58 protein-coding genes (1 of these 58 running past the window's edge) are annotated in these 57,671 nt (G+C 33.9%); 15 read left to right on the top strand and 43 right to left on the bottom strand.

Annotation, left to right across the window (positions count from 1 at the left end; genetic code table 11):
- The 10 genes from JN168_RS11315 to JN168_RS11360 form a co-directional block, all read right to left on the bottom strand.
- On the bottom strand, positions 1 to 320 hold the 5' portion of the coding sequence (locus tag JN168_RS11315) for a YwhD family protein (RefSeq protein ID WP_229367375.1). It extends 208 nt beyond the left edge of the window; only the first 320 of its 528 coding nucleotides appear in the window; its start codon is at positions 318 to 320; its stop codon lies off the left edge, out of view.
- A gap of 106 nt (positions 321 to 426) precedes the next feature.
- Positions 427 to 1,743: an HD domain-containing protein gene (locus JN168_RS11320; RefSeq protein ID WP_182475061.1), complete on the bottom strand. Its 1,317-nt coding sequence runs from the start codon at positions 1,741 to 1,743 to the stop codon at positions 427 to 429.
- Positions 1,744 to 1,763: 20 nt separating this feature from the next.
- Entirely contained in the window at positions 1,764 to 2,240 is a 477-nt protein-coding gene (locus JN168_RS11325; protein ID WP_042738086.1) for a GNAT family N-acetyltransferase, read from the bottom strand.
- 132 nt (positions 2,241 to 2,372) lie between these two features.
- On the bottom strand, positions 2,373 to 2,918 hold the full coding sequence (locus JN168_RS11330) for a flavodoxin family protein (RefSeq protein WP_042738085.1): 546 nt from the start codon (positions 2,916 to 2,918) through the stop codon (positions 2,373 to 2,375).
- 453 nt (positions 2,919 to 3,371) lie between these two features.
- Positions 3,372 to 4,310 carry an aldo/keto reductase gene (locus JN168_RS11335; RefSeq protein WP_042738084.1) on the bottom strand — a complete coding sequence of 313 codons (939 nt, stop codon included), beginning with the start codon at positions 4,308 to 4,310 and terminating at the stop codon, positions 3,372 to 3,374.
- Between the two features lie 465 nt (positions 4,311 to 4,775).
- Complete coding sequence (locus JN168_RS11340; RefSeq protein WP_107512339.1) at positions 4,776 to 5,123, bottom strand: YuzB family protein; 348 nt, start codon at positions 5,121 to 5,123, stop codon at positions 4,776 to 4,778.
- A gap of 365 nt (positions 5,124 to 5,488) precedes the next feature.
- Positions 5,489 to 6,457: a sugar phosphate isomerase/epimerase family protein gene (locus JN168_RS11345; RefSeq protein ID WP_107527011.1), complete on the bottom strand. Its 969-nt coding sequence runs from the start codon at positions 6,455 to 6,457 to the stop codon at positions 5,489 to 5,491.
- 19 nt (positions 6,458 to 6,476) lie between these two features.
- Positions 6,477 to 7,517 (bottom strand): Gfo/Idh/MocA family protein, encoded by a 1,041-nt coding sequence (locus JN168_RS11350; RefSeq protein ID WP_279525898.1) that lies wholly within the window; start codon positions 7,515 to 7,517, stop codon positions 6,477 to 6,479.
- A 21-nt stretch (positions 7,518 to 7,538) separates the two neighbouring features.
- Positions 7,539 to 8,255 (bottom strand): ThuA domain-containing protein, encoded by a 717-nt coding sequence (locus tag JN168_RS11355; protein ID WP_042738080.1) that lies wholly within the window; start codon positions 8,253 to 8,255, stop codon positions 7,539 to 7,541.
- Between the two features lie 13 nt (positions 8,256 to 8,268).
- A complete protein-coding gene (locus tag JN168_RS11360; RefSeq protein WP_042738079.1) occupies positions 8,269 to 9,354 on the bottom strand; it encodes a Gfo/Idh/MocA family protein in 1,086 nt (361 codons plus the stop codon).
- Between the two features lie 221 nt (positions 9,355 to 9,575).
- Between JN168_RS11360 and JN168_RS11365 the strand changes: the two genes are divergently transcribed.
- Positions 9,576 to 10,343 (top strand): MurR/RpiR family transcriptional regulator, encoded by a 768-nt coding sequence (locus JN168_RS11365; protein ID WP_107641883.1) that lies wholly within the window; start codon positions 9,576 to 9,578, stop codon positions 10,341 to 10,343.
- A 65-nt stretch (positions 10,344 to 10,408) separates the two neighbouring features.
- Here the strand turns inward: JN168_RS11365 and JN168_RS11370 are convergent, their stop codons facing one another.
- The 6 genes from JN168_RS11370 to pta form a co-directional block, all read right to left on the bottom strand.
- Positions 10,409 to 12,040 carry an alpha-glucoside-specific PTS transporter subunit IIBC gene (locus JN168_RS11370; RefSeq protein WP_042738077.1) on the bottom strand — a complete coding sequence of 544 codons (1,632 nt, stop codon included), beginning with the start codon at positions 12,038 to 12,040 and terminating at the stop codon, positions 10,409 to 10,411.
- 251 nt (positions 12,041 to 12,291) lie between these two features.
- Positions 12,292 to 13,368: a phosphomevalonate kinase gene (locus tag JN168_RS11375; RefSeq protein ID WP_042738076.1), complete on the bottom strand. Its 1,077-nt coding sequence runs from the start codon at positions 13,366 to 13,368 to the stop codon at positions 12,292 to 12,294.
- Between the two features lie 12 nt (positions 13,369 to 13,380).
- Positions 13,381 to 14,364, bottom strand: a complete 984-nt coding sequence (mvaD, locus tag JN168_RS11380; protein WP_042738075.1) for a diphosphomevalonate decarboxylase — start codon at positions 14,362 to 14,364, stop codon at positions 13,381 to 13,383.
- A 5-nt stretch (positions 14,365 to 14,369) separates the two neighbouring features.
- Positions 14,370 to 15,293: a mevalonate kinase gene (mvk, locus tag JN168_RS11385; protein WP_107512331.1), complete on the bottom strand. Its 924-nt coding sequence runs from the start codon at positions 15,291 to 15,293 to the stop codon at positions 14,370 to 14,372.
- Positions 15,294 to 16,058: 765 nt separating this feature from the next.
- Complete coding sequence (locus tag JN168_RS11390; RefSeq protein WP_042738073.1) at positions 16,059 to 16,895, bottom strand: lipoate--protein ligase family protein; 837 nt, start codon at positions 16,893 to 16,895, stop codon at positions 16,059 to 16,061.
- Positions 16,895 to 17,884 (bottom strand): phosphate acetyltransferase, encoded by a 990-nt coding sequence (pta, locus tag JN168_RS11395; RefSeq protein ID WP_162846339.1) that lies wholly within the window; start codon positions 17,882 to 17,884, stop codon positions 16,895 to 16,897. The genes JN168_RS11390 and pta overlap by 1 nt, the downstream gene beginning before the upstream one ends.
- 160 nt (positions 17,885 to 18,044) lie before the next feature.
- On the opposite strand from pta, the gene hemQ reads away from it, so the two are divergent.
- The 3 genes from hemQ (at position 18,045) to JN168_RS11410 (ending at position 20,612) form a co-directional block, all read left to right on the top strand.
- A complete protein-coding gene (gene hemQ, locus JN168_RS11400; RefSeq protein ID WP_042738071.1) occupies positions 18,045 to 18,794 on the top strand; it encodes a hydrogen peroxide-dependent heme synthase in 750 nt (249 codons plus the stop codon).
- 574 nt (positions 18,795 to 19,368) lie between these two features.
- The gene (locus JN168_RS11405) at positions 19,369 to 20,142 is read left to right on the top strand and encodes a threonine/serine exporter family protein (protein WP_107512329.1); all 774 of its coding nucleotides are present in this window, start codon (positions 19,369 to 19,371) and stop codon (positions 20,140 to 20,142) included.
- Between the two features lie 11 nt (positions 20,143 to 20,153).
- The gene (locus JN168_RS11410) at positions 20,154 to 20,612 is read left to right on the top strand and encodes a threonine/serine exporter family protein (protein ID WP_042738069.1); all 459 of its coding nucleotides are present in this window, start codon (positions 20,154 to 20,156) and stop codon (positions 20,610 to 20,612) included.
- A gap of 337 nt (positions 20,613 to 20,949) precedes the next feature.
- Here JN168_RS11410 and JN168_RS11415 read toward each other — a convergent pair whose 3' ends face one another.
- From JN168_RS11415 to JN168_RS11440, 6 genes are all read right to left on the bottom strand, one after another.
- Positions 20,950 to 22,347, bottom strand: a complete 1,398-nt coding sequence (locus JN168_RS11415; protein ID WP_279525899.1) for a DHA2 family efflux MFS transporter permease subunit — start codon at positions 22,345 to 22,347, stop codon at positions 20,950 to 20,952.
- A 120-nt stretch (positions 22,348 to 22,467) separates the two neighbouring features.
- Positions 22,468 to 22,923, bottom strand: a complete 456-nt coding sequence (locus tag JN168_RS11420; RefSeq protein ID WP_042738067.1) for a MarR family transcriptional regulator — start codon at positions 22,921 to 22,923, stop codon at positions 22,468 to 22,470.
- 178 nt (positions 22,924 to 23,101) lie between these two features.
- A complete protein-coding gene (locus JN168_RS11425; RefSeq protein WP_279525900.1) occupies positions 23,102 to 24,589 on the bottom strand; it encodes an APC family permease in 1,488 nt (495 codons plus the stop codon).
- A gap of 54 nt (positions 24,590 to 24,643) precedes the next feature.
- Positions 24,644 to 25,006: a DUF423 domain-containing protein gene (locus tag JN168_RS11430; protein WP_107512341.1), complete on the bottom strand. Its 363-nt coding sequence runs from the start codon at positions 25,004 to 25,006 to the stop codon at positions 24,644 to 24,646.
- Positions 25,007 to 25,030: 24 nt separating this feature from the next.
- Entirely contained in the window at positions 25,031 to 25,414 is a 384-nt protein-coding gene (locus JN168_RS11435; RefSeq protein WP_107527372.1) for a DUF5327 family protein, read from the bottom strand.
- Positions 25,415 to 25,417: 3 nt separating this feature from the next.
- The gene (locus JN168_RS11440) at positions 25,418 to 26,074 is read right to left on the bottom strand and encodes a uracil-DNA glycosylase (RefSeq protein ID WP_107527371.1); all 657 of its coding nucleotides are present in this window, start codon (positions 26,072 to 26,074) and stop codon (positions 25,418 to 25,420) included.
- Between the two features lie 169 nt (positions 26,075 to 26,243).
- On the opposite strand from JN168_RS11440, the gene thiD reads away from it, so the two are divergent.
- Both thiD and vraX read left to right on the top strand, forming a co-directional pair.
- A complete protein-coding gene (gene thiD, locus JN168_RS11445; protein ID WP_042738062.1) occupies positions 26,244 to 27,074 on the top strand; it encodes a bifunctional hydroxymethylpyrimidine kinase/phosphomethylpyrimidine kinase in 831 nt (276 codons plus the stop codon).
- 340 nt (positions 27,075 to 27,414) lie between these two features.
- The gene (gene vraX, locus JN168_RS11450; RefSeq protein ID WP_042738061.1) at positions 27,415 to 27,585 is read left to right on the top strand and encodes a C1q-binding complement inhibitor VraX; all 171 of its coding nucleotides are present in this window, start codon (positions 27,415 to 27,417) and stop codon (positions 27,583 to 27,585) included.
- A 702-nt stretch (positions 27,586 to 28,287) separates the two neighbouring features.
- On the opposite strand, the gene JN168_RS11455 is transcribed toward vraX, so the two are convergent.
- The 8 genes from JN168_RS11455 to nagB form a co-directional block, all read right to left on the bottom strand.
- Complete coding sequence (locus tag JN168_RS11455) at positions 28,288 to 29,700, bottom strand: MFS transporter (protein ID WP_279525901.1); 1,413 nt, start codon at positions 29,698 to 29,700, stop codon at positions 28,288 to 28,290.
- A gap of 191 nt (positions 29,701 to 29,891) precedes the next feature.
- Positions 29,892 to 30,155, bottom strand: coding sequence for a hypothetical protein (locus JN168_RS11460; RefSeq protein ID WP_042738059.1), 264 nt, complete (start codon positions 30,153 to 30,155; stop codon positions 29,892 to 29,894).
- Positions 30,155 to 30,520, bottom strand: a complete 366-nt coding sequence (locus tag JN168_RS11465) for a hypothetical protein (protein ID WP_229366958.1) — start codon at positions 30,518 to 30,520, stop codon at positions 30,155 to 30,157. Before JN168_RS11465 ends, JN168_RS11460 begins: the two co-directional genes overlap by 1 nt.
- Positions 30,477 to 31,634, bottom strand: coding sequence for a thiolase family protein (locus JN168_RS11470; RefSeq protein ID WP_279525902.1), 1,158 nt, complete (start codon positions 31,632 to 31,634; stop codon positions 30,477 to 30,479). The genes JN168_RS11465 and JN168_RS11470 overlap by 44 nt, the downstream gene beginning before the upstream one ends.
- Positions 31,631 to 33,004 (bottom strand): AMP-binding protein, encoded by a 1,374-nt coding sequence (locus tag JN168_RS11475; protein WP_229366956.1) that lies wholly within the window; start codon positions 33,002 to 33,004, stop codon positions 31,631 to 31,633. The genes JN168_RS11470 and JN168_RS11475 overlap by 4 nt, the downstream gene beginning before the upstream one ends.
- 328 nt (positions 33,005 to 33,332) lie before the next feature.
- Positions 33,333 to 33,881, bottom strand: coding sequence for a 6-phospho-3-hexuloisomerase (gene hxlB / locus JN168_RS11480; protein ID WP_042738055.1), 549 nt, complete (start codon positions 33,879 to 33,881; stop codon positions 33,333 to 33,335).
- Positions 33,882 to 33,883: 2 nt separating this feature from the next.
- A complete protein-coding gene (gene hxlA, locus JN168_RS11485; RefSeq protein WP_042738054.1) occupies positions 33,884 to 34,516 on the bottom strand; it encodes a 3-hexulose-6-phosphate synthase in 633 nt (210 codons plus the stop codon).
- A 108-nt stretch (positions 34,517 to 34,624) separates the two neighbouring features.
- Positions 34,625 to 35,365, bottom strand: a complete 741-nt coding sequence (gene nagB, locus JN168_RS11490) for a glucosamine-6-phosphate deaminase (RefSeq protein WP_042738053.1) — start codon at positions 35,363 to 35,365, stop codon at positions 34,625 to 34,627.
- A gap of 371 nt (positions 35,366 to 35,736) precedes the next feature.
- Here nagB and JN168_RS11495 point away from each other — a divergent pair, with 371 nt between their 5' ends.
- The 5 genes from JN168_RS11495 (at position 35,737) to JN168_RS11515 (ending at position 39,376) form a co-directional block, all read left to right on the top strand.
- Entirely contained in the window at positions 35,737 to 36,096 is a 360-nt protein-coding gene (locus JN168_RS11495) for a YojF family protein (protein WP_042738052.1), read from the top strand.
- A 12-nt stretch (positions 36,097 to 36,108) separates the two neighbouring features.
- Positions 36,109 to 36,774 carry a bacillithiol biosynthesis deacetylase BshB2 gene (gene bshB2 / locus JN168_RS11500; protein WP_042738051.1) on the top strand — a complete coding sequence of 222 codons (666 nt, stop codon included), beginning with the start codon at positions 36,109 to 36,111 and terminating at the stop codon, positions 36,772 to 36,774.
- 14 nt (positions 36,775 to 36,788) lie between these two features.
- Positions 36,789 to 37,667 (top strand): GTP cyclohydrolase FolE2, encoded by an 879-nt coding sequence (gene folE2, locus JN168_RS11505; RefSeq protein ID WP_042738050.1) that lies wholly within the window; start codon positions 36,789 to 36,791, stop codon positions 37,665 to 37,667.
- 804 nt (positions 37,668 to 38,471) lie between these two features.
- Positions 38,472 to 38,981, top strand: a complete 510-nt coding sequence (locus tag JN168_RS11510; protein WP_126542145.1) for a helix-turn-helix transcriptional regulator — start codon at positions 38,472 to 38,474, stop codon at positions 38,979 to 38,981.
- A 59-nt stretch (positions 38,982 to 39,040) separates the two neighbouring features.
- Positions 39,041 to 39,376 carry a transcriptional regulator, SarA/Rot family gene (locus tag JN168_RS11515; protein ID WP_042738048.1) on the top strand — a complete coding sequence of 112 codons (336 nt, stop codon included), beginning with the start codon at positions 39,041 to 39,043 and terminating at the stop codon, positions 39,374 to 39,376.
- Between the two features lie 228 nt (positions 39,377 to 39,604).
- On the opposite strand, the gene JN168_RS11520 is transcribed toward JN168_RS11515, so the two are convergent.
- The 3 genes from JN168_RS11520 to tadA all read right to left on the bottom strand — a co-directional run bounded on the left by JN168_RS11520 (position 39,605) and on the right by tadA (position 41,655).
- Positions 39,605 to 40,171 (bottom strand): NADPH-dependent FMN reductase, encoded by a 567-nt coding sequence (locus JN168_RS11520; RefSeq protein ID WP_042738047.1) that lies wholly within the window; start codon positions 40,169 to 40,171, stop codon positions 39,605 to 39,607.
- Between the two features lie 19 nt (positions 40,172 to 40,190).
- Positions 40,191 to 41,063, bottom strand: coding sequence for a Cof-type HAD-IIB family hydrolase (locus tag JN168_RS11525; RefSeq protein ID WP_042738046.1), 873 nt, complete (start codon positions 41,061 to 41,063; stop codon positions 40,191 to 40,193).
- Between the two features lie 100 nt (positions 41,064 to 41,163).
- Positions 41,164 to 41,655, bottom strand: a complete 492-nt coding sequence (gene tadA, locus JN168_RS11530) for a tRNA adenosine(34) deaminase TadA (RefSeq protein WP_042738045.1) — start codon at positions 41,653 to 41,655, stop codon at positions 41,164 to 41,166.
- Positions 41,656 to 41,717: 62 nt separating this feature from the next.
- Between tadA and JN168_RS11535 the strand changes: the two genes are divergently transcribed.
- Entirely contained in the window at positions 41,718 to 42,335 is a 618-nt protein-coding gene (locus JN168_RS11535) for a deoxynucleoside kinase (RefSeq protein ID WP_042738044.1), read from the top strand.
- Positions 42,328 to 42,990: a deoxynucleoside kinase gene (locus JN168_RS11540; RefSeq protein ID WP_042738043.1), complete on the top strand. Its 663-nt coding sequence runs from the start codon at positions 42,328 to 42,330 to the stop codon at positions 42,988 to 42,990. The genes JN168_RS11535 and JN168_RS11540 overlap by 8 nt, the downstream gene beginning before the upstream one ends.
- Before the next feature lie 69 nt (positions 42,991 to 43,059).
- Here the strand turns inward: JN168_RS11540 and JN168_RS11545 are convergent, their stop codons facing one another.
- From JN168_RS11545 to JN168_RS11570, 6 genes are all read right to left on the bottom strand, one after another.
- Positions 43,060 to 43,449 carry a hypothetical protein gene (locus tag JN168_RS11545; RefSeq protein ID WP_042738042.1) on the bottom strand — a complete coding sequence of 130 codons (390 nt, stop codon included), beginning with the start codon at positions 43,447 to 43,449 and terminating at the stop codon, positions 43,060 to 43,062.
- An 87-nt stretch (positions 43,450 to 43,536) separates the two neighbouring features.
- Positions 43,537 to 44,229: an HAD family hydrolase gene (locus JN168_RS11550; protein WP_107512764.1), complete on the bottom strand. Its 693-nt coding sequence runs from the start codon at positions 44,227 to 44,229 to the stop codon at positions 43,537 to 43,539.
- A gap of 186 nt (positions 44,230 to 44,415) precedes the next feature.
- Entirely contained in the window at positions 44,416 to 45,492 is a 1,077-nt protein-coding gene (locus tag JN168_RS11555) for a branched-chain amino acid aminotransferase (protein WP_107512765.1), read from the bottom strand.
- A 250-nt stretch (positions 45,493 to 45,742) separates the two neighbouring features.
- Positions 45,743 to 46,783: an NAD(P)-dependent alcohol dehydrogenase gene (locus tag JN168_RS11560; protein ID WP_042738039.1), complete on the bottom strand. Its 1,041-nt coding sequence runs from the start codon at positions 46,781 to 46,783 to the stop codon at positions 45,743 to 45,745.
- 417 nt (positions 46,784 to 47,200) lie between these two features.
- Positions 47,201 to 48,160 (bottom strand): NAD-dependent epimerase/dehydratase family protein, encoded by a 960-nt coding sequence (locus JN168_RS11565; RefSeq protein WP_107512766.1) that lies wholly within the window; start codon positions 48,158 to 48,160, stop codon positions 47,201 to 47,203.
- Between the two features lie 438 nt (positions 48,161 to 48,598).
- The gene (locus tag JN168_RS11570) at positions 48,599 to 49,489 is read right to left on the bottom strand and encodes a LysR substrate-binding domain-containing protein (protein WP_279525903.1); all 891 of its coding nucleotides are present in this window, start codon (positions 49,487 to 49,489) and stop codon (positions 48,599 to 48,601) included.
- Between the two features lie 125 nt (positions 49,490 to 49,614).
- Between JN168_RS11570 and JN168_RS11575 the strand changes: the two genes are divergently transcribed.
- A complete protein-coding gene (locus JN168_RS11575) occupies positions 49,615 to 50,802 on the top strand; it encodes an MFS transporter (protein ID WP_279525904.1) in 1,188 nt (395 codons plus the stop codon).
- A gap of 435 nt (positions 50,803 to 51,237) precedes the next feature.
- Here the strand turns inward: JN168_RS11575 and JN168_RS11580 are convergent, their stop codons facing one another.
- Both JN168_RS11580 and JN168_RS11585 read right to left on the bottom strand, forming a co-directional pair.
- The gene (locus tag JN168_RS11580; RefSeq protein ID WP_107642210.1) at positions 51,238 to 51,711 is read right to left on the bottom strand and encodes an SRPBCC domain-containing protein; all 474 of its coding nucleotides are present in this window, start codon (positions 51,709 to 51,711) and stop codon (positions 51,238 to 51,240) included.
- Positions 51,712 to 51,806: 95 nt separating this feature from the next.
- A complete protein-coding gene (locus JN168_RS11585; protein WP_107527876.1) occupies positions 51,807 to 53,207 on the bottom strand; it encodes an amino acid permease in 1,401 nt (466 codons plus the stop codon).
- Between the two features lie 604 nt (positions 53,208 to 53,811).
- On the opposite strand from JN168_RS11585, the gene JN168_RS11590 reads away from it, so the two are divergent.
- Positions 53,812 to 54,816: a fatty acid desaturase gene (locus tag JN168_RS11590; protein WP_042738033.1), complete on the top strand. Its 1,005-nt coding sequence runs from the start codon at positions 53,812 to 53,814 to the stop codon at positions 54,814 to 54,816.
- Positions 54,817 to 55,092: 276 nt separating this feature from the next.
- Here JN168_RS11590 and mmuM read toward each other — a convergent pair whose 3' ends face one another.
- Entirely contained in the window at positions 55,093 to 56,001 is a 909-nt protein-coding gene (gene mmuM / locus JN168_RS11595; RefSeq protein ID WP_042738032.1) for a homocysteine S-methyltransferase, read from the bottom strand.
- Positions 56,002 to 57,339, bottom strand: coding sequence for an amino acid permease (locus tag JN168_RS11600; RefSeq protein WP_279525905.1), 1,338 nt, complete (start codon positions 57,337 to 57,339; stop codon positions 56,002 to 56,004).
- Positions 57,340 to 57,671: the final 332 nt, after the last annotated feature.

Genomic DNA, 57,671 nt, shown 5'->3' on the forward strand with positions numbered 1-57,671 from the left:
GCCGTCAAGCCTGCATAATAGGGGCCGTTTTCTCCTCGTTCTGTAGTTACCCAACAAAGCCAATATTCTTTCGCTTCATCACCTTCTACAGCAGCTTTATCATCAATCCATTTTACACCCTTTTCAACACTTGCTCGTGCATGCATGCCGCCAATATCTATAAAAGCATCTTTATTCTCAACATCAATAAAGACTGGCGCTATATTATCTAAACTAATGGACCCAATATTCGTACCTTTATGACCGTCTAGTGGATCATTCTTAACAATGTTAAATTTAAAGCCCTTTTTATCTGCCACCAGAAAGTACCTCCTATCCATCATTACTATTATTCAAATTATTTATTATACATAAGTAATTTCTACAAGTGTATTCTACTACCTCGAAGACCTATTTCTCAACCAAAGCAGCAGCAATATTCACACATTAGTTCAATTCATTTAAAATACCAATAATCGCATTTCTTACATCATCGTCTTCAATTTCTGTGATGAGTTCTTTAGGGTAATATAATTTATAGTCTTCTCTATTTATCCCTGTGATACTTGAAATGACTAATGACTGACTGCTTATTTCCTTTATCTTGCCATTCCGTCGTAATAAATGAATTGGCTGCCTATTTGAACCCGGACGATCATAATCATATGGTAAATCTGAAAATGACTCACTTACAAAATAATAATTAGGATCGATATCAGCTTGAATAAATAAATCCGTCAACTCTGTTATCGTAATAATCGAACCATCAAATGGCATATGTTTAAATAAATCTCTATTTATAAAACGACGTGATAAATCACTCAGTATTTCATCATCTTCTCGAACCCATGCCTTCAAATAGTAGACTACAACCGCTTCATCTAATTCAATGTATTGCTCAATTGTCATAGTGCCTTCAAAGAATGGTATAAAATCTGTCGGTTCCATCTTAAAATGATAACCTTCATCGTATAATTGCTTTGCACGCTTTAAACAATTATTGAGTAATACCTCTCCACCACGACTTACTGGGTGAAAATAAATCTGCCAATACATTTGATAACGGCTCATGATAAAGTTCTCTACGGCGTGCATGCCGCTCTCTTTAATCAATACTTCATCTTTAGAGGGTCTCATTAATCTTAAGATTCTTTCCATATCGAACTGACCATATGAGACACCAGTAAAGTAGGCATCACGCTGTAAGTAATCCATTCTGTCCGCATCAATTTGCGACGAAATCATAGAAATAACGAGTTTATTTTTATGTGTTTTGTTGATTACATCAGCAACTTGTTGTGGAAAGTCATCTGATACACGACTTAAAACTTCGTTCACTTCAGTTGGTCCAGTAATAATCGCTTGTGTAAAAGCTTCATGATCTGTATTAAAGATCTTTTCAAAGCTATGTGAAAATGGACCATGCCCCAAATCATGTAACAAAGCAGCACATAGCGCGAGCGGTCTATCATCATTATTCCATGCTTCACGACCATTAAATGAATCATCTATAATTCGGCGTACTATCTCGTAAACACCTAATGAGTGTCCAAACCTACTATGTTCCGCCGTATGAAATGATAAATATAAAGTACCTACCTGCTTAATTCTTCTCAAACGCTGGAATTCCTTTGTCTTTATCAAATCCCAAATCACTTGGTCTTTAACGTGAATATATCTATGAATCGGATCCTTAAACACTTTTTCTTCGGGTAATTTCTGAGTAGCATATGTTGTAAATGTCAATTTAGTCCTCCTCTCCATTCACTAATCCTTTATTGAAATTATTTTAAGGTTTTTTTCATTAAAGCTAAGTCCATTTCTTCCCCATACATTACATGTTTATATGAACGTACTATTTCGAAACCTTTTTTATTATAAAATGATACCGCATCATCATTTTTATTATCTACTTCAAGATAAATTGCCTCATAATTATCAAAGTAACCCAAACCTTCTTTCAATAACTCTGAACCATAACCATGATGTTTCCAAGAAGGTCGCACATAATGTGCAGATAAATATAATTCTGTTCCACTAATAAAATTAGCAAAACCAATAATTTCATTGTCTTCTTCAACGACTAAAAAGAGTTGCTCATCTAATCGCTTTAATAAATGTTGTTCATTATAAGAAGCAGCCAACAGTTCATTTACCGTCTTTGCTGCATAAATATTTAAATACGTATTATACCAAGCTTTTGTTGCGACATCTCTGATACCTACAACATCATCTGCTGTTGCTTTTCTTACTTTATGCATGTTGCACTCCCCTTATTTCTAATCGGTCTTAACAGTCTAATTATACCATATTTCCAATAGTCAAAATACTTATCCTTAAAGATAAAAATAGTTTGAACGATGCGTACATCATTCAAACTAAAGTTTAGCTATTTATTTATTAGCACTTAATGTTTCTTGCCATTCTTCTGCTCTATTTAATGCGTAGACATCTTTTTCAATATCACCAGGTCTTTCAGCCGTTCCAATAATGTAACCAGATAAGCTAGCACCTAAAAATTCTAAACTATATTTCACTTGTGTGATACATGGTTTCGCCTTTACTTTAGGGCAGTCACCACCAACGATAATCAAGCGGAAATCTTTCTCTGCCATCTTAGCTTTAAAATCTTTATAATTAGGGTCCACAAGTGTTTCTGACCAATGATCAAAAAATGCTTTCATTGACGCAGATAAGCTATACCAATAAATTGGTGAAGCGATGATTACCGTGTCACTCGCTAATACTTTATCAATAATCTGTTTATAGTCATCATCATAAGTTTCAATAGTCGTATTGTCATGTCTTACATCTCGAACTGGGTTTAATTGGTATTTTGTTAAGTCAATCCACTCATAGTCATATCCTTCAACGGCCATCTTAGTTAAATAAGCTGTGTTACCCTCTGGGCGACTTCCTCCGAATAAAACTGTAATCATAATAAACTCCTTCTACTATCTTTAATGATTTACACATTAAAAATTATCAATATACATTGCATATCAATGCACCAAACTTAATTAATAATCCTACACTAAATTGCTCAGTTATTAAACAGTTTAATTAAAATACATTAATATATTAAGTTATTTGCTCATAAATCATCAAATTTTTTATATATTAAAATGTATATTCCCTAATTTTTCGTTTTTAAATATTTAAATTGTTACGATTTTAAGAACTTAAATAAATTGAATAACATCCATTTATTTATCGTGTTGTTACACAACTTAAAGCGCATGTAAATTTTATAATACAACCTGAGCAAAATTCATTTCTATAATTGTGTGTATCATTGGTGAATATACTAAAACAAAACAAGCAGGCAGTTTCAAATTATGCATTTGAAACTGCCTGCTTCCTATTTCACATTTATTCAAAATGGCTATGCCTTATTTTTCAACAGGAAAAATCGACTCAATATGCTTAATCTCTTCATCAGTTAATGTCACATCTAATGTTTGTAAGTTATCTACTACTTGATCAGCACGTTTGGCACCTGGAATAACCACATCTAGTGAAGGTCTCGTTAAATAAAATGCTAAGACCACATGTGCCACATCGACACCATGATTATTTGCAATTCCTCTCAATTCATCTACTTTTTTAAGGTTTTCTTTAAATTTTTCACCTTGGAATTCTGGATTTTCAGAGCGTAAATCATCAAATGTACTATTTTCATTATACTTACCTGCTAAGATACCTGACACTAGTGGGAAATATGGAATAAAGGTAATATTATTTTCCGCAGTATAATCGAATATTGCTTCATTTTCTCTATTTAGTAAATTATATTCCATTTGAACAACATCAACATATCCATCTTTATTCGCTTCTTTCAATTGTTCTAAACTAAAGTTAGAAACACCAATCGCTTTTATCTTTCCAGCATCTTTCAATTCTTTCAATGCTGCCACCGCTTTATCTTTAGGTGTGTTTTCATCAGGGAAATGAATATAATATAAATCAATATAATCTAATTGCAAGCGCTCTAAACTTTTTTCAACTTGTTCTTTTAAAAATTCTGGGTCATTACTTTGTTGTACGTTACCTTCTTCATCAAAGTAATGTGAACCTTTTGTAGCAATAGCATATTCATCACGAGAAAATTCTTTCACCGTTTCTCCTACCAATTCTTCAGAACGTTCAGGTCCATAGATATACGCAGTATCTAACAAGTTAATGCCATTTCTTATAGCTGTTCGAACCACTTCTTTACCTTGTTCTTCATCTAGGTTGTTATATAAGTTATGTCCTCCCACTGCATTAGTCCCTAACGCAATTGGATTTACTTTAACATCTGATTTACCTAATTGTACTTTTTCAGTCATATGTTACCCACTCCTCATCTTAAATGTCATTACAATTTGTTGCGGTATACATTCACTGATTCTCATATTTCTAAACATCCTTTTCTCAATCACTTTATTAGTAAAAGGCATGTTAAATATATACGCTAGTTAAAACTTAGCATGAATAATGACCAATATTAAAATAAACTGCTTACAAAGCTGACATGTTTTATATGTTATTTATAAAGTATGCCAATATATGAGGCACTGAAATTTTATACCATATCCCTAAAAAAATAGTTTCTAATTAGCATGATCCAACAATAAAATACGGCAGTTTAGTAACACCGATTCACAGTGAATCTCTGTCTAATTTAGAAACTATATAGTTACGAATTAGGTTATTCAGTTATTTTTATGAAAAGTTCAATTTTAACGTAGTTCTTGAACATTTTATATTCTGCAATAACAATTTGACTCAAATTACTTTTCAGCATCGTACTGCTATTGCTTACTTTTCGCTTTGCGTTGAGCCAATTTTTCCTTTAATTTTCGGTCTTGTTCTTCTTTACGGCGTTTACGCTCTTCATTGCGCAATCTCAAACGTTCTTCTTCTTCAGGATCCCTTGGCTTTTGCAATTGTTTCGTAACCTTTTCCATAAGTTCATCTTCGGTTAAGGCTGCTAAAGGTCGGTTGTTTACAAAGGCAAACGTCTTTCTTCTACCCGGACCACAATAGGACTGACAACCTATTTCAATTTCAGCGTCTGGATCTAACTTAGTTAATTTTTTTTCTAATGATTTACAATTAACACCTTGGCAATCATCACAAATTAAAAATTTATTTTGCATTTCCGCCCTCACCTTTCTCCTAAGATTGACTTTGATATCACTTTACAACAATTGCTAGTTATTATTTATATTACCGTTAAACGTAGCATACGCTCAACAATCATATACGCTATTTACAACTCTAATTATTTTACTCTTTTTGGTGAAAAATTCAAGCTTTAATTCTATGATGTCATAATTACATTATTAATCTTTAACGTTTTATACTCCTAGCTTTACTATCATTTCTTAATATTTCATAAGTAGTACGCCTTATTTACATACTATGCGTTGCAATACGCATAAAAGCAATCGATATTTTCTTATTACCGATTGCTTTTATGATAATTTAATTAATAGATTGACAGCTTGAGCAATAATACATTTTACGTCCACCATAAATCTGGTGCTGGTTGTGTAATATTGACTGATTTTAAATTTTGAACAGCTTTATTAAAACCTTCTTCTATCGACATAATTGGATCTTCGTGTTCTATACTCATCACATAATCGTAACCATTCATACGTAATGCACTAATCATTTCTCCCCATTCATGAGGATTGTGACCATAACCGACAGTTCGGAAAGTCCAAGCTCTGGTCTTCACATTAGCGTATGGCTGCATATCTGTTAATCCGTACATATTGACATTATCTTGATCAATATACGTATCTTTAGCATGAAAGTGATGTATCGCATTTGCTTGTCCAAGGATTTTAATGGCTGCTATAGGATCAATACCTTGCCACCATAGATGACTAGGATCTAAATTCGCACCTATCGCGTCCCCAGTTGCCTCTCTTAGTTTCAGTAAAGTATAAGGTGTATGTACTAAGAATCCAGCATGTAATTCTATACCTATCTTCACATTTTGCGATGCTGCATAATTTGCAACTTCTTTCCAATATGGAATGAGTTTTTCATGCCATTGCCAGTCATAAATTTCAGAATATACTGTTGGCCATGGTGTTACAGGCCAATTAGGATGTTTCGCTTCATCATCAGCACCAGCAATCCCTGAGAATGTATTCACCACCGGAACATCTAACAGTGCGGCTAATTTGATTGTTTTATATAACGTATCATGCGCGGTATCCGCTTCTTGTTGGTTAGGGGAAATCGGATTATTATGACAACTTAACGCACTAATCTCCAAACCACGACTTGTTATTTTATTTAAATATGCCTTTCTTGCCTGTTCATCATTTAACAATTCATCAAGTGGGCAAAATTGGTTGCCCGGATTACCACCTGTCCCAATCTCAATCATTTCGACACCTGCATTAGCTACATAGTCCAACATTTCTTCAAATGATTTATCTTGAAATAGAACTGAAAAAATACCTACTTTCATTATAATCACTCCACCCTAATTAATTTAGTCGTATACTCTTTCCTTCTGCGTCACTGCGATAAATCGCATCAATCAATTTGTTAACCATTTGAGCTTGCTCAGGTTGAACAACTAACGTTTCTTGGCCCAAACAACTACGTATGAAATTACGTGTCTGCCGTTGTGCCGCTATTTGTTCATCATGCTCAGCTGTGGCTTGTTCTACAAAGAATGTACCAAAGCGCGGTTGATAAATTTCAAATGGATATAAGTTAATCCCACCGTTAGCTCCAGAAATACTTAACATTCTCGTATCTTCTTTGATATTAGCAGACCAAGAACATTCAAATTGCATTGATGAACCATCTTCAAATGTGATGTAACTTGTAACATGGTCGTCAACTTCAAATTGTTCATAGTCAAATGGTCCCCAATCATTAATTTGGGATGGATTTTGACTTAAACGATTATATGTTTTACCGATTACTTCTACAGGCGCTATGTCATTTAATAACCAAAGTGACAAGTCTAATAAATGACAGCCATAGTCAATCAAGCTACCACCACCTTGTAGTGCTTTATTGGTGAAGACTCCCCATCCAGGTACCTTTCTACGTCTCAACGCCTGAACTCTCGTTACCAATGGATCTCCTACTACACCCTCCTCAATTGCTTGTTTAGCTGTTTGTGCAGCATCCGTAAAACGATAGTGATAACCAATAGCTAAACATTTACCAGAACGATTTTTTGCATCAATCATTTGTTGACATTCATGTTGATTCATCGCCATAGGTTTTTCACAAAAGACATGAACACCTGCATCTAAAGCCGCTATAGCAATTTCCGCATGAAACTTATTGGGTGTACATATCATGATTGCATCAACCAAGGGAAACAATTCCTGATAATCTGTTACAATATGTTTGATTTCAAATTCATCAGCTACAGCTTTCGCCACTTCCATATTGATGTCCTGTACAGCGGTAATTGTAACATCATCGCTCAGTGCTTTTAGTGTCGGCAAATGCCTGTCTCGCGCAATTCCGCCACAACCAATCACACCTATCGCTAATTTAGACATAGGGACGCTCCTCTCATTACATTATTTTTTCTTGATTGTCTCTAATGGTCGTGCATTACCATATTCAGGTGTAGGTGTTTCAATTGGACGCGCCCAGTTCACTCCATTTTTTATGACTTGTTGAATTTGTGGGTGATAATACGTTGGATAACTTTCATGACCAGGTCTAAAGTAAAAGACTTTACCTTTACCTCTCTTATAGGTCACACCACTTCTGAATACTTCCCCACCTTCAAACCAGCTAATAAATATCGTCTCATCAGGTGTTGGAATATCAAAATGCTCACCATACATTTCTTCTTGTGTTAATTCAATATAACTCGGTAATGATTCCGTAATTGGATGTGTTGGATCTACTACCCATAAGCGTTCTTTATCATCACTTTCGCGCCACTTTAAATCACAAGACGTGCCCATCAATGATTTGAAAATTTTAGAAAAATGTCCAGAATGCAATACAATAAGCCCCATACCTTGTAACACACGTTGTCTAACCTTTTCTACTACTTCATCATTGACTTCATCATGGGCTTTATGTCCCCACCAAATAAGGACATCAGTCTTATTGAGACGCTCATCCGTTAAACCATGTTCGGGTTCGTCTAACGTAGCAGTTGACACATTGTGTTCTGAACTTAGGCAATCAGCAATCACTTGATGAATACCATCTGGATAGATTTGCTTAATTGTTTCATTCTCTTGTTCATGTCTATATTCATTCCAAATTGTAATATTCATAAATTAATACCCCCTATTTATCTTGATTAAGATATACCGCCTTGCCAGTCTTTGCAGAGTGATAAATTGCTTCTAATATTTGCGTCACTACCAACGCTTCTTCAGGTTTAACAATAGGTTCTGTATCATCGATAATACACTGCACCCATGCTCGCGCCTCTTCTTCAGCTTCGTCAATTGACTCACTATCAAAGAAATCCACCCCAGGATTATCAATTTCAATTTGAGATGTATAGAGTGTGCCTAAGTCTTCACCATGAATACGTAGCCCATCTTTCATATCGGCACCACCTTGAGTACCTGATAATGAACATTTCGCTTCATCTACTTCAAGAGAGTTAAGCGCCCAACTAGATTCTAAAATGATTGTCGCGCCATTTTTCATTTTTATAAATCCAAATGCAGAATCTTCAACATTAAACTGTTTTGGATCCCATGATCCCCATGCATTAGCAGCATTTTCTTGCTGTCCTAACTTATGAAACGTAGAACCCATGACAGATTCTGGCTCATAATTATCCATCATCCATAGTGTTAAATCTAAGGCATGTGTTCCGATATCAATTAATGGACCTCCACCTTGTTTCTCTTCATCAAGGAATACTCCCCATGTTGGTACAGCACGTCTACGTATTGCATGTGCTTTACTGAAGTAAATTTCACCTAGGTCACCTCGTTGAGTAACTTTACGTAAATATTGACTATCACCACGAAATCTATTTTGATAACCAATTGTTAATTTTTTCTTATTACGTTTTGCTGCGTTTATCATTTCACGTGCTTCATCTGTAGTCTTGGCCATTGGTTTTTCACACATGACATGCTTTCCAGCATTTAAAGCATCCACTGTGATGGATTTATGCGTATTATTTGGCGTACAAATATGAACTATATCTATCGTCTTATCCGCCAATAAATCACGATAGTCTTCATATACCTTTGAATCATCACTTCCATATGTTTCGGCAGCTAACTGCGCTTTTGCTTTATCAATATCACAAAACGCTACTAAAGAAGCTTCTGAAATCTTCTCTAAACTAGGTAAATGTTTGCCATTAGCTATACCACCACAACCAATGATTCCTATGTTCAACTTCATACACTCATCCCCTTATCATTATTCCTTTTATATAAAGTAAACGCTTACAAAATATTGCGTGTAATTTAAAATTGTTTACTAAATAAAGGTTCTTTTATTTCATATTAAATTATTACCTTAAACTCACCAATAAGTTTGACGTATTTAGAATTTATATATTAACATTAGAATATATTTTCAAATTCCGGAAATTTTTCCAACGAATAGGTGGCATCGTATTTATGGTTCTTGATCATCTGATTAATGAAAACTTTGAACAATTAACTGAAAATGATTTACATATAATGAGTATTATTCATCAGCATATCGATGAAATGACATCTATGAAAATTCACGATTTAAGTCTACTGACTCATACATCTATTTCAACGATTCATAGACTCGTAAAGAAATTAGGTTTTGAAGGCTATAGTGATTTTAAATTTTATTTAAAAATGGAAAATCATAGTACGCCTACTGATACTATCAATACAACACCAATAGTAGAAGATATCCAACGTACTGTTGAGCACTTGCAAATGTTTGATTATCAGCCATTAAACGAATTTATTGATGCCGCTTCATTTATTTATATTTATGGTACAGGCATGGCACAACAAAATGTTGCTCGAGAAGCACAACGTCATATGCTCTCAATTTCTAAGAAAGGCATTGTACTCAATGACGAAAGTGAATTTCGCTTAGCCATTCAACAAATGACACAAGATGATTTACTATTTATCATCTCATTATCTGGCGAAACTGAAAATTTAAAGGCGCCTATTCAGCTATTGAAATCTCGAAATTACAAATACGTCTCCATTACCACACTACACGATAATTATATAGCTAAAAATGCTGCCTTTAATATTTACGTCAACAGTGCGCCTATTCAGTTCTTTAATAATACTGAGTACTATAGTTTCACGCCATATTATGTTGTTTTTGACTTTATTGCTAGAACTTACCATAATTACAAAGTCGCTCAACATAAATCAGACACAAGGTAATTGATCCAAATCATTCGTTCGCTTCATAATTATTATTAAATGTAATTTACATCGACTGTGCTAAACTATTGTGGTTCAGTCGATTGTGTTTGTCTATGAATTATTTGCTCAACAGCTTCTCGCACTTGAGGTACTGACAAGCCAACTATCACTTGTACATTGCCGCCACTTTTAACTAAGCCATGTGCGCCTCCATTTGCTTTAAAATAATCCACCGACTCAACCTTATTAGGTTCTTGCACGGTCACCCTTAATCTGGTAGCACAATTTGTGACATCAATGATATTATCTACACCACCTAAACCTTGTAAATACGCAGCTGCTTTTTCTTCGTATTCTGTAGTCATTGTCCCTTGCATCGCTTTATCTTGTTTGGACGCTTGGTAATCTTTTTTAGTGTACAATTTAGTATTTGTAGATGCTTCACTTTCTCTACCTGGCATAGGTATATCAAATTTCAGTATGATAAATCTGAATAAGAAATAGTATATAAAAATAAAGATAAAACCAATGATAAATTGGGCAATATAGATACTCCAATGATTACCAAATAATGGCACCCAATTTGTAGCTGCAATTTCGATTAATCCCCCACCTAAATTACCGACAAGTCCAAAGGCGTGCATAATCGTTACCATTGTGGCACCTAATAGCGCATGAATTAAGAATAAAAATGGTGCAATAAATATAAACGTAAACTCTAAAGGTTCTGTAATACCTGCAAACACCGCTGTCAATGTTGCTGCAATTAACAATGCTCCAACTTCTTTTTTCTTCTCAGGCTTTGCTGTTGAATAAATCGCCAGAGCAATACCGATGGAGCCAAACATTTTAATGTTGCCTTGTAAAAGGAATCCACCTCCTGGGTATATATCTTTCAATGATTGCGTCGTATTAGAATAATCATTCAAATGAGAAATCCAGTATGATTTGATTCCACCATTTACTACTGCAGGACCATATTCAAACGGTGTGTAAATAAAGTGATGGAGACCAGTTGGTATTAAAATGCGCTCTAAAAAATGGAACAACCAAACACCGACATAACCTGATGATGCTAAGAATACTTGCAAAGAAGCAATCCAACCTTGAACTATTGGCCAACCCCAACTTGTTAAAAATGCTAGAGGTATCATGACAAAAAAGGCACTCATAATCACGAAAGGTGAGCCTTGGAATATGCCAATAGACTCGGGTAATTTCTTGTCATAATAACGATTGTGTAACCAAATTGCGATACCTGAGATGATTAAAGCACCGATAATATTTGTATCTAATGTCTTGATGCCAACTAATTCAGTCAAACCTGTTCCGGCACCTGCTTTTTCATCAAAATTCACACCAAACGATTTACCCCACATCGATAAAATACTGTTGATAAAATAATTAAACATCATATAAGTTACAACAGAAGACATTACGGCATGTCCAGCTGACTTTTTTGCCAATGAAATAGGTAAACCAATGACAAAAATCAATTCAATATTTTCAAATACTGTCCACCCACCATTTTCAATCAATGTCCAAATTTGGAACCACAGACTATCAGGCTTTGCCATATGCCCCATAATGGCTTCATTCTTAAATAGCGTGGCAATACCTATAATAATTCCGAAAAAAGGAAATAATAATACAGGTACAATCATGGCGCCGCCAAACCGACGAATTGCATTTCCAAAATTTTGCCCAAATTTCATAGCCATCACTCTCCTAATTATATGTAAGCGCTTTCTTTTGCTTAAAGGTGATGATAGACCTTTATCTTCCACGATACAAGCCTATTTAGATATTTAGATAATAGATAGCAAGCAAAGGTTGTGTTTTCATTTTGAGGTAAATTTTCCAGAGTCTTGAATATTTATTTCAGGCACATAAACTAACAGTCGCTATAACACATAAAAATAAGACAACACCACGCTTAATTTTGAGCATGGGCTGTCTTCATTTATTATTGACCATTATAAATATTAAATTCTAACGGTTTCACATCATTTTCGAGCCATTCTTTGTATATAGCTTGTTTATTGATATCATTTTTAATAATTGTAATACCACAATCTCCACCACCAGCACCTGATGTTTTAGCTGCGCCGCCATGCTTTTCAGCAATAGAGCACAATATCTTTAAATGTGCTGTTTCAATGTCTATCGTTGCTTCTTTATCCATAGATTGAATAATTTCACGATTTAAACGAATCATTTGTTGAACACCTTTAATATGATTGGTCTTAAAGGCATGAATTAATTTTTCTACACATAAATGCGAACGCTCTAAAAATTTACCGTAGAATGTTGGATCTGATTTCAATCTTTTAACTTCACTGACTAAATGTGGTGACGAAGCTGGCGAGCCTGTCCAACCAATTAATACTTCCATGTTTTCAGGAGCTTGTAATGGTTCAATATGTAGACCTGGCCAGTTTTTCTTTAATACATCATTTACAGAGGTATCTTCGATTTGTTGAGACACCCATTCATGATCAAATGTACTATACGCTAACCAACCTGTATAAACACTTACCGCAATATCACCACATGAACTTAAATTTTGTAATTTCATATTGGCTATAACTGCCAATTTGTATATAAATAAGTTTGATAAATGCATATTGTAAAATTCATTTAAAGCTTTTACCACAGAAACTAATACTGCTGCACTAGAGCCAAGACCATATTTATGTCCATTTGCATCATCTAAATTACTATCTATCGTCAAATGAAAATGCTTTAATTTCGTATTGTTCGTACGGGCATATTGTTCAAATACCTCTATGGCTGTAATAACATATTTTAATTGTTTGGCAGCATGTACATCAGAGACTACAATTTCGTCTTGATTTCTTTGAAATGTGACTGGTTCATGATGTAATGTCTTAGAATGGATCGTACCTTCTACAGCATTAGATTCTTCAATCGTAGCTGTTACAAATCGATCTACTGCTATTAGTACAGATTTATACCCAGGCTCAGTAACCGCATATTCACCAGCTATATAGAGTTTTCCGGGTGCTTTAACTTGAATCATGTTATCTCTTCCTTATTTAATAATTTCGACGCCTTTATTTGTAATATCACTCATAATCACTTGTGTTTCATCAAATGATTTACGCAGTGCATCCACGACTGCAGCTTTATTCTTCTGTTCTACTAAAATCTTCACATTTGGGCCAGCATCCATCGTAAAGTAACATGGATAGCCTGCTTCACGACATTCATGAACAATTTCCATAACGCGATAACTTTCATCGACCATATATGTAAACGGCGGTTGTGCACCTAAGTTCGTCGCATGCATACGCAATCCATTTGCTTCAAAAACCTCACCCAAATGTTTAAAATCTTGGTTATTTATGGCATGTTTAACTTCCGCTATGTCTTCATCTACGTGATCTAGCCAATATTGATAAAAACGAGACGTATCACGTGTATGAGACATACCGGCACGACTTGAAACTTTTTTCGATTGATTATTGATAACTACGAAAATCATAGCTAAATCAGATTCCCAATCATTCGCTTCAATTGGATGGCTATAAGATGTACTATCATCATGCCCTTTTTCCCATTCAACGAAACCACCGTATATACTTCTTGACGCAGAACCTGAACCTCTTCGAGCTAATCTAGATAAATCTTTACCCGATAATTCTAGTCCTAATGCCTCATTACATGCCGCTGCTAGTGCTGCATATGCACTTGCAGACGAAGCAAGGCCCGCTGCAGTGGGAACAAAGTTATCACTTTCAATATATGCATGAGCTGTTGTGCCACTTATTTCACGTACAACATCCATAAAGCGCTGTATCTTCACTGTTTCTTTAGCGTCTACTTCTTTACCATTTAACACTAGGGTATCTTTACTATACTGTGTGTCAAATGTAACTTTAGTCTCAGTGTAAAAACGATCTAACGTTACAGATAAGCTATTATTCATCGGAATAATTAATGCTTCATCTGCTTTCCCCCAATATTTTATGAGTGCAATATTTGTGTGTGCACGTGCTTTGCCACTTTTAACCAAAACGCTTAACCTCCTAAATATTCTATCCATGTATGATGTGCACCTAGTGCTTCAGCAGTTTTAGCTATACGCTCTGCTATTTCAATAGTAGTTGCAAGGACAATCATACTACCACCACGACCGCCACCAGTTAATTTACCAGCGATTGCACCTTCATTTTTACTTGCTTCTAATAGCGCTTCAATTTTGTCGTGACTTACCGTTAATGTTCTTAAATTTTCTTGGCATAAATTAAAAATCGAGGCTAACTGTTCAAAATTACGATGATTTATGGCATCACTTGCTTCAAATACTAATTGGCCAATATGCTCAACATATTGTAGATAAGCCGCATCTTCTTTGCACAAATTATGGACATCCTCTACAGCTTGTTTCGTTGAACCTCGTACACCTGTATCAATGACAACCATATAGCCCTTTAGTTCTAAGGGCTTTAAATTCTGAACTTCTCCCTTTTGAAACCAAACCGGCTTATTCGAAACAATGGTTTGTGTATCAATACCACTTGGTTTACCGTGTGCAATACGTTCAGCCCAATTCGCTTCTTCGATAAGTTGTTCATCTGATAATGGTTTATTTAAATAATCGAAACTCGCACGTACAAAAGCAACCGCCATAGCTGCACTAGAACCAAGTCCACGAGAAGCAGGTAAGTTTGTATCGATCGTTACTTTAATTGGATTATCAATTTGATATAAGTCTATAAAGCGTCTAATTACTGCTTTTAAGTGTTCGGGTGCGTATATTAACGCGCCATCATAAACATCACTTTTTATATATGAGGTCTCTGTGTCACTTAATGCCTCAATTGTTGCTCTAACTTTGCCGGTAGTAAATGGAATGGCTATTGCCGGCTCACCGAACGTAACCGCATGTTCACCTATTAAGATTACTTTCCCATTTGCTTCCCCGTATCCATGTTGTGCCATATTTTCAATCACCTTTAGCTATTCTTTAATTTTATGATTTAAGTTCTCAATCTTACTATAGACAAAATAATTACACAGTTCCTCATACTAACCTAAAATATTATACAAAATTTCCCAGGAAATTTAAGTTAAATTATTTTGGGCAAGTCATTTCAAATCACATTACGATTATTAACATTTTGCTACTATCGTTTTAGTATTTGCTTAATCACATTTCTATTTATTATCTCACAGTTTATAAATTATGATATACAACTATAGTCATACTTATGAAATATAACGTTATTCATTCACAGTTCATAAAAAACTTATTACCTGCTACTAATTATATACAATACGCTATTATTATAAATCGTTCACCAGCATATTCAAAATATAAACCGCTATACATCTTCACTTTTACTATATTACTTTTTTAGCTTACATAATTCAACAATTAGAAAATTGTAGTCGCTTGTTTTTATATTTTTTGTGTTATTGAATCATATAGAATGCTTTAATCTCTTCAAATAAAATATCACTTGTCATTGTTATTTAATTTGAACATTACTTTTATATTGAATGTAATAAGCTATACTTTCATTTATTCTATTTACCACAATATAACCACTTTAAATAGAATAACATAATAAAAAAGCACATAAAAAAGAAGCGTATGAGACAAAGCATAACTAAATGCAAGGTTATAACCGCATTTAATAAGACCAAAATTGGTACTTTGTGCTTCATACACTTCTCAAATTATATTTTCAACTCACGCTTGAACTAATTCATTTTTTGATTAATTTTAGCGTTACGCTCAATCATTTTATCAAAATAACCATCATAACGTGTATATTCTTCGTCGGTAATTGGTTCCATATTAAGACGGCTACCCAAATCCTTCAGCGCATATAATAATTGAAACATTACGTCTTGCACAGTAATTTCTCTACCAAGCAATGTTTCTAGTGATGCCATACACTGTGGGTCAATATCCGGATATTTAAATTTAGTTGCAGCTCCATTTAAGGCATGCGCATAAAAGTCCTTCATCATGCTCGCACGTTCACTACCATCACCTTCGACACATAAATACACTTGTACTGCTATGCCACCTCGTACACGACGTTGTGAAATACCTGCAAACTTTTTCCCGTTAATACTTAAGTCAAATTTTCCTGGACAATATGATTGTTCTATCTCATGAGTTTCAATTTCTACATCTTCATCTTCAAACATCTTGGCAATCAATAAATACATCACCGTAAATGCCTCATCAATCGTCACTTCATTTTTCCCTTTAAAAATCAAGGAAATATTCAGAATACCTTGGTCCAATACCACACCAAGTCCACCAGAATTTCTAACGATAGCATTATATCCACGCACATCAGTCAAGTAACGAATGCCTTCATGTAAAAATGGCAATCTAGAATCATGAATCCCCAGAATCACAGTATGCTGATGAATCCAAGTTCGCACCACATTACTTGATGCACCATTACCTACACTTTCTGAAAACGTATCATCAAACGCAAAGGACTGCATCGGTTCTAAACCAGATGAATGATCAATATAGCGCCAATCGATACCATTAAAATATTTGCTTGTTAAATCCATTATTGTAATGTTTGAGCAGCAGTGATGATTGATAAGTTATAAACATCTTCAGTAGAACAACCTCTTGATAAATCGTTCACTGGTGAATTTAGTCCTTGTAATACTGGACCTACTGCGTCAAATCCTCCTAGACGTTGTGCAATCTTATAACCAATATTACCTGCTTCTAAGCTTGGGAATACGAATACATTTGCATCACCTTGAATTTGAGCTCCTGGTGCTTTTTTGGCAGCAACTTCAGGTACAATTGCAGCGTCAAATTGGAATTCACCGTCTACAACGATATCTTCTAAATTATCAGCTTTAATCTTTTCTTGAGCTAAACTTACAGCATTCGAAACTTTTTCAACGTCATCTGATTTTGCTGAACCTTTAGTAGAGAAGCTCAACATTGCAACACGTGGTGACATGCCAAAGCTTTGTGCAGATTTTGCACTTTCGATAGCAATCTCTGCTAAATCTTGTGCTTCAAGTGTTGGATTAATCGCACAGTCTCCAAAGATATATTGTTGATCATCTTTAATCATAAAGAAGATACCTGATGTTTTTGATACGCCTGGTTTTGTTTTGATGATTTGTAATGCAGGACGCACTGTATCTCCAGTTGAATGCGCTGCTCCACTTACTAGGCCTTCCGCTTTACCTGTGTAAACAAGCATTGTTCCAAAGTAGTTGACATCTTTCAACATTTGTTCAGCTTGTTCTTGTGTAGCTTTACCTTTACGACGTTCCACGAAAGCTTCAACGAGTTCAGCTTTTAATTCACTCGTTTCAGGGTCGATAATTTCTAAATTTGAAAGATCTAAACCTTTTTCAGTAGCTAAAGCTTCAACATTTGCTTTGTTACCTAATAATACAGGTGTTACATAATCTGTAGCTTGTAGTTGTGTTGCTGCTGTTAATACACGTTCATCTTCTCCCTCAGGCAATACGATTTTAACATTTTTTCCTGAAAGTTTTTCTTGTAATACATCTAATAAAGACATAATGGCCTCCTCGAGTTTTTTATATTCACTTTTCACAATCATTATACGCCATTTTTTTATAGAATTCCATGTCACTAATTTGTAATCATTTACTTATGTTATACCACTACCTTTATGGTAAAATTTTTAAGTGTAGACAAGAATTTATAAAGGAGCGATTAAGATGCCACAAGCACCAGAAACGTTAGATGGATGGTATAGTTTACATTTATTATATGCTATTGATTGGACAGGTTTACGTTTAGTTCCAAATGAAGAGCGACAAGCGCTTGTTGAAGAATTACAATCATTTTTAAACAAGCATGAATCAGCACGTACAAACAATACTGGTGATCATGCATTTTATAATATTACCGGTCAAAAGGCGGACATTTTATTATGGGCACTACGTCCAGAAATGAAAGATTTAAATGCCTTTGAAAATGAATTTAACAAATTAAAGATTACGGATTACTTAATTCCAACTTATTCATTTGTTTCTATCATTGAATTAGGAAATTATCTTGCAGGGAAATCCGATGAAGATCCATATGAGAATCCACATATTAAACCACGTTTATTCCCTGAATTACCAAGATCAGAATATATCTGTTTCTATCCAATGGATAAACGACGTAATGAAACTTATAACTGGTATATGTTACCTCTAGAAGAAAGACAAGAACTTATGTATAACCATGGTAAGATTGGTCGCAAATATGCAGGAAAAATCAAACAATTTATCACTGGTTCTGTTGGTTTCGATGACTATGAATGGGGTGTAACACTTTTTGCTGACGACCCATTACAATTCAAGAAAATAGTATACGAAATGCGCTTCGATGAAACAACAGCACGCTATGGTGATTTTGGTAGTTTCTATGTAGGTCATGTAGTTACAAAAGACGAATTACAAGATTTATTCAACGTATAAACTACTTCGAATCGTAATTTATGATAGCCAAAGACGCCCTCAAATGATGAGGTCGTCTTTTTTGTTGTCTTCTATTGTATTAACTAAAGTTTCTTAAATGCCAACCCATTCATTTCAATTTGTAATTATAAGTTCTAACGATAGATAAGCACTAACTGACATACAATAGCTACAAAAAAAGAGGGCCCGTTGAAACATTCAGTTCAATGGGCTCTCTTTTTACTAGGATACTCACCCTAGCCTGTTTTGTGTAGTGTGTTTGGGAGAACTTTAATCACTACTTAATTTAATTATTAACTGCTAAACAAACTGTGAGATTGTCGCTACTCAATATCAAGTTGTAACAGTTAACTAATATTATATTAACCTATTTGCAATAATTGAAACATATTTGACTTTCTAGAGTTGCACTAAATATAATAGCTCTAAATTTTATAAACAAAACAAGCATAAATTTATGCTTATTTATCATAGATATCGTGTTAGAATAAACGTAATCTTAGTAATTTCTATTTCCAAGCTATTTAGGAATTAAACATCGCGCAATTACAAAATCTTACTTACTGGTGATCTAATGACAAATTATTCTCAAACTATTGACAGTTATGATGAAAAGCTGGCCAAAGATATTATCGTCTTGGCTGGTAGAATATTGCTTGAATCTGGCGCTGAGGGATCTCGTGTCGAAGATACAATGACCTATATTGCTCATACACTTGGTTATACCGAAAGTAATAGTTTCGTCACAAATACTGTTATAAACTTTATGCTACATGATGAAACCTATCCAAGAATTTTCAGGATAAAAACAAGAGATACAAATTTACATAGAATATCTGAAACCAATAGAATTTCTAGACGTTTAGCCAGTGGCGATATATCAGCTGAAGATGCTTATCAAGCACTAGGTAAAATTCGTACATCACAAAGCATTAACCATGATTTGCTTTTCAAATTTATCGCTGCCGCAATCATATCGGTAAGTTTCTTATATTTACAAGGAGGCCACTTTGTCGATGTAATTACAGCGCTGGTTGCAGGTGCTTTTGGCTATTTAGTTGTTGAAGTGTTAGACCGTAAATTACAGGCACAATTTATTCCAGAATTTGCTGGTGCTATGGTTATTGGATTAATAACCGTTATAGGACGTGAATTATTCCCCGGTGGTTCCGGTGCAACAATCATAATTGCTGCTGTGATGCCAATCGTTCCAGGTGTATTGATAACCAATGCAATTCAAGATTTATTTGGTGGACATATGTTAATGTTTACGACCAAATCACTTGAAGCACTGGTCACTGCATTTGGTATCGGTGCGGGTGTTGGTACGATTCTCATAATTTTTTAGGAGTAATGTCTATGTTTTGGATATTAAATTTAGTATTTAGCTATACTGCTTCATTGTTTTTTGGAGTCATTTTCGATGTGCCGAAGCGCTTGTATAACACGGTCGGCTTCGTTGGTGCAAGTGGTTGGATGATTTACACATTATTCTATGAAACCTTTGAATTACATACTATTTATTCTAGTTTCTTCGGCAGCTTAGTCTTAGGAATTCTCAGTCATATTATGGCACGAGTTAAAAAGGAACCAGTGATTCTCTTTATGATTCCTGGTATCATCCCTCTCGTTCCAGGAGGCTTGGCATTCGATGCAACGAAAAACCTTGTATTATTAGAATTTAGTAAAGCCATCAATACGATGTTAGAAGTTACGTTAATCGCTGGTGCCATTGCACTTGGTTTATTATTTGCAGATCACTTCTTTAAACTGATATTATCTGACAAATACAAACTCAGTCGCCATCGTAAACCTTAATACTTATACTCGCTTTCTAAATAGCGTTCATCGCTCACATGTGCCAGATTATATAATAGTTATTAACCTATAAATGTTTGAACTATAATTTCCAATTTCAATAATAGAAAACTATGTCTTGTTGGAATAATTCTCTTTTTATATAAAATCATAATTTTTCAATAGCTATTTTGGCAAGACAGCTACGATAAAAATACTAGTCAAATAGCAAAGGTACAACGCCTTATCAATAAAGAAAACCAACTATAAAAATATTATCTATTCTATGACCCATAAATGCGTTTATTTTCATTTATGGGTTATTTTTCAAGATTTATTTACAGTATATGTTTTCACATTATGTGTTGCTATTCTCTTTTACACCTTCAATCATCCATGTCGGTATAAAGAGCAATAGGAATAGTACAAATGTTACGAAGAAAGCAACATGAAATGCTTGTAATTGATTTTGCAATAGTTGAGACATACTACTTACTAATGTTGATAAGATGGCAGCTCCGAAGCTCGCGCCCACATTCTCAATCATACTAATACCTACACCTGCTTCAGATAACTGGTGATCCTCCAAACCTTGGTAAGCATTTGTTGTAAAGGGCAACATAATACCGCCTACACATAATCCGCGAATGAATAATGCCACTTCAAAATAAATCATCGGTGTGTTTACAGACATAACAACAAACGGAATCGTAGACACAATAGAACAAACCAGGCTAATCATTAAAATTACTTTAACTCCATATTTATCAGCTAAGATACCAATAAACGGTCTAGCAATTAACATACCTAATCCTTGTGGAATCAATGCAATAGAAATACCAACTGTATTGTAATCATTTAAATTGGCAATAAATAATGGAAATATGATCATCGGACCTAAAATGGCACAATTAGCAATAAATAACCCCATTGTCGAGCTTAAAAAATTACGTTTTTTAAACAAAGTTGTAGGTAAAATGGTCTGATAATTTCTAACTTTATTGTAATAACCATAACTCCATATCAGTATGATAGTTATTAGTGCAAATATAATAGTCACTCGGTTGATTAAACTATGCTGGTTTGTTGCTTGTGTTATACATAACATAGTAGACAAACAAATCAATGTTAATAATAATATGCCTATCTTATCAAACCCTTTTTCTTTATTAAAAGGTTCAAAGTTAGGCAAAAAATAAATTAAAATGGGCACAATGACGACCATAATATATATATTAATATAAAAAATCCACTGCCAGTTTGCATATTCAACAATCATACCTCCTAATATTGGACCTAGCATAGGACCTAAAATCATTGGTGTCGTTACTATTGCAATGATTCTGTTTAAATAGGATTGATCAGTAACTTTCACTAAAAGTGTCATCATTAAGGTAGAAATAATGCCTCCGCTTAATCCTTGGAATACTCTAAATAGAATAAATAGTTGAACCGTCCCACTTAATGCCACACATAATGACATCACAGCAAATACAATTAATGCATATATATAAATCCACTTACTATTAAATTGATTCATTAACCATCCTGCAATAGGTACTGCTATTCCAATTGCGAGTGTATAGCCAGTAATCCCCCATTGTATAGTCTTGAGCGTTGCATTAAAGTCGTGTGTTAAGTCTGAAATAGCAATGTTTATCATAGTAGCATCAAGCATTGGTGCAATGGCACCTAATACGATCAACCAAGCCATTAACATCATATGTCGTGGTATCTTATTTAATGATTGCGTCATCCTGCAACCTCCTTATTGTTTCTCAGGAAACAATATACCTCGATTTTGTTTCCTAGTCAACAATAAGTGTAAATAAAATGAACTCAATCATTGTTCAATTGAGTTCCTAACCTTAATTTATTAATTTCTGTTGTTTATTTCTTTCGTTAAATGCGCATTATATTTACTTAAAAAATCTAACATTACATCATACGCTTCATCAGTTACGGTATCAAATACTGGTTTATCACGTTCTCTAAATTTATTATGTAATGATGCATGAAGCACAGCCACTTCTTGTCCTTTATCAGTTAATTGAAAATAAATTTCTTTTTTATTCTGTGTTTCTCTAAAACTTTCTATAGCACCTTTGTCGATTAATTTTTTAGTCAATTTACTAATCGCTCCACGTGTCATAAAAAGCTTTTTCGATAATTTACTTACATTAGGCTTATTCAACTTATCAATCGCATCAATACAATGCACTTCAGTTGGTGTATAACCCTTTAAATGTTCTTCCATAACAGGTTTATTAAGCCACACAATCTTATCATATACTTCCTTGATATCATTTAATAACTGTTCTGACTTATCCATGATATCACTCCTTTTCTACTCTACATAAACGCTCACCACTAGCTTACTCACAATATATCATATCATATACCTCAAACATAAAAATCCTCACATCACTTTGATTGATGTAAGGATTTTTATGATTCGCCAAATAGACAAATAAAATAATGTAATTTGCATTTATTATAACTAAAAAATATTATTGATTTGCTTTAGTTGACTTATTTTCATTAATTAAATCTACCAACTCGTCTTCAGTTCGATTCAAAATAAGTTGACTCAATTTGTCATTATCCATCTGTTTCAATTTAGGATAACGAACAAAGAAGAAAATCAAACCAATGACCAACCAACCGGCTAAAGCAATATATGAAGGTATCGATAATGATGCCGGTGAGCCTGGAATCAATAATAAACATAAGAATATAAATGAAACAATCGTTCCTAAAATAGCAAAGGTCTTGTAAACCGGCCCATAAGTGTTGCTCGCCTTGTTATAGCTAAATAACTTAGCAGCTGATAAACAAGTTATAAAATATGCTATAGAAACACCTGTTGAAGACATATCTACAATCCATGTTAAAGCTGTTCTACCCAACCATGGTGCAATTAAAGTAATTGTTACTAAAAAGATAATTGCTACATATGGTGTTTTAAAACGTGGATGCAGTTTACTAAACACAGTTGGCATGATACCTGCACGTCCCATTGAGAAGAGCAATCGACTTGAACTCATTAAGAATCCATTAAGTCCTGTAAAGATCCCCATTATAATGGCGATTGCAAGTACTGCTAAGCCAATATAACCAAAGGCCTCTTGTGTTACTGCGCCTGTTAACCATAAATTACCGTTTAAACTTTTACTTGATGTACTTAACCATCCAGTAAAGAAAATCATTACAACATAAGTGATTGCAGCAGCTAACAAGCTGTAGACAATTAATTTAAATGTCTTGTTTGGAGAGAAATTAAATTCTTCAGCCGTCTGTGGTATGTTGTCAAATCCTACATATGCCCATGGCGCAACTGCTACGATTGCAACAATCGATGTTAACCACCCTGAATGCTCGTTAGTAAGTGGCTGTAAATTCTCTAATGAAAAATTACTGCCAAAGAAAGAGCCGAAGAATAATAATAAAATTGTGATAACCATTGCAACACAGAAATAATATTGTAGCGATCCTGATACGCTAGCACCTACAATAGCTATAAACATAAACACAATTAATAATAGTGATGCGATAATAATTTCAGTTATGTAAACATCCCACCCAGCTACCGTATAAAGCTTGCCCGTTTTCAATACATCAGGCAATAGGAATTTAATTAATAAGCTAAAGGCTGTCGCATTTAAGGCAACAACACAGATATAACCAAAGGTTAAGAACCATGATGAGAAGAAACTAACATATCTACCAAATCCTAAAAAACTAAAGGCAAATGCACCACCAGAAACAGGAAATCGTTCTACTAAAGCACCATAACTAACTGCAATAAGTATCATCAGTAATGCACCAATGACTAAACCAATCGCACTAGACATAGGACCAGATTTAGCAATCCAATCTCCTGGTAGGATAAATGCACCCCAACCTATACAAGAACCGTAAGCAATTGCCCAAACAAATTTTTCAGACAAGTTCTGCTTTAAGTCCCCTCTATCTACTTGCACATCTTTTTTATCCATAAATAAAATTCACCTCATGGAATGTATTTAACCACAAGATGAATTCTTAAACAATTATAATTTAACTGTTGCAATAATTAACATTAACCAACCTACTATAAACAATACGCCACCAATTGGAGTAATTGCACCTAATATACGTATTTGCGTCAATGCTAATATATATAATGAGCCACTGAAAAATACAATACCGAAGAACATCAACCAACCAGCCCAATTAACGTTAATTGAAGTCGTACCACTTATAATACCAATCGCTAATAATCCTAAACCGTGATACATTTGATACGTTGTAGCCTTCTCCCAAACTGACATATATTTAGCTGACAATTTGTTTTCCAATCCATGGGCTCCAAATGCCCCCGTACCAACTGCCATCATCGCATTTAAAGCACCTAATATAATAAATAATTTCATCATGTTTGCTATATCCCTTCTATATTAAAAGTCAAAAATAGATTCGCCATTACCTAATTCATCATCAGTAACCATTCGATTTCCTGACACAGCGTTATCACTTGTCGTCGTTTGTTGCTTTGATGGTACATGACCACCCATCGCCTTCAACTCAGCCATTGATATTTCATCGCTCTTCGGTTGATTCGTTGTTACCGATGTATTTGATTGTGATAATCCTTGTGAATGTGCAGATTTAGATAATACCTGTCGTTGCTCATAGAATGATACATTGTTCGAATCACTTGTTACAAGTTCTGTCAATGTACGTATTGCATAGATATGTTTTTCAAATTCAACTTTACTACTCGCTTCATCAGCTTGCACAAGCTCTTGTTCAATAAGTTGAATTACTTTTTCCTTTTCCATATATTATTCCTCACCTTCACACCAGTTAACTGGACTAATTCCATGTGACTCAAGGTATGCGTTCACTTGTGAATATGGTTTCGAGCCAAAGAATCCTCTATATGCTGATAATGGACTCGGATGGGGCGCTGTGATTACATGATGTTTCTCTGTATCAATTAGTTTGATCTTTTGTTGTGCAGGTTTCCCCCACAATACGAATACTACGTTCGATAAATAGTGAGATACTGCCGCTATTACTTCATCCGTAAATACTTCCCAACCAATATCTTTATGTGAATGCGCTTCGCCTTGGCGAACTGTTAATACCGTATTTAATAATAATACACCCTCTCTCGCCCAATCTTGTAAGTGCGGAGAGTTTCTGTGACAGCCAATATCATCTTCTAATTCTTTATACATATTTCTCAACGATGGTGGAAATTTAGCATTGGGTTGTACTGAAAAAGCTAACCCGTGTGCTTGATTTGGTCCATGATAAGGATCTTGACCTAAAATAACTACCTTTACTCGCTCAAAAGGTGTTAAATCAAAGGCTTGGTATATGTCTTTTCTATCTGGATAAACGATTTGTGTCGTATATTCATTTTCCAAAAAATCATGCATCGCTTGAAAGTCGTGTTTTGTCGTAATTTCATGAAATATATCGGACCATTCCATATAGTGAATCACCTCATTGTATATATTAACATATAGCAAACTTCTACGTTACTACTACATCTATTAAACTCATTTAAACAATCCATAGATTATATAAATTCTCATTATTTAGAATAGTCGACAATCGTGGTATGATATTATCATATAAAAATATAGGGAGTGAACTTCAATGGCTTTAAAGAAAACACTAACAATTGCTGGTTCTGATACAAGCGCTGGTGCAGGTATGCAAGCAGACTTGAAAACATTTCAAGAGTTAGATACTTATGGCATGGTGGCGTTGACTTCTATCGTGACTATGGATACAAAAACATGGTCTCATGATGTTACACCATTGCCATTTGATGTATTTGAAAAGCAACTTGCAACTGCTATCTCTATTGGACCTGATGCAGTCAAAACAGGGATGTTAGGAACTGAAGAAATTATCAAACGTGCCGGTGAAGCATTTGTTGAATCAGGTGCTGACTATTTTGTCGTAGATCCAGTTATGGTTTGTAAAGGGGAAAATGAAGTACTAAATCCTGGGAATACAGATGCAATGATTAAGTACTTGTTACCAAAGGCAACTGTAGTGACACCAAACTTATTTGAAGCGGGTCAATTAGCCAACTTAGGTACATTGACTTCGATCGAGGACATGAAAGAAGCAGCTAAAATTATTCATGACCACGGAGCACAACACGTTATCATCAAAGGTGGTAAGGCTTTAGATCAAGATAAATCTTATGATTTATACTTTGATGGCGATAAATTCTATCAATTATCTACAGATATGTTCCAACAAAGTTACAATCATGGGGCTGGTTGTACTTTTGCTGCAGCAACAACTGCTTATTTAGCAAATGGCAAATCACCTCGTGAAGCAGTTATCGCTGCTAAAGCATTTGTAGCATCTGCAATTAAACATGGTTGGAAGATGAATGAATTCGTCGGACCTGTAGATCATGGTGCTTATAACCGTATCGAACATATTGATATCGATGTAACTGAAGTTTAAAGTCGCTTTAGAACGATATACAATCTCTCAAAGGTAGTCGCATACTCGCTATGCAACTACCTTTTTTGTTTGTGTCCATATTCCTTCCAACTCATGGCTGCATTATTATATAGAAGGAATTCATTCTAATTATTTCTCATAAACACTAAATTTGTTGTTTTAAATTCTTGCTTAAATGCGATCAATGTTAGTGTCTGACATACCTTAAATATAGTTAACATGAGCTTAACATTCTAGTACGACAATAGTCTGAATTAAAGTTGATACTACAGACTCATGATAAATATAACGTATTATATTACTATATTAAGTGTAGAGAGACAAAGGAGGGAATTACAACATGATTATCTACAAACAGACAATCGAAAATGGAAACCCAATTTATGAAATTATCACCAAGACCTTTAAATCGATAACTGTTAAATTTGATGAGAACTTTAGTAAAAACGAATTATATAAGTTACTCTCTCTACTTGAAGGTGATGTTGATAGTATGAAATTAAGCTATTAATCACATGATTGAACGAACATCAAAGACTAAACAGATAAAGCTCGATGAACAAATTCAGAAGAACATAAATAACTACCCCCAAAAAATATGAAGTTAAAACTCAAAAGTATGATTAAAGTTGTCCCCTTTAGTCTACTTTGCATAAAACATTCCTAAAAACACTCACCCTAATTGGCATAACGCCCATTCGACCAAAGATTGTCCCCTTTGTCACTTGGAGAGCAACTCGAAGTATTGTCGTTAACACGTGTTATGCCAATAGAACAAGGAGGTTGTCATATGACAGCCTCCTTGTTTTTTGCTCTTTAGTTAATTTAAATAAATATTCGTTACGTTCGACACCTTATACTTCAAATAACTCGATTTATCAAAGTATCTATCATACACATTTCAACTTACAATCGAAAGAGAATCGGTTATTCTATTCCTTTCGGTCTGACATCTATACCACACATATCTACTTAAATTAGAAAACCGTTTCTAAGAAACCAAGCTCATAAAACATAGTACAGCATAAAAAACACTCAGATAAATTGGATGAATTCATCTGAGTGCTATAGTTCTGAAATTTACAATCCAGAATCTCTTTTATTCAATATAGTGCGATATTCCATGCACTTATTTTTCATTCTAAATATTTCAATGTCCTAGACATGAAACAATTAACAGTATTTATTATTCCAATACTATTTTTTCTAGTAATTAAACACGTTTGTCTTTAGCCCACCATAATGCTTTTTCTGGGTTGTTGGCATAATATTCATATTCTTTATCATTTTGTACGTTTGGATAAGAACCTTTTAATGATTTACCTGCCGTACTTACATGTAATAATGAAATTACAATTATTCCAACGACACTCATTGCCGCTAAATAATAAGCTGGAGATAATGGATCTCCCGTTTTCGCTACTAATGAAGAAGCGATTAATGGCGTTGTACCACCAAATAATGATACAGATACGTTAAACGTTACAGCTAAAGTTCTATATCTAATATGTGTATAGAACATTGTCGGTAAAGAACCAGGCATCGTCGCTTCATACGTAGATAAGAAGAAACCTAGAATAAAGATACCGATGATAATCAATACTAATGATTTAGATTGGAAGAATGAGAACGATACAACACTAAACAATGCTGTTCCGATTAATCCAATTAAGAATACTTTCTTTTCACCAATCTTATCTGCAACTCTACCAAACATTAACGCTAATGGAATCATAATCGCCATTACAATCGTAATTAAAAATGAAACAGTTGTGCTATCTAGTTTAATTATTTCTTGTAAATATGAAGGCATATATGAAGTTACCATATAGTTAGTACAGTTGAAGAATGCAACTGCTACAAAACAAACAAGAATATCTTTATAGTAATATCTTAAGATTGTAAAGAAACGAATGTTGTCTCTTTTCGGTTGTGTCGCAACATCATTTTCATATACCGGCGACTCTTCTAATCGTCTTCTTAAATAGAAACCAAAGATACCTAAGAATAGTCCAAGTATAAATGGAATTCTCCAACCCCAAGATGCCATTTGTTGATCATCTAAGAAGAAGAATAATAAACCACTTAAAATCGAAGCTGCTATGTAACCAGATAAAGTACCAATTTCTAGTCCACAACCAAGTGTATTTCTTTTATTATCAGGTGAAGATTCCGCTACGTACACCATCGCACCTGCATATTCTCCACCAGTTGAAAATCCTTGTAACACCCTACCAAATAGCAGTAGTATAGGTGCCCAAACACCAATTTGATCATATGTAGGTAATAATCCGATTAACAATGTTGAAAATGCCATCATGATAATCGTGGTTGTTAATACTACCTTTCTACCATACTTATCCCCGATAATACCAAAGATGATACCACCAACAGGTCTAAGTAAAAATGCAATTGCAAACGTTGCAAAGGTAAAAATAGTTTTGAGTTGATCATTTTCTACCGAACTGAAAAAGTTTTGTCCGATTATAACTGCTAAATAAGAATATAAACCAAAGTCAAACCACTCCATCGCATTACCAATACCAGTGGCAAATACCGTTTTTTTAGCTGCTTTAGGATCTACCTTATTTATGTTACTTTTATCAAAATCCTTATCATAATCCATGAACATGTCACTCCCCTTAACATGTTATATTATTATACGTAGTTAATCTATTTTGTCAAATTGAATACAATTCTCTAATTTCCTATTTTTTATTTTTATTCATTTTGCAATAAATCAAAAAAACAAGACAGAAGAATTTTACAATTTTTGAAAACCACTTTTTTAACTACATACAATTTATATACATACCTTTAAATTTTAAGGATGTGGATTTTTACCCTTTTATCCGAATTTGAAACAATGATATGACCTACTTCAGCAAGTTCAAACTGGATGAATTCATTTATTTCAACAGGTTCAACATATTTAATTTTATAATTTGTCCATGAAATATTAAGGCTTAATTTCGCTATTTCTACAACCAACTGACCTGGCACAAGTTGTTGATGGATTGGATTTTTATCATGAACAAGTTGCAAATAATCTAACACTTCATTTTTTGCTATTCGAATCATTACGTCACCTTTCTCAAAAACACTTGAGTGATATTAATACACTTTTCAGAATTTTTATTCATTTCTAACTTGTAGCTATATTGGATGAATTGTTTGATTTTTCTTTGCTTTATCATTGTTAATTTTGCTGTATATTGATTTCCAACATAGATATCTTCAAATTGTTCAATTATTGTTTCTTGTAATAACAAAGTTTCTTGCTCAAATTTATGAAACATTTTAAACTTTGGCCAAATTCGTGCACATTGCAAAGGTGGTACTATATTGTTTATGGGTTGTTTAAAAAAGCTATAATATTGAGCAACTTCCTCTTGAGAAAAGTTAATCTCTAACGTTTCCTCTCCATCGTTCAAATAAGACTGCATTCCCCATTCCACCTCCAATGCCCATTGTCGCAATCGTTCGTTGTTTGTTATTCATATAAAATAAACGTGTAACTAATGCTGCGCCACTCGCACCATAGGGATGTCCCATTGCTAGCGCACCTCCATATATATTTAATTTATCATCTGGTATTTTTAGAGCGTGTTGACTGGCGATGACTTGAGAGGCAAAGGCTTCATTTAACTCTACAGCATCAATATCAGCCATTGTGAATTCTGCATCAGTTAATAAACTTGTAACAGCCGGTACTGGACCTATGCCTAAAACTTCAGGTGAAACACCCTTAGTCTTGCTATGTTTAAATAGTAAACCTTGATCAAATCCATGATGTTTTGCTAATTCACGTTCCATAACTATAAGTAATACTGCTCCATCATTTTTCATACAACTATTTCCAACTGTAACTGTTCCTTGTTCTAATAATGGCTTAAAACGATTTAAAGTATGTTCTGTTAAGTTAGGCTTGATACTTTCATCCTCATCAAATTGTTGACCTCTAATTTTCAAAGGAATTATTTCATTTGGTATAATGCCATCAGTGTAAGCTTGTATTACTTTTTGATGACTTTGCCATGCAAATGCATCCTGTTGCTCGCGAGACACTGCATATAATTTGGCAACATTTTCTGCCGCTTCAATCATCGATGGATCGATATGCTCAGGAGCAAATGATGCGCGCTCAAAAAATTCCGGAAGCTGTGTATCATAGACTGACTGAGGACGTTTAATCTTCCATGGCGAGCGGCTAACGCTTTCCACCCCTCCGGCAATATAGATATCACCTGCACCCGCTTGAATCATACGACAAGCATGAATGACAGACTCTAATCCTGAGCCACATTGTCTATCGATTGTAAGTCCAGGAATTTCATCACTTAAATGAGCTTCTAACAAAGCCTTACGTGCAATATTACCGCCATTTCCGACAACATTACCTAGCACTACATCATCTATTTCCCCCATAATAAATGGGTAAGTTTGTTTAAAATAATTGAATAAAGGGGCTAACAACTGCTCTGGTTCCAAATGGCGTAATTGCCCCCCGTACTTTCCAAATGCTGTTCGTTTAGCTGCGACAATAACTGGTTCTCTCATCCCTTATCCCCACTCTCTCTATACCATTGTTTCATCTTATGACGTGCTATTTTCCCACTTACAGTATATTCAAATTGTTCAACTCTGATTAATTTTGATGGAATCTGATATCTTGGAATTTGCTGTGATAAGTAGCACTTTAAGTCAATGTAGTCTATTGATGTTGGGGCTTTGTACAATAGAATAGCTATCTCTCCAAATTTAGGATGTGCTTGTCCAATAACTAACACTTCATCAAACCATCCCGTACCTTTAATTGCTTCCTCAACTTCAGATGGATAGACATTCCTACCACCAATAATCAAACGGTCATGTTCTCGACCATGTAAATAGAGATAGCCCGCATCATCCATAGATGCAAAGTCTCCAGTGCGAATCCATTCATCTTGTTGAAATCCTTGATCTACGTATCCACTAAACACCATATTACTATTAATATTAAGTGTGCCAATCTGATTATGATCTTGGTTATCGAAACGAACAAATACATTATCAAATAATTTACCTACCGAGTTAGTAGGCGCCTGATTATTGTAATTGTAACTAATAAAACTCGCTTCAGATGTTCCGAAAAATTCTACAACAATTGCCTTAGGAAACATGAGTGACACTTTTTCCCTAATGTGTGGTGCTAATTTATCTCCACTACTAAATATAAAATGTTGCCCATTTAGTTGCTGATAACCTGTGAGGCATGCAATTAACATCGTAGGCACTAAAAATAGAGCAACTTGCTGTTGTACTGCTGTAATTTGATCTATAAATAATGCTGCACTAAATGTTTGCTGTCCTATAAATGTTCTCCCGCTATATAATGCATAAATACATGCATATAGCGATAATGAGTGAGATAAGGGACCAGGCGCTAGTATTGTCGATATTGTTGTTGTTAGTAGTTTTTCATTTTCTACATAAGAATTTATCCAAGATGGTTCATCTCTATAATATGCCTTTGGTAAACCTGTCGTACCAGATGTAAAACCAATATGTAATAACTGTAACTCCGTATTATCATATGTATCTTGTTGTGAATAACCCGTAGTAATAACAGTTAATTTATCATCCATAACATATGGAATTTGATAATGAGCTAATATCTGCTTACGTTGTTTATTCGTCCATCGAAAATCACATACGCATGGTATATTACCTTCACTTAAAACAGCTAGATAGTTAACAATCAGTAATAGAGGTTGTTGCATCGTTAATGCCACAATATTATTTGACTCCAACTTTGAAATTGGCTGTCTTGCTCGATTAATTTCAGCTTGTAATTGTGCATATGTTAATTGCTTTCCATCAAAATCAAGGGCAATCTGCGATCCTTGTTGTTCAGCATATTTTGCTATCTTATTTAGTAGTTGCATCATATCCACTCTCTTTGTAAACTTTTATATTTTATATATTAACATTTTATAGTCACTTTATGCTTTTGAAAAAAATACAAATAGGGTGACCGATGACATATTAATCCCTATTTTCAGACTCAACACTAGCAATTCATTATTGAAACAACAATATATTCAAGGATTTTGCTATAAAAGTGGTATAGTTTCCCATTTATGTCGAGTAAATACACCTTGCATAAAAAAATAACGCTAAACCACCAACTTAATCGTCGATGATTTAGCGTCACCTATTTCTTCTTATTTAAATAATATATAAGTCATTACTACAATGCAATTTTACATTTGTAACTTACTCTAAGTTTGCATGATTTTGTTGCATTGTTTCTTCGTCAACTTTCAATGCACTCATTAAGTCTAAGACAATACTGTCTAAGAAAATTTGTGCCGCTTGTTCAAATAAACTTCCTAAAGGTTGTGCTGAACCTTCTGCATCATACTTTGTACCTGCTGGAAGTTCAATAATCGCATTTGCTAAGTCACCAATTGGAGATGATGGTTTTGTTGTTAATAATACAACTTCTGCACCGACAGATTTCGCTTTATCTGCTAATAATCTTAAATGTTCTGTAGAACCAGAACCCGAAATAATAACAAATATATCTTTGTCAGTAATAGAAGGTGTCGTTGACTCACCAACAACATGTGCTACCTTACCCAATTGATTTAATCTCATTGCAAAGCTATTCGCTACAAACCCTGAACGACCTTTTCCAGATACAAATACCTGTTCTGCTTTAATGATTTGCTTTAAAAATGTCTCCGCTTCACTATCTTTCACATGCGATAATGTGTTATCAAGTTCATCAAGTATTAAACGGTAGTTTGTAATTTCAGTCATTATTATTTTCCTTCAATAGCCGCTTTACATTGTTTTGCAGCTTCAACAGGGTCATCAGCATTTGCAATGCCGCCACCAACAATAATTAGGTCAGGATCTTCAGCCACGATATCTTTAATTGTTTCTGGCTTAATTCCACCTGCTACAGCTACTTTTGAATTGCTAATTACTGATTTAACTTGACGTAAACTATCTAACGGAGAAACACCTTCTGCTTGTAAATCATAACCAGTATGGACAGCGATATAATCTGCACCTAGTGCATCAAGTTCTTTCGCACGTTTTTGTAAATCTTGTACCGCAATCATATCTACTAATAATTGTTTACCATGTTTGTGTGCTTCCTCAACAGCTGCTTTGATTGAAGCGTCTTCAGCTACACCAAGAATTGTAACTACATCTGCACCATATTTAACCGCTTGGCTCACTTCATAATCTGCAGCATCCATAATTTTTAAGTCAGCTAGAACTTTCACACCATCAATATTATCGCTTAAATGTTTTACAGCTGGTAAACCTTCATTAATTACAATAGGTGTACCAATTTCTACGATATCCACATGATCTTTAACTTTATTTGCTAATTCTGCAGCATCCTCTTTATTTAATAAATCAATTGCTAGTTGTAATTCCAATATAATCATCCCTTCTATTGTAATAAATGTGTTTATCTACTTACACATTACATTTAAACATTAATTATCTAACTTTACACATCATCTGTTTACCCTTAGTTATTTCTATTAAACGACCGGTTCAATTCTCGGTGCTGAATCATCATCTACATATATTTCTACATTAGGATGTGCATGTAAGATAGTTGCTGGTACCTCTGGGTCTACTTCATTGTTAGTTAATGCCTCAATGGCTGCCCTTTTTTTCTCACCAAAAGCAATTAAAATAATTCTCTTAGCCTTGAGAATCGTTGCTAAACCCATCGAAATTGCTTGTTTAGGTACTTCATTCTCATCAGCAAAGTATCTACTATTAGCTTGTATGGTGCTTTCTGTTAGATTGACGATATGTGTTGGACTATTAATATCTGTTCCAGGTTCATTAAATCCAATATGACCATTCTCTCCTATGCCTAGTATTTGAATATCAATTGGTCCTTGTTGATTTATCAAATTTTCATACCTAGTTGCTTCTATTGTTAAATCGGATGCATCTCCTTGTGGAATATGGATCAATGATGCATCGAAGTGAGGATATCGACTAAATAATTGATCCCTCATGTATGTGTGATAACTTTCTTTATGTTTAGCATCTAGTCCGACATATTCATCCAAATTAAATGTTTCAATCTGTGAAACGTCTAACTGATTCTTGTGTAATAAATCGACTAAATATTGATAAATTTGAACCATTGTCCCTCCCGTTGCTAAACCAAGTTTACTGTGGGGATGTTGACTCATTTGTTTATATAATTCACACGCTACGTAAAATGATGCATATGAACGCGTACCTAAATTTGTAATTTTCATACCAATTCCCTCCATTAAAATGCTATATCATTCTGCAACAAATTAAGAAGCACTTGTCGATTCCTATACTATAGAATATTGTTGATTTTTAACAGAATAAGCACTTTTTCACAGATTATCATTAAAAACTTAAAATTCTTTGCGAATAATTGAGCAGAGAGTTACATTTCTGTTACTGTTTTTAGTAAAATAGGAAGATAATCATTAATAAAGTAGGATTGTTAGAGATAAAATTCACATTACTAGTAGAAAATGTATACAAGTCCGTTTACACTAGAAGATATACTTCTATATTCTAAATTATTTTGCAATACGCAATGACTATAATTGAATTTTGTAATGTCCGTTTCTAATGGCAAGGAGGCAAAATTTTGGAACAAATTAATGTTGAACAAGTACAGACGCTACTTTCATCATATGAAAATAAACCAGTATATATACATGTAGAAACGACGAACGGTGCTTATGCTGCACATTTCGATCAACGTGTATTTAACGCAGGAACATTTTTACGTAATATACAAGTGACTTATGAACATGCACAACTTAAAGGCGGAGAAAAGGATCCATACAGAGTTGGATTAAAGCTCGTTAACAACGGTTGGGTTTATGTTCAAGGATTAACGCATTATGAAGTAAATGACAATGGTGAATTTCTATTAGCAGGCTTTAACTATGAAGGGCAACTCGCTGCTGCATTAGAAATTAGTACACAACCATTTGAAGTTTAAGGAGGGCGAATCATGACAGAGGAAAGCCACGTATTAGTAATCTTCCCACATCCAGATGATGAATCATTCTCATCTGCTGGGACACTAGCACGTTATATAGACAATGGCATCCCAGTTACTTACGCATGCTTGACATTAGGACAAATGGGGCGTAACTTAGGGAATCCACCTTTTGCAACACGAGAATCATTACCACATATTAGGGAAAAAGAATTAGAAAATGCAATGGCAGCAATTGGGATTACCGATTTACGAAAAATGGGATTACGCGATAAAACAGTGGAATTCGAACCACACGATGAGATGGATACCATGGTAAAATCTTTAATAGATGAATTACAACCATCCGTAATTATCTCATTCTATCCTAAATTTGCTGTGCATCCAGATCATGAAGCTACTGCAGAAGCGGTAGTTAGAACTGTAGGACGTATGGCAAAAGAAGATCGACCACGCTTACAACTCGTAGCATTTAGCAATGACGCAAAAGAAAAACTTGGTGAACCTGACATTCTAAATGAGATCAGTGATTATAAAGAGGTAAAACTACGCGCATTTGAAGCACACGCATCACAAACAGGTCCATTCTTAGAGCAACTTGCAACACCTGATGTATCTGGACAAGTAAAGAGCTTCTTAGAAGTAGAACCTTATTGGACTTATAACTTTGAATCTTAAGTGGAGGAAATAGCATGACTGAATTTGACTTATCAACGAGAGAGGGTCGATGGAAACACTTTGGTTCTGTCGATCCTGTCGAAGGTACTAAACCAACCGTTAAAGAAAAAATGAAAGACTTACAAAGTACGCATAAAGATTTCTTGTTTGAAATAGAAGAAGTAGGCATTAAGAATTTAGTTTATCCCGTTCACGTGGACCGTTTCCAAACTGCTGGAAACTTCAGCTTTTCAACAAGCTTAAACCAAGATGAAAAAGGCATTAACATGAGCCGTATATTGGAAAGTGTGGAAAAGCATTATCACAATGGTATTGAGTTGAATTTTGATACTTTATATCATGTATTACGTAGCTTACAAGAAAGCATGAATCAATCTTCAGCCGGATTAGATGTTTCTGCAAAATGGTTCTTCGACCGTTATAGCCCAGTTACACAAATTAAAGCTGTAGGTCATGCTGATGTAACGTATGGTATCGCTATTGATGAAAAGGACGTTACACGTAAAGAAATTACGATTGAAGCTGCAGTAACAACACTTTGCCCTTGCTCAAAGGAAATCAGTGAATACTCAGCTCACAACCAAAGAGGTATTGTTACTGTAAAAGCGTATCTAAATAAAGATGTCATATTAAATGACGATTTCAAAGATGTAATCTTAGATGCAATGGAAGCAAATGCGAGTTCAATTCTCTATCCAATCTTGAAACGTCCTGACGAAAAAAGCGTTACCGAACGCGCTTATGAAAATCCTCGCTTTGTAGAAGATTTAATTCGTCTTATCGCAGCAGATTTAGTTGGTTTTGATTGGTTAGATGGCTTTGATATTGAATGTCGTAATGAAGAATCAATTCATCAACACGATGCATTTGCAAAGCTTAAATATAGAAAGTAATCTGTTATCACGCTTTAATTAATATGTGTCATAAATAAATGACAGATAATAACTATATTAACTCGTTAAATAATCGACGCAGTTTACAGGCCAAATATAAAGCAACACTTTCGTTACACTCATTAACTGAGCATGTATACGGAAGTGTTTTTTTATTCCTTTAATTTAAGAGATATGACATCAATCAACATACACAATATATATAAACGAATTATTTATGCAAACCATACCGCTTCAACTACCTCTATTTAGAATTGTTAACATTTATTCAATCCACACCGATACCGACTATAATTAATAAAAACCATTAACTTTGAATAAACAGCACCTCGTTTTTTAAGAATCCACTCCCCCTTATTGCTTAATAAGTCAATTTTTTTACAAATCCTGTTTAAATATTGCTACAAACCGTAGCATATTAACATTAAATATTAAAAAAACATGTGTCACTTTTTAAATTTTTTCGATGTTCAATATACGTCTTCCATATTAAAATTTAACTAATCTAATTCCGGAATATTTATAAATAGGAGTGAGTAAAAGATTTCAGACATTGACTTTCAAATACATTATTTCAATAACAAAGAACTACCAAGTAAAGATTTGCGTACACTATATTTTGTAAATATTTATTATTTATTAGATGGCAATTTAACTATTTTAAACGACACTTGTTTAATAAAATATCAGGAGAAGGAATTATTTTGGGTCCATGATTACGACAATTTTAAGTTAATTGACTTTACTGGCACATTAGTGCGTTTGACTTTTAACAATTTCTATTATCATGAAGTAACTCGTAATTTGAACTTAGAACAAATCGTCAAGCAACCTCCACCGTCACCTAATACAATTGAGCAACAATTCAATACAGTTGTAACTGCTGAAATTGCACATCATTCAACGATGATTCAAACTGCTTTGAACCAATTGATTCAGTATATTTTCCATGTAGATGTACATCATAAAGCTGCCGATGTTACAACTTCAAATAGTGCTATTATTGAAGCAATCGTCAAGCACATTAATCAATGTTCAACTGATAAACATAGTTGTCTTTGGTTTGCACAACGCTATTACTTAAACTATAGTTACCTATCGCGTGAATTTTCAACATTTATGTCCTGCCCACTATCTGAGTATATTTTAGGCTGTAAAATACATGCCTCGACATGCGAATTATCTAGAGGACGCCCTTCAGAACAACTTTGGGAAAAGTATAATTTCAAATCACATCAAGATTACATTGCTCATTTCCAAAGATTTCATCACTGTTCCCCTCATGAAATTGTTCGCCCTGTAACTGATAGATAAATATAACTTCATTGCATCATACATAGCAATATAACTATTTTAATATTGAGGTGTTGAATATGAATTTCATTAATTACGAAGAAAGAAGAAAACTTATCAAAAAAATTATTAAACAAAATCTTCAACTTACATTCGCAGATATCATTATTCTAGACAAGTTATATCAGTTAAATAAAACACAACTAGATTCCACAGAATTAAAGCAAATCTTATTCAATCGTAATATGCCCTTCTCAGTACAATTGAATCATTTAATCAACTCTGGATATTTAACAAAAGTCCGTAATGATTCAGATGAGCGACTTATTATATTAAATGATATTAATTTAACTAAAATTAAACAGACACTCGAACAATACCACTATATCGTGCAGTCTATACTTGCAGATAATTAAAAATCAACGATGTACAAACATCATTACTAAACATACTCATCATCTTGATAACTATAATTTTAAAATACAATTATTTACATCAAAAAAAACACTTCCGTTTTGATACATTGTCTTAAAATGTATTTAACGGAAGTGCTTTTAATTATTTTCGTTAATACGTGTCACTTAGCAAATTTATGCTTGCTCGTCATCTATTAACACATTAAATAAGTCATCAGTTTGTATGATTTATTTTAAATGTTCGTATGGACTATTTTTAACAAATGAAATAATTTGATCAACGAATAATTTAGATCTTAATTGGAATTCACTATTATCTAAATAAAGTGTACCATTATCTAATTTATTATAATCTGTATCATGCGTTGCAATTTGAGTAGGTACTGCAATTCCCAATAATGTACGAACGATTAATCTTAAATGTGACAATGGTTCAGAACTTACGATACCGCCACTATTACCAATTAATCCAACAGGTTTCATCTTAAAGTCATCCATAGTTAAATGATCTAATGCATTCTTTAAGATACCTGAATATGAACCATGATAGTTCGGAGTACCTAAGACGAAAAAGTCTGCTTCTCTTGCCTTACTTTGTAAGTCTTGTAAATTCTGTTTATAGTCTTCACTTGGATTTGATGCACCTGATACGTCTAATTGATGGATTGGACGCTCAGCTAAATCGAATATTTCTGCTTCAAAATCATGTTCTTCGAAATGTCCCTTTAAAAAATGAGCTAAAGCTGTAGTATGAGAACCTATTTTTGCACTTCCTACAATAATTAAACCTTTCATTGATTCATTCACCTCTATATTATTTCTCGTTATTTTCTTGTATTAATTTCATAATGGCTTTACCTACACCACTTTGTTCATTTGTTTCTGTTACATATTTAGCCACTTGTTTAACTTCTTCTGTTGCATTATCCATAGCTACTGGATAGCCAACACGTTCTAACATTGACACATCATTTAAATTGTCACCAATAGCCATTACATTCTGCATATCGATGTTGAGACGCTCTGCAATAGTCTCCAAAGCAATTCCTTTTTGTGCATCAGAGTGTGTAATTTCAATATTGCCTCTTGAAGATGAAGAAACAGCCAAACTACCTGATTCAGCTAATTTACGACTGACACGTTCAATTTTTGATAAATCACTATCGAACGCTAATATTTTCATGACAATTTCACCCGGTGTTTTTTCAATCTTGTCATAATTCTCTACTACCTTTAACGTACCGTTATCAATACGTTTTTGTATGCCTTGCTTAATCTTTTCAACATCAGCAGTTTGACCAGCTCGCTCTGCAATATCAATATATATATCTAAATCTTTTTGGGGATTTTCAGTATAAATACCCAAGTTCGTGTAAACTTGATAATAAACATCCTCATGATTTAATTCTTCAGTAATTCTGTTTATCAATTCACGGTTTAAATTAGATGTACTCATTATATTAAATGATTCGTCTCTAACTTCCGCGCCATTCAAACAAATATATGGCACCTTTAAATCCGTCTGGTTCACAGGCGTATTCGCTTCATAAAACGCTCTACCAGTCGCTATAACAACTGTAATACCTAACGATTGTGCGTATTTAATGGCTTGAATATTTTCCTCTGAAATTTCATGTGCCGCATTTAATAATGTACCATCCATATCTGTTGCAATTAGATTTATCATTCGTTTTCCTCATTTCCCTCTATTATCATTACTACAAATTTAACTACACACTCAATTTTTTAGACATAATTTTGTAACATAATTATATTCTAACAAAAGTTTAACTATTTGTATTATCCGCCGATTGGTCTATTTTTTTCTTATTTCTTAATTGCTTGAAAAATTGCTTCAATAACGTGCCACATTGCTCCTCTAAAATACCAGCAGTAACGCTCGCTCTGTGATTAAATCGCGCTTCTTGTAATAAATCCATCAAACTGCCAGCACACCCTCCTTTAGGATCACTTGCTCCATATACTACGCGAGGAATTCGGCTCATTACGATTGCTCCAGAACACATCACGCATGGTTCCAAAGTTACATACAATGTACAATCTTCTAATCTCCAACTTCCTATTTGGGCAGCCGCTTGTTCTATAGCTATGTGTTCAGCATGAGCAGTCGGCATTTGTGCTTGCTCTCTTAAATTATGGGCACGCGCAATAATTTCATCATTATAAACAATAATTGCTCCTATGGGTACTTCTCCCATTGCCCCCGCTTTTTCAGCCTCTGTAATTGCGAAATTCATATAATATTCATCAGTTGTCATGTGTCACACACCTTATATATGGTACAATACTTATTGTCTATTTTAACATTGGAGCGGTAAATATGAAAAAACCTTTTATAGCTATTGAAGGGCCAATCGGTGTTGGCAAATCATCATTAGCACACAAACTTAGTCAGTCACTTAATTATTACGAAGAAAAAGAAATCATTTCTGAAAACCCGTTTCTTTCTGATTTTTATGAAGATATCTCAAAATGGAGTTTCCAAACTGAAATGTTCTTTCTATGTAATCGCTACAAACAATTTCAGGATATTGCCAAAATGCATTCCGGTATCGTTAGCGATTATCACATTCACAAAAATAAAATATTTGCGAGCAATACACTAACAACAAAAGAGTTTGAAAAGTTTTCTCGTATCTATGATATATTAACTGAAGATTTGGAGATGCCAAACGTCATTATCTTTTTAGATGCTAAATTAGAAACATTAAAATCGCGCATCGCTCATCGTAACAGAAGCTTTGAACATCAAATAGAAGATAATTATTTAATTAACTTAAAGCGTGATTACCAAGATTATTACGAATCGTTGAAAGCTGAAGGTCAACGTGTAATTCGCATCGACACTACTGATTTGGATTTTGTTAATTACAATGAGCACTATCAATATATATTAGAAATGATTGAACCATTGATTGGAGGAACAAATAATGAATAATTACGGAATCCCTCAAGATGCCGTCATCACAATTGCAGGTACAGTTGGTGTGGGTAAATCTACTTTAACAACAGCATTAGCTGAACGTCTCAACTTTAGAACATCATTTGAAAATGTAGATCAAAATCCATACTTAGATAAATTTTACAACGATTTTGAACGTTGGAGTTTCCATTTACAAATTTACTTTTTAGCAGAACGCTTTAAAGAACAAAAGCGCATGTTTGAATATGGTGGCGGATTTATACAAGACCGTTCCATATATGAAGATGTAGATATTTTCGCAAAAATGCACGAAGAACAAGGTACGATGAGTCCGGAAGATTTCAATACCTACTCAGAATTATTTAATGCTATGGTTATGACACCATACTTTCCAAAACCAGACGTACTCATTTACTTAGAATGTGATTACGACGAGGTCATCGAACGAATTGAACGTCGTGGTCGTCAAATGGAGATTGAGACAGATCATGCCTATTGGCAAAAGCTCTTTAAACGTTATGACGACTGGATTAATGAGTTCAATGCATGTCCTGTTGTGCGTGTAAATATCAATGAATACGATTTACACGAGTCACCTGATACGTTAGATCCAATTATTGATAAGATACGCAATGCAATCGAAGCTTATCGCAAAGTTGACCAACGTTAAATATCGTTTAGAAAAATATATCGAAGCATACGGCAAGTGATATGATGTCGTCATGCTTCGATTTTTTTATTATTCAATATGACTACGGTAAATAATTTTCTCGATTTCTTCTTCTGTTACATATTTACTAAAATAATCCGTATCCGTTTTAGTTAAACCAAATGTACTTGCTTTATCTTCATCTTCTGTGCCGATATAATAATCGCCCTCTGTATCTTGATAGAGATCAAATACTGAGCCCTCATAACGTGCTTCTTGAAATAACTCATATAATTCATCCAAGTCTGTTCTCGGCACTTGTTTAAAGTACAATGTATGATTTGAGTGATGCGTAGTTTGTGCTTCAAAACCATGCTCTACTGCATGATTATCTTCTGTTACTAGTACGACTTCTTGACTGATAATTTCTACAACTTTATATGTCTCGCCTTTGTAGTCAGCATACTTACCATCTATCATCCTACCACCCCTATTATTCAAATATGCTTTAAATAAAAAAGCCATAATATACGTTGAGTATATTATGACATAATTTAAGTACGGCGCCTATCGATTTATTAAGTTTATAATTTCATTAGCATTATCTACGATATAATCCGCTTGTGTTAATTCTTCTTTCAAACCAACACCTGTCAATACTGCAACTTTCAATCCTAGCTTCGCATTAATACCAGTTTGAATATCATTCGCATTATCTCCAACAATCGCAACATTTTCTGGCTTTACATCATATCTATAGAATAAAGGGTTTAGTACTTCAGGATTTGGTTTTTCAACTGCATCTGCTTCCGTTGAAATAATCAAATCGAAAAAGCGATCAAATTTTGTTACTTCTAAAAATTGATCAACACCAATCTTCGAATCACTTGTGACAATACCTAACTTATATCCACGTTGCTTTAGCGTCTCAAGTGTCTGTTCGATCCCTTCAACTAATTCATTTTCTGGCACACGTTGATCCACCAATGTTTGGCTGCGTTGTTGCGCCCATGTTGATACATCTTGGCCAGCGATTTCGCAGAATGCATCAATCATTTCATCCAAAGCGCCTGATGCCATAACAGTTCCAGGTTGTATCTCACCATCAATAACACCTAATGATTCGTAAGCTGTATCAACATCAGCAATATCAGCTTTATATGTTGTCAAAAAATCATCGACTAATTGTAAACCGATTTTCATCCAACTTTTATCAAAATATATCAAAGTACCATCTTTATCGAATAATATCCATTCCATCTCGTTAACAGCTCCTGTATTTTTAACTCTTAATACCAACGCTTACTATTTTAATATATTTTTCACTAATGAAACAAATGTTGAATTTGAAATAATAAAATAATTGCAGCTAATTCTATACTTTGTTATAAAAAAGACTTGCTCGAGTCATACACACCCGAGCAAGCCTTCATATTATAATTCATATTAATATCTTGGAACTACAACTCTCCAACCTTCTGGATCATCTAATTTACCACTTTGGATACCAATATAGTTTTCATATAATTTTTGCGTAATTTCACCAGTCTCATTATTATTAATCACAATTTCAGTATCTTCATACTTTAATTGACCTACTGGTGAGATTACAGCTGCTGTACCTGTACCAAATACTTCTGTTAAAGCACCACTATTATGGGCTTCAATAAGTTCGTCAATTGATACACGACGCTCTTCAACTTCATAGCCTAACTTTTTAGCCAATTCGATAATTGTCTTACGTGTAATACCAGGTAAGATACTACCATTTAATTCTGGCGTAACTAACTTACCATTCTCAACAAAGAAAATGTTCATACTTCCAACTTCTTCAACATATTTCTGTTCAACACCATCCAACCAAAGTACTTGGTCATAACCTTGATCTGCAGCATTTGTTTGTGCGAGTAAACTCGCTGCATAGTTACCAGCCACTTTGGCATGTCCGACGCCACCTCTTACGGCACGCACATATTCATCTTCAACATAAATCTTAGTTGGTTGTAATGAAGCGCCACCATAATATGAACCTGATGGAGATAATAAGATTAATAATTTATAAGAATAAGAAGGACGTACGCCTAAGATACCCTCTGTTGCAAATACAAATGGACGAATATATAATGATTGTCCTTCACCTTCTGGTACCCAGTCTCTTTCTACGTCTACCAATTGCTTTAATCCTTCAAGTAATAATGCTTCATCAATTTCAGGCATATCTAAACGAGCCAATGAATGATTGATACGCTTAAAGTTCTCTGAAGGTCGGAATAAATCTACCTCTCCCTCATGCTTATAGGCTTTTAATCCTTCAAACACTGCTTGTCCATAATGAAGCACTTGTGCTGCTGGTGAAATTTCTATTGGCCCATAAGGCACAATCTGTAAATCATGCCATCCTTGATCAATATCATAGTCGAAACTTAACATATAATCAGTGAAGTATTTCCCAAAACCTAAATCACTAGGATCCGGTTTCTCTTTTAAGTTTTCACGTTGTACAAATTTAATTTTTTCTGACATGATTCTTTCCTCCCAATGCTCATTTAAAGTATTTATACTAAATTATACCAATAGCAGATACGCTGTTCAATAATTTTCAAAAAATTTAAAATATATCAATTATTAATAAATAAAAATCAATTCAATTGTATGTAGCAATTTTAATATATCAAAGCAAGATATAACAATTTTTATTAAAAGAAAAAGAACAGGCTGAAACATTAAAAATGTCTCAACCTGTGTCCAATTTACTAAGTAACTGAAATATCCATTACATCGTACTTGTATCTATTACGAAGCGATACTTAACATCTGATGCCAATACTCTTTCATATGCGTTATCAATATCATCCGCTGTAATTAACTCAATTTGTGGTTCTATTTGATGTTGTGCACAAAAATCAAGCATTTCTTGTGTTTCTCTAATACCACCAATTGCTGAACCAGCAAATGATCGGCGATGACCAATTAAGTTAGCAACACGTAATGAAATTGGTTCAGCAGGCGCACCAACATTAACAATAGTACCGTCCAATGCTAATAAACGTAGATATTCATCTAAATTTAAATTTGCACTAACTGTATTAATAATTAAATCAAATGAACTTGCAAGTTTCTCAAAGGTCGCTGTATCATTTGTCGCATAGTAGTGTGTAGCACCTAATTTCAAGCCATCCTCTTTTTTATTTAAGGTTTGAGATAAAACAGTCACTTCTGCCCCCATTGCATGTGCAATTTGAACAGCCATATGACCAAGACCACCCATACCAATTACTGCTACCTTTTTATCTGAATTTGCATTCCAATGATTTAGTGGTGAATACGTTGTAATACCTGCACATAATAATGGCGCTGCAACATCCAGACCAATATTATCTGGTATTCTCAAGACAAAGTCTTCATGGACTACGATATGAGTTGAATAACCACCTTGAGTAGGTTCTCCATATCTATCTGTTCCCGCGTATGTGCCAACATTGCCTTTTAAGCAGTATTGTTCTTCACCATTTCGACAATGTTCACATTCGCCACAGGAATCTACCATACAACCTACACCCACACGGTCATCAACTTGATATTTACTTACTTCAGTACCTACTGCTTTAACAATACCTGCGATTTCATGACCAGGCACTAGCGGATAATGTACAGGTCCCCATTCTCCGTGTGCAGTATGAATGTCAGAATGACATATACCAGCATATTTTATTTCTATTAATACATCATGTGTATCAAGGTCTCTTCTTTCAATTTCAGTTGCGTAAAAATTAGAATCCGGACCACTTACCGCTCTTGCTTTAGCATTTATCATATTTTAATTCCTCCAGTGCTTAAACAATAGAATATCTCAATCATATTCTTCATTTACTATGATATGTCCTGGAGTGAACTCTAGGTCAATTAAAGTGACTTTGATTATGCTATGAATTTTGTATTTTATTACACTATACAGCACTTATTTAAAAGGATTCGAAAAATAACTCATATGAGATATGTTACATATAAAAGAAATTGATAATATTCAAATCGTACCTCTATTCATTACAACAAGAATAAAATACAAAAACGTCAATCTCTATAACTAGAATAGAAATTGACGTTCATTCGCTAATTTGAGACACAATGTCCCTCATACTTTCTACGTATTCATAACCTTATATACGCAGTGATATCATCTGACTTTAATACTATTTTAAAGTTGTACATTATTATTTAAAGTTAATAAACCTTATTGACTTACTTTTTCTTTTTTCTCAATCGCTTCTAACATAATCTCAGTCATTTTTTGTAAATCATGCTTAGGATTGAACCCCCACTCAGCACGTGCACAACTTACATCTATACTGTTTGGCCAACTATCAGCAATACTTTGACGCACAGGGTCCACATCATAATCTAATGTGAATTCAGGTTTATATTCTTGAATAGCTGCTTTAACCATTTCTGGTTCAATACTCATCGCGCTTAAATTATAAGCATTACGGTTGATTAATTTCACACCATCAGCTTCCATCAACTGAATAATTGCATCAATGGCATCGTCCATAAACATCATATCCATATATGTGTCTTTCGCAATATAACTAGTGTAGTGTCCTTCACGCACAGCTTTAAAATAAATATCAACCGCGTAGTCAGTCGTACCGCCACCAGGTTCTTTAATATGTGAAATTAGCCCTGGGAATCTAACACTACGTGTATCAACATTAAATTTATCAAAGTAATACTGACATAACAATTCACCTGCAACTTTATTCACACCATACATTGAAGTTGGACGTTGAATAGTAACTTGTGGTGTATTTACCTTTGGAGTCGATGGTCCAAACGCTCCAATAGAACTAGGTGTAAAGAATTGTAATTGATATTCACGAGCCGCTTCTAATGCATTCATTAAACCACCCATATTAAGTTCCCACGCAAATAATGGATTTTGCTCTGCAGTCGCAGAAAGTAATGCCGCCATATGCATGAACGTATCAGGTTGAAAAGACTCCACTAATTGATACATACGCGTTTTATCTGTAACATCTAAAATTTCGAATGGTCCATCCATAATTGGTGAGCCAGCTTCTGGTTCTCTGATATCAGTTGCCAATACATTATCGTTTCCATATAACGCTCTACATTTCACAACAAGTTCCGTCCCTATCTGACCTAAAGCCCCAGTAATCATAATTTTTTTCATAGTAATTATCTCCCTTGTATATTACAGAAATTGTAATGTATTCTCCATGTGTACAAAACAGTTATTATTAACCTCATTATAGTATATATGAATGATTTTGTATACTATGAGTGTACAAAAGTTATGGATTTTAGTGAAATATTACTCATTACTTAAATTACCACTTTTCTATTTTTTGAACCTAATTTTCACCATAAAGAAACCGTCAACAGCCATTCAAAGCAAATGGATTTTGACGGTTTCAAAATTCTTATATCTAGCTATAGCTTATCATTTCTTGACTTTAAGTTAAGTTAGAACGTTTTATTTTTCAAAATTATACTTTCTTGAAATCAGGATGGCCATGCACCTACAAACGCCAACAGTTTGTTAAACGACAAATCTGTTCATATTGCTTTTAAAAGTACTTTGTTAACTAAATAATTTAATTTCGACCTATCAATACTTTAAATATTCAATAAATGTTTGAATCGTTTTTTTATGATTATTCTCTTTATTAGACAACGCGACAAAATAGATAAAATAATCAAACGGTGAACCCATTGGTAACTGTTCAATTAATTCATGCTCAATGTATGGATCATCTTCTAACATTAAGCTAGAAACGATACTAATACCTAAGCCTTCTGACACTGTTTTAATTAAAACACTAGGATTATTGGTCCTAAAAACAATTTTTAAAGGACCGTTTTCCTCTTCAAATTCCTTTAAGTTATCGTGATAAAAATTACGATCATAAAGTACAAAAGGATATTGTTGTAAAACTGTCAAATCAATATTGTCTTTCAACGATAATTTTGATTTTTTAGGTACAATGAGTCTAAAATCAGTTGATAAATTAAGGGGGTATATTTTTAACCCTTTGCTAAATGTCTCATTCTCTCTCTTTCCAACTAGTCCTATATCGACCTCATTATTATTTACCATAGTAATAATATTAGCTCTGTCACTTTCTATGACTTCAATCTCTATATGTGGGTAATCATTTTTAAACGCCGAGAGCGCTTTTGGAATTATTTTATTAAAAAGTGTAGGTATTGTAGCAATTTTCAAAGAGCCGGTTAATTTACTATTCAATGCATCAATCTCACCCTTTAAATCATCCCGCGCATCTAGAATATCTATAATAAATGGAATTAATCGTTTTCCAACCTCCGTGGGAAATGTTCCCTTTCTAGAACGTTCAAATAATTTATAACCTAGCTCTATTTCCAAATTTGCAATAGATTGGCTCATTGCCGATTGACTAATATGCAATGCTTGAGCTGCATGAATAATAGATTCGACTTCATAAATTTTCTTTACGTATACCAACTGTTCAAAGTTCATTTCATCACCTCAATATAAGTGGAACTTATATAAATATCACAAATTCTAATTATACATTAGTTATTGTGATTCATATAATTATAGATGTAGGAAAAATTTAATACAAATAAAAGGAAGGTCTTTCTATGTATAACAAACTATGGTCAAAAGATTTCATCCTTATAACAATTGTAAACTTTTTAATGTATTTGATTCATTATACTCTCATTGTGACTGTGACAAAATTCGCAATTAATCAATACCATGCCTCTGAAAGCATGGGAGGTTTAGCTGCGGGTATTTTTATTATAGGTATGTTGTTCGGACGATTGTTTTCTGGAAGAATCATAGATAATTTGCCGCCGAAACGCATTCTATTTGGTGGTATTATTTTCTCAATTATCGCAGTCGGTCTTTACTATACAATTCAAAGTTTATCACTATTAATGATAATTCGACTTGTACATGGTATTGCCTTTGGTATCGCCTCAACTGCTACAGGCACTATTTCTTCAAGAATTATTCCAGACGATAGAAAAGGTGAAGGTATTGGTTACTATGCATTAAGTGTAACGTTAGCATCTGCAATCGGTCCATTTTGTGGTATTGTCCTTAATCAGCACTTTGGTTTTGAATCTATCTTCAATGTAAGCCTTATTGCTATTTTACTTGCTTTAATTGCTACAATTTTTATAAAAAGTTTAAGTAAATCAGAAAATCAAAATTCTTATAACCAAGAAACAAAAGGCATTTCGGCCTATTTACAAATAGAAGCATTACCTATTTCAATTTTTGTCGTTTTTGTAGGCATTGCATATTCTAGTGTATTATCTTTCTTATCTGTCTATACAGAACAGTTGAATCTAGCAAACATCTCCAGTTTCTTCTTTGTCGTTTATGCATTGAGTACCTTTGTTACTAGACCCTTTACTGGGAAAATATATGATCATTTTGGTGAAAATAAAGTGATGTACCCAGTGCTAATCAGTTTTATTATCGGTTTACTATTATTAGGTGGTACTACAACCGGTATAATGTTGCTCATATCCGCTGTCTTTATTGGCATTGGCTATGGCACCATCATTCCTAGCGCTCAAGCAATTGCAGTGCAACAATCACCTAAAGATAAAGTAGGTCTAGCTACTTCGACATTCTTTATGTTTGCAGATTTCGGTGCCGGTATTGGTCCATTTATTTTAGGCGTTATAATTCCTTATGTCGGATACAGTAATTTATATCTTATTATGGCTCTTGTTGTTCTAGCTTCTGTCTTACTTTATTATGGTTTACACGGTAGAAAGTCACATCCTCAGAAATCACAAACATCTCAATAGATAGAAATGATAAACAGCCAATCACCTTATCAAGCATAAATAAACTTAAAGTTAGCACAACGTTTAGTATGATTGGCATTTAATTAGAATGAAAAATATTGTATCTGAATTATAAATTCCAGAACAAAGCACTCAGATGAATGAATTCAATTTATCTGAGTGCTTTTTATATTCATAATTCATATTTTTGGCTCGCTTTCCTAAGGGACAGCTTCAGCCTGTAGTCTTCAGCTTGTCCTGCTCCCTCAGGAGTCTCGCCAAAATACGTTGAATTTATAAGTGATTTTTACAGTAACATCCACTTAAAATCACATACTAAATTTGACTTGTTAGTGTTGCTATATCAATCAGTAAATGCACAATATATTATCTACTAGCCTTTTATTTAATATTTGGTATTATGAGTTTACTTTCTTAGGAGACAAATGCTTCTATTTATAAACGTAATTTTTGTGCAATTTCTTGTTGGTTTGTTTCAAAATCAAAGTCTGACTGTGCTAAAATCTCACCTTGCTCGATTAAGTTTTTCAAACTGTGCATTTGATATTGCCAACCAGAAAAATCAAGCGTAATGTGTGGAAATTCATACGGCAAATATTCTTTTAGTGTCAACAATGTTTGACCTTGTTGCTCGCTTAACTGAAATTTCACGGTACCAATATCCCAAGTGAATTCAAAGGTATTCGGTTCATCAAATTGTAAAATTTCCATTCTTAAATCTTCATCATCTTCAATATGGAAATATAAGTTTCCGTGTTCACTTCTTTCCTCAACATATAATTGAGGAAACCATTGTTGAATACCCTCTGTCGTAGATAAATAATTAAAAATAATACTCGGTTTTTCATTAATTAAAACATCTATTGTTTGATAAACACCTTTATCATTCTTAATATAATTGACTTCCATAGCAATACCCTCCTCAATATAAACAAACCAGAAATAGCAGTAAGATAGTATCTCAAGACACTTTAAACGCTATTTCTGGCTCATGTATTTATACTCTACCCGTTTTCTTTATTAGGTAGCTGAATATTCTGTTTTGAAGCTCTACTTTCATTTGATTTTTGCAAACGCCAATATAATATACCTAAAATGATAAACCAAATAGGTGATAATACGACACCCATACGTGTGTCTGGCATAATGAATAGTACAACAAGGACAAATACAAAGAATAGTTGCACTAGTCTTGCAGCATGCAAGCCACCTGGTAATTTATAAATACTTTCTTTATGTGCATTTGGATTCCTTTTAGTGTACATTGCATAAGCATGCATAATAAACATCCAAACAATTATTAATAGAATTGTCGATATTGCAGTCACATAGAAAAATACTTGTGTCGCATTAGGAATAAAATAGTTCATAATTACCGTAACCGACAATAAGATGCAAGTTACAATAATCGCTATATATGGTACACCGCGTTTATTAGTCTTCATCATCAACGGATGCGTTTGTTCCTTTTCAGATAAGCCAAAAAGAATTCTACTATTAGCAAATATACCACTATTACATGCCGAAGAAGCTGCAGTTAATAATACAAAGTTTATTAATCCAGCGGCAAACGGTACACCTATCAATGCAAATAAGCTCACAAATGGACTATCATCCGCTTTGATATTTTGCCATGGAATAATGGACATCATTACAACTAATGCTCCAACATAAAAGAGCAAAATTCTAATTGGTACACTATTAATCGCCTTTGGAATTGTCTTTTCAGGATTCTTGGTTTCACCTGCTGTAATACCTAATATTTCAATACCAGTAAATGAAAATACAACCATCTGGAACGACATTAAAAATCCATTAGCACCATTAGGGAAGAAACCTTCTTTGGTTACCATATTGCCAAGTCCAGTATGTCCAAAAGGTGTCTTCACTGCAAATACAATCATTACAATACCAACTACAATTAGAGCAACTATCGTTAATACTTTAATAATCGCAAACCAGAATTCCAATTCTCCAAACATTTTTGTACTTGTTAAATTAAATGCCATCAAGAGTAAGATACAAGCTAGCGACGTAATCCAATTGGGTAAATCAGGCACCCAATATTCCACATACTTTGCTACAGCTGTTATTTCTGCCATACCAGATGTTATCCAAGTTAACCAATATGTCCAACCGGTCATAAATCCTGCCAATGGACTGATTTGGTCATGTGCAATATCAGCAAAAGTTTTATACTCTGTATTAGCTAATAATAACTCTCCCATCGCACGCATAAACATAAATAATACGAAACCTACAATAATATAAGTGAGTAGAATCGATGGACCCGTTAAACTAATAGACTGGCCAGCCCCTAAAAATAAGCCAGTCCCTATAGCTCCACCAATCGCAATAAGTTGAATATGTCTATTACTCAACTCTCTGCTTAATGAATTCGACATAACAATTTGCTCCCATTCATTTGGTTTAAAGCATAATCAACATAAAAAATTGATTCACATACCCCTTTGTTTTTATGTAATAATCAATAAATTTAGATAAAAATGTAATTTTCAAGTATAGTGACGAGCGATATTTATGGTTGCACTCACGCATATTCCACTTTACTTAATTATGTTAAAAACAGCTCAACCACGCCTTTCTCAAGTCTTTAATTGATCATTATATTGCTATCTAAATTAAATCTTGATAATGCTTGGTTGTATAATATTCCTTTTATCAGAAAATTACAACTAATTATGCAAAAAAATTTAAATAATATTGCACTCTTTAATTAATTGCCATTTTAACGCAATAAATTAATTATATAAGAAAAAATACACTAAAATAATTAAATATGCATAATTTGTAATATAAATGTATTTTATATTTGGATACAATATTTGTTTTCCACTTAAAATAGCGTTATTTTGCAATTAAATCAGTTAATTTACACTATTCTTCAACTAACTTTTGTAATAGTAACCACTTTTATATACAATTGATTCATTGCTTTGTAATTAAACATATTAATTTATATTACTTAGCACAGAAAGTATGGTGAATATGGAAGCAGAAAAAAAGAAATTATTACGCAAGATGGTTAAACCTTTCGAGAAGACAAGTTATACGAAAAGTACGATTCAAATTATAAATACATTATTACCATTGTTGGCACTATTAATAGCAAGTGGATTACTATATCAACTTCATTGGTCATTAGCCATTTTATGTAGTGCTGTTGCAGCAATATTTTTAATTCGTACATTTATAATCTTTCATGATGCTTGTCATGGATCTTATCTCAAGAAACAAAAGCATAACGATTTATTAGGCAATGTCACTGGATTCTTAACATTTTTCCCTTATAGAAAATGGCGAAGAGAACATTTAATCCATCATGCAGGTAGTGGAAATCTTGAAAAGCGTGGAATTGGTGATATTTGGGTTATGACAGTAACTGAATATAAATGCGCATCAACAACAAAGCGCTGTCTCTATAAAATCTATCGTAATCCTTTTGTCATGTTTGTCTTGGGGCCCTTTTTCTTGGTACTTATATCTAATAGATTTAACGCAAAGGATGCAAAATTGGGCGAAAAAAGAAATACTTGGTTGAACAATATTGTCCTTATCATATTATATGGCAGTCTTATCTACTTATTAGGTGCAGGACAATTTTTCGCAATTTTCGCACCAATGGTCTTTATTGCTGGTATGATCGGCATTTGGTTATTTTATATACAACATACCTTTGAAGATTCATATTTTGAAGAACCATCTGAGTGGGATTATGTAAAGGCAGCAATTGAAGGTAGCTCGTATTATAAATTACCTAAATTAATCCATTGGATTACTGGAAATATTGGTTATCATCATGTACACCATCTCAATCCCAGAATCCCAAATTACGCCTTAGAAGCGACCCATAAAAATGTAAAACCGTTACATCATGCAACATCTATTACCTTGATAGAAAGTTTGTCATCGTTAAAATTCAAATTATATGATGAACAGAAAAAATGTTTCATCACATTTAAAGAATTTTCACTACGTTATAAGATGGCATAATCTAAGAAAATATAATAAATGTCTGTAGTACAGTAACATTTGAATAAGCCTCCCAAAAGATAAAAGTTATCTTTTGGGAGGCTATCTTTATACAAGTCCTTCAACTTAATCAAATTCTCTTTACAATTGAATATATGTCGATGCTCAGTCTCAATGACTCAACTTGTTACCTTTGCTATCTCACTTCAATCATTAAACTATATAAATTAAGACAAATGCACTTAGTAAAAAATTATCGTCGCTGATTTCTTCAAAGCAAGTCTTTCCAATCCTTTATTATTCATTAATTAACTTAGCTATTTGTTTAATATCTTCAGGTGTTGTTTGACAACAACCACCAATAATTGTTACCCCTTTGCTAATCCAAGTTGGTATACTTTCTAATATTGCGCTTGTATCACCTTCATCTTGCCATATTTTCTCATTGGCATCATAGATTGCACCACCATTAGGATACAAAGCAAGCGTTTGTGGTAAATCCTGTAAACCTTTGTCCATTGCTTTATTTACAGCACTAACATGAGAACAATTGATACCAAAAACCGGTACTTCATTATGATGCAACGCAATATATTCACAAACTTTATCAAAAGGTGTGCCATCGGACAAATCACCTTCTGCATTGACCGTCACCGATATCCAAAATGTACATGTTGGATACTTCGGTATGATAAATTCCACCAATGCCTTGATTTCATTAAAATTAGGCACTGTTTCAAATACAAAATCTACGATTCCTTTTTCGACTAGACGATCAATACGTGTTTGATGAAATTGATAATAATCTATATTACTTAAATTATAATCACCTGTATATTCTGAACCATCACTTAAATACGAACCATACGGTCCCAGACTACCCACTATCACTTGTTGCGTTGTAGTTGCATGATAAACCGTTTCTGTCGCAGTATTATAAATATGGTCAATATCTTCAATTGTTAAGCCAATATCTAAAAAGGTCGCTGTACTTGCTTGATAGGTACTAGTTAATATAATTTCAGCTCCAGCATCTACAAATGCTTGATGTGCTTTATAAATCTCTTCGGGCTGTTGTCTCAACACTTCACTAGACCATAGCGTTGAATTTAAATTGCACCCTGCTTGCTCTAAAGTAGTAGCTAAACCACCATCTAACACAATTGCCTTTGAATCTGTGTGTTTGATTTTTTCTAATAGTCGCATTTAAATTGCCCCTTTTTTATTGTATTTAATAAAATAATAAATGAGTGCAATCAGCGCAAATGGCACTCCAAAATATAGTGCTGGCGCTTGATTAGGATCAAATATCATCCCAACACACGATACAAAACATAAACAAAATCCTGTTACCGGTACCCATTGTTGTATCTTTAACGATTTATCGCGACGCTTAGCATTAAAATATGCTAGACAAATACTCATCCACACAATTACAACTGCTAACCCTGCTATTGATACCAACACAACATATAATGAATCTGCAGCATAAACACTTGATAGCAATGCCAACAGACCACCCAACATACTAAATAATGTTGCACGAACAGGCATTTTAAATTTATTTAACTTACCAAACCATACTGGGAATAGCCCTTCATTTGATAAACTCCAAATCATTCTACTAGCTGCATACAATCCAGAATTTGCCGCTGAAAGCAATGCTGTTATAATTACAAGGTTCATTAAGTCGCCCGCATATGGAATACCCATTCTTTGAAATATAACTACAAAAGGACTCTCTAATGACTTACCTTGGTAACTTGGAATTAATATAGAGATAATAACCATCGTTCCAATAAAGAAAATAACTAGACGCCAAAGTGTTGCTTTGATTGCCTTAGGAATAACTTGTTCAGGATTTTTAGTTTCACCTGCAGCAATACCTATTAATTCTGTACCACTGAATGCGTAATTCACTGCCAACATTGTTAAGAATACTGAACCTAAACCATGTGGGAATGTTGGATCTGTATAACGATGCTTAATCGTCTCAATACCTTGATAACCATTATAATGTAGTAAACCAACAATAACTAAAGCTCCCAACGCTATAAACACAAATATCGTCACAACTTTGATTAATGAAAAGTAAAACTCAACCTCTGCATAAAAACGTGTTGATACAATATTAAACACTAGAATTAACAGGATTGCTAACGTAGCGAATACATAAACTGGAATATGCGGGAACCATTTTTGCATTAATAATCCAACAGCAGTAAATTCAGATCCTAAAGCTACTGTCCATGTTAACCAATAGAACCAAGCTACAATATAACCAATTGCTGGATGAATATATTGATTTGCATAAATATGAAAACCTCCCGTTTCAGGATGTTTCATCGCAAGTTGCCCCAAACATAACATCACTAAATATACTAATAACGAACCAATTACATAAGACAATACAGTTCCTAATGGTCCCGCTTGCTGCAATGTATAACCAGAACTTAAAAACAACCCAGTACCAATGACGCCTCCAAAACTAAGTAACATTAAATGCCGTTGCTTCATCGCTCGTTTGAATCTCACTTGTTCCATACTTTCACCTGATCTCTATGTAATTTTGTGCACTATCCTTTTATGTATAATTAAACATTTTATTAATGTCTGAAAATTTAGTCAATGACAAATCAATAAGATTACTCAGGAATAAAAGTAAAAATACTAAATTGATGTTAAATTTTTACTATTTAAGTTATAACGCCTATCAAACACTTATTTTATATATATTTAATAACCCACATCAATTTGTATAATTGCATCGATCAATTACACAAATATCACTAAATATCGTATTTTGGCGAGACTCCTGAGGGAACAGGACAAGCTGAAGACTACAGGCTGAAGCTGTCCCCTAGGAAAGCGAGACA

This window comes from Staphylococcus gallinarum (genome assembly GCF_029774255.1).
GTDB lineage: Bacteria > Bacillota > Bacilli > Staphylococcales > Staphylococcaceae > Staphylococcus > Staphylococcus gallinarum.

Bases quoted from the DNA above. Each gene is read 5' to 3' on its own strand.
- JN168_RS11320 (WP_182475061.1), bottom strand. From the start codon at position 1,743: ATGGAGAGGAGGACTAAATTGACATTTACAACATATGCTACTCAGAAA.
- JN168_RS11325 (WP_042738086.1), bottom strand. From the start codon at position 2,240: ATGCATAAAGTAAGAAAAGCAACAGCAGATGATGTTGTAGGTATCAGA.
- JN168_RS11330 (WP_042738085.1), bottom strand. From the start codon at position 2,918: ATGATTACAGTTTTATTCGGAGGAAGTCGCCCAGAGGGTAACACAGCT.
- JN168_RS11335 (WP_042738084.1), bottom strand. From the start codon at position 4,310: ATGACTGAAAAAGTACAATTAGGTAAATCAGATGTTAAAGTAAATCCA.
- JN168_RS11340 (WP_107512339.1), bottom strand. From the start codon at position 5,123: ATGCAAAATAAATTTTTAATTTGTGATGATTGCCAAGGTGTTAATTGT.
- JN168_RS11345 (WP_107527011.1), bottom strand. From the start codon at position 6,457: ATGAAAGTAGGTATTTTTTCAGTTCTATTTCAAGATAAATCATTTGAA.
- JN168_RS11350 (WP_279525898.1), bottom strand. From the start codon at position 7,517: ATGTCTAAATTAGCGATAGGTGTGATTGGTTGTGGCGGAATTGCGCGA.
- JN168_RS11355 (WP_042738080.1), bottom strand. From the start codon at position 8,255: ATGAATATTACAATTTGGAATGAATATAGACATGAACAAGAGAATGAA.
- JN168_RS11360 (WP_042738079.1), bottom strand. From the start codon at position 9,354: ATGAAGTTGAACATAGGAATCATTGGTTGTGGTGGTATAGCTAATGGC.
- JN168_RS11365 (WP_107641883.1), top strand. From the start codon at position 9,576: ATGGTTCTTGATCATCTGATTAATGAAAACTTTGAACAATTAACTGAA.
- JN168_RS11370 (WP_042738077.1), bottom strand. From the start codon at position 12,040: ATGAAATTTGGGCAAAATTTTGGAAATGCAATTCGTCGGTTTGGCGGC.
- JN168_RS11375 (WP_042738076.1), bottom strand. From the start codon at position 13,368: ATGATTCAAGTTAAAGCACCCGGAAAACTCTATATAGCTGGTGAATAT.
- mvk (WP_107512331.1), bottom strand. From the start codon at position 15,293: ATGGCACAACATGGATACGGGGAAGCAAATGGGAAAGTAATCTTAATA.
- JN168_RS11390 (WP_042738073.1), bottom strand. From the start codon at position 16,895: ATGGATTTAACAAGCAAATATTTTAATGGTATCGATTGGCGCTATATT.
- hemQ (WP_042738071.1), top strand. From the start codon at position 18,045: ATGCCACAAGCACCAGAAACGTTAGATGGATGGTATAGTTTACATTTA.
- JN168_RS11405 (WP_107512329.1), top strand. From the start codon at position 19,369: ATGACAAATTATTCTCAAACTATTGACAGTTATGATGAAAAGCTGGCC.
- JN168_RS11410 (WP_042738069.1), top strand. From the start codon at position 20,154: ATGTTTTGGATATTAAATTTAGTATTTAGCTATACTGCTTCATTGTTT.
- JN168_RS11415 (WP_279525899.1), bottom strand. From the start codon at position 22,347: ATGACGCAATCATTAAATAAGATACCACGACATATGATGTTAATGGCT.
- JN168_RS11420 (WP_042738067.1), bottom strand. From the start codon at position 22,923: ATGGATAAGTCAGAACAGTTATTAAATGATATCAAGGAAGTATATGAT.
- JN168_RS11425 (WP_279525900.1), bottom strand. From the start codon at position 24,589: ATGGATAAAAAAGATGTGCAAGTAGATAGAGGGGACTTAAAGCAGAAC.
- JN168_RS11430 (WP_107512341.1), bottom strand. From the start codon at position 25,006: ATGAAATTATTTATTATATTAGGTGCTTTAAATGCGATGATGGCAGTT.
- JN168_RS11435 (WP_107527372.1), bottom strand. From the start codon at position 25,414: ATGGAAAAGGAAAAAGTAATTCAACTTATTGAACAAGAGCTTGTGCAA.
- JN168_RS11440 (WP_107527371.1), bottom strand. From the start codon at position 26,074: ATGGAATGGTCCGATATATTTCATGAAATTACGACAAAACACGACTTT.
- thiD (WP_042738062.1), top strand. From the start codon at position 26,244: ATGGCTTTAAAGAAAACACTAACAATTGCTGGTTCTGATACAAGCGCT.
- vraX (WP_042738061.1), top strand. From the start codon at position 27,415: ATGATTATCTACAAACAGACAATCGAAAATGGAAACCCAATTTATGAA.
- JN168_RS11455 (WP_279525901.1), bottom strand. From the start codon at position 29,700: ATGGATTATGATAAGGATTTTGATAAAAGTAACATAAATAAGGTAGAT.
- JN168_RS11460 (WP_042738059.1), bottom strand. From the start codon at position 30,155: ATGATTCGAATAGCAAAAAATGAAGTGTTAGATTATTTGCAACTTGTT.
- JN168_RS11465 (WP_229366958.1), bottom strand. From the start codon at position 30,520: ATGCAGTCTTATTTGAACGATGGAGAGGAAACGTTAGAGATTAACTTT.
- JN168_RS11470 (WP_279525902.1), bottom strand. From the start codon at position 31,634: ATGAGAGAACCAGTTATTGTCGCAGCTAAACGAACAGCATTTGGAAAG.
- JN168_RS11475 (WP_229366956.1), bottom strand. From the start codon at position 33,004: ATGATGCAACTACTAAATAAGATAGCAAAATATGCTGAACAACAAGGA.
- hxlB (WP_042738055.1), bottom strand. From the start codon at position 33,881: ATGACTGAAATTACAAACTACCGTTTAATACTTGATGAACTTGATAAC.
- nagB (WP_042738053.1), bottom strand. From the start codon at position 35,365: ATGAAAATTACAAATTTAGGTACGCGTTCATATGCATCATTTTACGTA.
- bshB2 (WP_042738051.1), top strand. From the start codon at position 36,109: ATGACAGAGGAAAGCCACGTATTAGTAATCTTCCCACATCCAGATGAT.
- folE2 (WP_042738050.1), top strand. From the start codon at position 36,789: ATGACTGAATTTGACTTATCAACGAGAGAGGGTCGATGGAAACACTTT.
- JN168_RS11515 (WP_042738048.1), top strand. From the start codon at position 39,041: ATGAATTTCATTAATTACGAAGAAAGAAGAAAACTTATCAAAAAAATT.
- JN168_RS11520 (WP_042738047.1), bottom strand. From the start codon at position 40,171: ATGAAAGGTTTAATTATTGTAGGAAGTGCAAAAATAGGTTCTCATACT.
- JN168_RS11525 (WP_042738046.1), bottom strand. From the start codon at position 41,063: ATGATAAATCTAATTGCAACAGATATGGATGGTACATTATTAAATGCG.
- tadA (WP_042738045.1), bottom strand. From the start codon at position 41,655: ATGACAACTGATGAATATTATATGAATTTCGCAATTACAGAGGCTGAA.
- JN168_RS11535 (WP_042738044.1), top strand. From the start codon at position 41,718: ATGAAAAAACCTTTTATAGCTATTGAAGGGCCAATCGGTGTTGGCAAA.
- JN168_RS11540 (WP_042738043.1), top strand. From the start codon at position 42,328: ATGAATAATTACGGAATCCCTCAAGATGCCGTCATCACAATTGCAGGT.
- JN168_RS11545 (WP_042738042.1), bottom strand. From the start codon at position 43,449: ATGATAGATGGTAAGTATGCTGACTACAAAGGCGAGACATATAAAGTT.
- JN168_RS11550 (WP_107512764.1), bottom strand. From the start codon at position 44,229: ATGGAATGGATATTATTCGATAAAGATGGTACTTTGATATATTTTGAT.
- JN168_RS11555 (WP_107512765.1), bottom strand. From the start codon at position 45,492: ATGTCAGAAAAAATTAAATTTGTACAACGTGAAAACTTAAAAGAGAAA.
- JN168_RS11560 (WP_042738039.1), bottom strand. From the start codon at position 46,783: ATGATAAATGCTAAAGCAAGAGCGGTAAGTGGTCCGGATTCTAATTTT.
- JN168_RS11565 (WP_107512766.1), bottom strand. From the start codon at position 48,160: ATGAAAAAAATTATGATTACTGGGGCTTTAGGTCAGATAGGGACGGAA.
- JN168_RS11570 (WP_279525903.1), bottom strand. From the start codon at position 49,489: ATGAACTTTGAACAGTTGGTATACGTAAAGAAAATTTATGAAGTCGAA.
- JN168_RS11575 (WP_279525904.1), top strand. From the start codon at position 49,615: ATGTATAACAAACTATGGTCAAAAGATTTCATCCTTATAACAATTGTA.
- JN168_RS11580 (WP_107642210.1), bottom strand. From the start codon at position 51,711: ATGGAAGTCAATTATATTAAGAATGATAAAGGTGTTTATCAAACAATA.
- JN168_RS11585 (WP_107527876.1), bottom strand. From the start codon at position 53,207: ATGTCGAATTCATTAAGCAGAGAGTTGAGTAATAGACATATTCAACTT.
- JN168_RS11590 (WP_042738033.1), top strand. From the start codon at position 53,812: ATGGAAGCAGAAAAAAAGAAATTATTACGCAAGATGGTTAAACCTTTC.
- mmuM (WP_042738032.1), bottom strand. From the start codon at position 56,001: ATGCGACTATTAGAAAAAATCAAACACACAGATTCAAAGGCAATTGTG.
- JN168_RS11600 (WP_279525905.1), bottom strand. From the start codon at position 57,339: ATGGAACAAGTGAGATTCAAACGAGCGATGAAGCAACGGCATTTAATG.